Source organism: Desulfomicrobium escambiense DSM 10707 (assembly GCF_000428825.1).
Classification (GTDB): domain Bacteria; phylum Desulfobacterota; class Desulfovibrionia; order Desulfovibrionales; family Desulfomicrobiaceae; genus Desulfomicrobium; species Desulfomicrobium escambiense.
Map to the genome: position 1 here is coordinate 1 of NZ_KE386805.1, position 45,260 is coordinate 45,260.

The 45,260-nt window shown below is 53.4% G+C and carries 38 protein-coding genes, 1 tRNA gene and 2 pseudogenes; 30 read left to right on the forward strand and 11 right to left on the reverse strand.

The genetic code is table 11. The annotated features are described in order from the left end of the window. The coding region (locus G394_RS0117085) for a transposase (protein WP_028578677.1) at positions 1-252 on the reverse strand (252 nt) is incomplete at its 3' end. 129 nt (positions 253-381) lie between these two features. Between G394_RS0117085 and G394_RS0117090 the strand changes: the two genes are divergently transcribed. From G394_RS0117090 to G394_RS0117110, 5 genes are all read left to right on the forward strand, one after another. After that, complete coding sequence (locus G394_RS0117090; protein WP_028578678.1) at positions 382-1,722, forward strand: dihydrolipoyl dehydrogenase family protein; 1,341 nt, start codon at positions 382-384, stop codon at positions 1,720-1,722. A gap of 229 nt (positions 1,723-1,951) precedes the next feature. Further along, positions 1,952-2,380: an MOSC domain-containing protein gene (locus tag G394_RS0117095; RefSeq protein WP_028578679.1), complete on the forward strand. Its 429-nt coding sequence runs from the start codon at positions 1,952-1,954 to the stop codon at positions 2,378-2,380. Between the two features lie 349 nt (positions 2,381-2,729). Next, positions 2,730-3,188, forward strand: coding sequence for a chemotaxis protein CheX (locus G394_RS0117100; protein ID WP_028578680.1), 459 nt, complete (start codon positions 2,730-2,732; stop codon positions 3,186-3,188). A 136-nt stretch (positions 3,189-3,324) separates the two neighbouring features. Then, the gene (gene ada, locus G394_RS0117105) at positions 3,325-4,389 is read left to right on the forward strand and encodes a bifunctional DNA-binding transcriptional regulator/O6-methylguanine-DNA methyltransferase Ada (protein WP_028578681.1); all 1,065 of its coding nucleotides are present in this window, start codon (positions 3,325-3,327) and stop codon (positions 4,387-4,389) included. 75 nt (positions 4,390-4,464) lie between these two features. Continuing rightward, positions 4,465-5,832 (forward strand): methyl-accepting chemotaxis protein, encoded by a 1,368-nt coding sequence (locus G394_RS0117110; RefSeq protein WP_028578682.1) that lies wholly within the window; start codon positions 4,465-4,467, stop codon positions 5,830-5,832. 97 nt (positions 5,833-5,929) lie between these two features. Here G394_RS0117110 and G394_RS20465 read toward each other — a convergent pair whose 3' ends face one another. Beyond that, complete coding sequence (locus tag G394_RS20465; protein ID WP_169725588.1) at positions 5,930-6,598, reverse strand: YXWGXW repeat-containing protein; 669 nt, start codon at positions 6,596-6,598, stop codon at positions 5,930-5,932. Between the two features lie 448 nt (positions 6,599-7,046). Here G394_RS20465 and G394_RS0117120 point away from each other — a divergent pair, with 448 nt between their 5' ends. Continuing rightward, positions 7,047-8,174: a nuclease-related domain-containing protein gene (locus G394_RS0117120; protein ID WP_028578684.1), complete on the forward strand. Its 1,128-nt coding sequence runs from the start codon at positions 7,047-7,049 to the stop codon at positions 8,172-8,174. Between the two features lie 137 nt (positions 8,175-8,311). On the opposite strand, the gene G394_RS0117125 is transcribed toward G394_RS0117120, so the two are convergent. Then, entirely contained in the window at positions 8,312-8,950 is a 639-nt protein-coding gene (locus G394_RS0117125; RefSeq protein WP_051307305.1) for a redox-sensing transcriptional repressor Rex, read from the reverse strand. A gap of 206 nt (positions 8,951-9,156) precedes the next feature. On the opposite strand from G394_RS0117125, the gene G394_RS0117130 reads away from it, so the two are divergent. Then, positions 9,157-9,840 (forward strand): hypothetical protein, encoded by a 684-nt coding sequence (locus G394_RS0117130; protein WP_028578686.1) that lies wholly within the window; start codon positions 9,157-9,159, stop codon positions 9,838-9,840. A 25-nt stretch (positions 9,841-9,865) separates the two neighbouring features. Here G394_RS0117130 and G394_RS0117135 read toward each other — a convergent pair whose 3' ends face one another. Next, a complete protein-coding gene (locus G394_RS0117135; protein ID WP_342663441.1) occupies positions 9,866-12,778 on the reverse strand; it encodes a cation-translocating P-type ATPase in 2,913 nt (970 codons plus the stop codon). A 225-nt stretch (positions 12,779-13,003) separates the two neighbouring features. Continuing rightward, the gene (locus G394_RS20470) at positions 13,004-13,690 is read right to left on the reverse strand and encodes a glycosyl hydrolase 108 family protein (RefSeq protein WP_028578688.1); all 687 of its coding nucleotides are present in this window, start codon (positions 13,688-13,690) and stop codon (positions 13,004-13,006) included. A 557-nt stretch (positions 13,691-14,247) separates the two neighbouring features. Between G394_RS20470 and G394_RS0117145 the strand changes: the two genes are divergently transcribed. The 9 genes from G394_RS0117145 (at position 14,248) to G394_RS20960 (ending at position 23,733) form a co-directional block, all read left to right on the forward strand. Then, positions 14,248-15,471 carry a KamA family radical SAM protein gene (locus G394_RS0117145; protein ID WP_043776421.1) on the forward strand — a complete coding sequence of 408 codons (1,224 nt, stop codon included), beginning with the start codon at positions 14,248-14,250 and terminating at the stop codon, positions 15,469-15,471. After that, positions 15,471-16,469 (forward strand): D-alanine--D-alanine ligase family protein, encoded by a 999-nt coding sequence (locus G394_RS0117150; protein ID WP_028578690.1) that lies wholly within the window; start codon positions 15,471-15,473, stop codon positions 16,467-16,469. The genes G394_RS0117145 and G394_RS0117150 overlap by 1 nt, the downstream gene beginning before the upstream one ends. Beyond that, on the forward strand, positions 16,466-17,479 hold the full coding sequence (locus G394_RS20475) for a D-alanine--D-alanine ligase family protein (RefSeq protein WP_051307307.1): 1,014 nt from the start codon (positions 16,466-16,468) through the stop codon (positions 17,477-17,479). Before G394_RS0117150 ends, G394_RS20475 begins: the two co-directional genes overlap by 4 nt. After that, on the forward strand, positions 17,472-17,960 hold the full coding sequence (locus G394_RS0117165; RefSeq protein WP_028578692.1) for a GNAT family N-acetyltransferase: 489 nt from the start codon (positions 17,472-17,474) through the stop codon (positions 17,958-17,960). The genes G394_RS20475 and G394_RS0117165 overlap by 8 nt, the downstream gene beginning before the upstream one ends. Before the next feature lie 63 nt (positions 17,961-18,023). Continuing rightward, positions 18,024-19,739, forward strand: coding sequence for a bifunctional UDP-sugar hydrolase/5'-nucleotidase (locus G394_RS0117170; RefSeq protein ID WP_028578693.1), 1,716 nt, complete (start codon positions 18,024-18,026; stop codon positions 19,737-19,739). 52 nt (positions 19,740-19,791) lie between these two features. Then, a tRNA-Ala gene (locus G394_RS0117175) sits at positions 19,792-19,867 on the forward strand. Between the two features lie 341 nt (positions 19,868-20,208). Continuing rightward, complete coding sequence (locus G394_RS20955) at positions 20,209-22,776, forward strand: DUF262 domain-containing protein (RefSeq protein ID WP_084435805.1); 2,568 nt, start codon at positions 20,209-20,211, stop codon at positions 22,774-22,776. A gap of 57 nt (positions 22,777-22,833) precedes the next feature. Beyond that, positions 22,834-23,151: a hypothetical protein gene (locus tag G394_RS21330; protein ID WP_156902670.1), complete on the forward strand. Its 318-nt coding sequence runs from the start codon at positions 22,834-22,836 to the stop codon at positions 23,149-23,151. Between the two features lie 3 nt (positions 23,152-23,154). Continuing rightward, positions 23,155-23,733 (forward strand): S1 RNA-binding domain-containing protein, encoded by a 579-nt coding sequence (locus G394_RS20960; protein ID WP_084435807.1) that lies wholly within the window; start codon positions 23,155-23,157, stop codon positions 23,731-23,733. A gap of 101 nt (positions 23,734-23,834) precedes the next feature. Here G394_RS20960 and G394_RS0117180 read toward each other — a convergent pair whose 3' ends face one another. Continuing rightward, positions 23,835-24,227, reverse strand: a complete 393-nt coding sequence (locus G394_RS0117180; RefSeq protein WP_028578694.1) for a hypothetical protein — start codon at positions 24,225-24,227, stop codon at positions 23,835-23,837. 77 nt (positions 24,228-24,304) lie between these two features. Further along, positions 24,305-25,111, reverse strand: coding sequence for an LOTUS domain-containing protein (locus G394_RS21335; protein ID WP_156902672.1), 807 nt, complete (start codon positions 25,109-25,111; stop codon positions 24,305-24,307). A gap of 316 nt (positions 25,112-25,427) precedes the next feature. On the opposite strand from G394_RS21335, the gene G394_RS20965 reads away from it, so the two are divergent. Then, positions 25,428-25,808 carry a DUF6573 family protein gene (locus G394_RS20965; protein WP_084435809.1) on the forward strand — a complete coding sequence of 127 codons (381 nt, stop codon included), beginning with the start codon at positions 25,428-25,430 and terminating at the stop codon, positions 25,806-25,808. Between the two features lies 1 nt (position 25,809). Continuing rightward, positions 25,810-26,037, forward strand: a complete 228-nt coding sequence (locus tag G394_RS21340; RefSeq protein WP_156902674.1) for a hypothetical protein — start codon at positions 25,810-25,812, stop codon at positions 26,035-26,037. On the opposite strand, the gene G394_RS0117185 is transcribed toward G394_RS21340, so the two are convergent. Then, entirely contained in the window at positions 26,018-26,503 is a 486-nt protein-coding gene (locus G394_RS0117185) for a helix-turn-helix domain-containing protein (protein ID WP_245578378.1), read from the reverse strand. The two genes, G394_RS21340 and G394_RS0117185, sit on opposite strands and share 20 nt — an antisense overlap. Before the next feature lie 37 nt (positions 26,504-26,540). Here G394_RS0117185 and G394_RS20970 point away from each other — a divergent pair. The 11 genes and pseudogenes from G394_RS20970 to G394_RS20990 form a co-directional block, all read left to right on the forward strand. Beyond that, positions 26,541-27,122: pseudogene (locus tag G394_RS20970) on the forward strand (flagellin N-terminal helical domain-containing protein); the annotation flags it as partial. 1,185 nt (positions 27,123-28,307) lie between these two features. Then, positions 28,308-28,610 (forward strand): annotated as a pseudogene (locus tag G394_RS21695) (flagellin); the annotation flags it as partial. Between the two features lie 587 nt (positions 28,611-29,197). Further along, positions 29,198-30,913, forward strand: a complete 1,716-nt coding sequence (locus tag G394_RS20980) for a sigma 54-interacting transcriptional regulator (RefSeq protein WP_169725589.1) — start codon at positions 29,198-29,200, stop codon at positions 30,911-30,913. Positions 30,914-31,047: 134 nt separating this feature from the next. Then, on the forward strand, positions 31,048-32,190 hold the full coding sequence (locus G394_RS0117195; RefSeq protein ID WP_156902675.1) for a hypothetical protein: 1,143 nt from the start codon (positions 31,048-31,050) through the stop codon (positions 32,188-32,190). A 53-nt stretch (positions 32,191-32,243) separates the two neighbouring features. Next, on the forward strand, positions 32,244-33,131 hold the full coding sequence (locus G394_RS21345) for a hypothetical protein (RefSeq protein WP_156902677.1): 888 nt from the start codon (positions 32,244-32,246) through the stop codon (positions 33,129-33,131). 102 nt (positions 33,132-33,233) lie between these two features. Further along, positions 33,234-34,730, forward strand: coding sequence for a hypothetical protein (locus tag G394_RS21350; RefSeq protein WP_156902679.1), 1,497 nt, complete (start codon positions 33,234-33,236; stop codon positions 34,728-34,730). Between the two features lie 184 nt (positions 34,731-34,914). After that, a complete protein-coding gene (istA, locus tag G394_RS0117205; protein ID WP_028578699.1) occupies positions 34,915-36,426 on the forward strand; it encodes an IS21 family transposase in 1,512 nt (503 codons plus the stop codon). Further along, positions 36,413-37,150, forward strand: coding sequence for an IS21-like element helper ATPase IstB (gene istB / locus G394_RS0117210; RefSeq protein WP_028578700.1), 738 nt, complete (start codon positions 36,413-36,415; stop codon positions 37,148-37,150). The genes istA and istB overlap by 14 nt, the downstream gene beginning before the upstream one ends. Before the next feature lie 396 nt (positions 37,151-37,546). Beyond that, the gene (locus G394_RS0117220) at positions 37,547-37,906 is read left to right on the forward strand and encodes a hypothetical protein (RefSeq protein WP_028578701.1); all 360 of its coding nucleotides are present in this window, start codon (positions 37,547-37,549) and stop codon (positions 37,904-37,906) included. 275 nt (positions 37,907-38,181) lie between these two features. Beyond that, positions 38,182-38,739, forward strand: a complete 558-nt coding sequence (locus G394_RS20985; RefSeq protein ID WP_084435821.1) for a tyrosine-type recombinase/integrase — start codon at positions 38,182-38,184, stop codon at positions 38,737-38,739. 54 nt (positions 38,740-38,793) lie between these two features. Then, the gene (locus tag G394_RS20990) at positions 38,794-39,684 is read left to right on the forward strand and encodes a tyrosine-type recombinase/integrase (protein WP_084435813.1); all 891 of its coding nucleotides are present in this window, start codon (positions 38,794-38,796) and stop codon (positions 39,682-39,684) included. Here the strand turns inward: G394_RS20990 and G394_RS21355 are convergent. Beyond that, the gene (locus G394_RS21355; RefSeq protein ID WP_156902681.1) at positions 39,671-40,732 is read right to left on the reverse strand and encodes a hypothetical protein; all 1,062 of its coding nucleotides are present in this window, start codon (positions 40,730-40,732) and stop codon (positions 39,671-39,673) included. The two genes, G394_RS20990 and G394_RS21355, sit on opposite strands and share 14 nt — an antisense overlap. A 922-nt stretch (positions 40,733-41,654) precedes the next feature. Here G394_RS21355 and G394_RS21360 point away from each other — a divergent pair. After that, positions 41,655-41,861 carry a hypothetical protein gene (locus tag G394_RS21360; protein ID WP_156902683.1) on the forward strand — a complete coding sequence of 69 codons (207 nt, stop codon included), beginning with the start codon at positions 41,655-41,657 and terminating at the stop codon, positions 41,859-41,861. Between the two features lie 710 nt (positions 41,862-42,571). On the opposite strand, the gene G394_RS0117245 is transcribed toward G394_RS21360, so the two are convergent. Both G394_RS0117245 and G394_RS21480 read right to left on the reverse strand, forming a co-directional pair. Beyond that, complete coding sequence (locus tag G394_RS0117245) at positions 42,572-44,014, reverse strand: TolC family outer membrane protein (protein ID WP_084435815.1); 1,443 nt, start codon at positions 44,012-44,014, stop codon at positions 42,572-42,574. Positions 44,015-44,342: 328 nt separating this feature from the next. Continuing rightward, positions 44,343-45,260, reverse strand: a 918-nt coding sequence (locus G394_RS21480) for a calcium-binding protein (protein ID WP_028578707.1), incomplete at its 5' end; no start/stop codon positions are given.

Here is a 45,260-nt window from a genome sequence, read left to right on the forward strand (position 1 = left end):
TGCGGCGATCTCCTTCATGACCTCGATTTCAAGGTCCCGTTCCGCAAGGATCTTCTTTAGCCGCGTGTTCTCTTGTTCCAGCAGGCGCAGCCGCTTCACGTCATCGGCGGACATGCCGGCAAATCGCTGGCGCCACGTATAGATCGTCTGCTCGCTGATTCCATGCTTCTTGGCTACCTGGGCCACCGGGCTGCGGTCAGCTTCGCGCAGGATGCCCACCATCTGCTCTTCGGAAAATCGTCCCTTTTTCATCTGTCCCCTCGTGGTTGAGGGGGAAACCTATCTCAAGTTTCGACTGGTCTGAAAAGAGCCGGGCAGGTCAACGGCAGCGGAGTTGCGGCCTGATTTTGACGAGATAACCAGAAAGGAAACGGGTGGAGCATGAAGCAGTATGATGTCATCGTTGTTGGCGGTGGACCGGCGGGCGGCGGGGTGGCCGCACCTTTGGCGCGGGCGGGGAAGAAGGTCGCGATGATCGAGGCCGTCGCGTATGGCGGGGTGTGCCCGCTCAGCGGCTGCAACCCGAAGAAGGTCCTCATGAGCGGCGCCGAGGCCATGCACATGGCCGCCGGCATGACCGGAAGCGGAATTTCGGGCGGCATCTCCATCGACTGGCCGGAACTCATGCGTTTCAAGCAATCCTTTGTGGACCCGGTCCCCGAGAGTGCGCGCAAGGCTTACGAAGGCATGGGCATCGAGACGTGGCTGGGCTTTGCGAAGTTTGTCGGCCCGCACGCAGTGGAGGTCAACGGCGAGACGCTCACCGCGCCGCACGTCTGTATCTGCGTGGGGCAGGAATCGAGCCCGCTCCCAGTTCCCGGCGGCGAGGGTCTGCCCGTCAGCGACGACTTTCTGAACCTGAAGAACTTGCCGCATCGCATCGTCTTCATCGGCGGCGGGTTCATCGCCTTCGAATTCGCGCACATCGCCCGCATGGCCGGCGCCGAAGTGGTCCTCATCAATCGCTCCGACCGCGTTCTGCGGCAATTCGATCCCGTGTTGAGCCAGGCGCTTGTCGAGGCATCGAGAGCCGCCGGGATCGACATCAGGATGGAACAACCCGTCCAGACCGTCGAGCGCGTGGCCGGCGTTTTTCGCGTGCATTGCGGGGAGAACGGCTCCGATGTCATCGAGGCCGACATGGTCTTCAACTGCACCGGCCGCAGAGCCGCCGTCTCAAGGCTTGATCTCGCGCAAGCCGGGGTTGAGCACGGGCCTGCGGGAATCGCGGTGAACAGCCGCATGCAGAGCGTGTCGAACCCGCATGTCTATGCCATCGGCGACGTCGCCGACCAGGGCCTGGCCCTGACGCCCGTGGCCACCATCCAGGGCCGGGTGGCAGCCGCGAACATCCTGCACCCCGATTCGGCCGAGGTCGATTACACGGGCATCCCGAGCGTCTGCTTCAGTCTGCCGCCTCTGGCCAAGGTGGGATTGCTGGAAGCCGAGGCCCGGGAGCGCGGCCTGGAATTCAAGGTCAAGGAAACCGATCTCGCGGACTCGTTTTCGTGGAAGCGGCTGGGTGAATCGTTCGGCAGGGCGCGGGTGCTCGTCGACGAGCGCAACGACCGCATTCTCGGCGCGCATATTCTCGGGCACAACGCCGAGGAGATGATAAACCTCTTCGCGCTGATCGTCCGTCAGGAAATTCCCGTCTCCAAGGTCAGGGATACCGTGTGGGCATACCCCACCTGCGGGTATGAACTGAAATACATGGTGTGAGGGAGACATTTCAAACCCGCCTGAACACATTCCGCGTCAATCCGGAGTTTGACGATCCGATATAATTGTGCGCTAGTTTCCCACATCAACGGACAGGCATGACGTCTCCGCAGCCCATCTCGACATGTCGGCTGCGCAGACGCGGGACGCACGGTATTCGTCCCCTCGCCTTGACGGGCAAGCCTGCAGAATGGATCGCACCGCCGCCAGAGCGGCATCCGGAGGACGCATGAAGATAGTTTCCCTGGCTACGAGCCTGAAGAAGGGTACGCGCAAGACCAAAGTGGACGAACTGCGTCTGGTCGAGGACCACGGGGTCGAGGGGGACGCGCACGCCGGGCCGTGGCATCGGCAGGTGAGTTTCCTGGCCGCAGAGCAGATCGCGGGCTGCGTCGAGCGGGGCCTGAGCGTGGATTTCGGGGATTTCGCCGAGAATGTGGCCAGCGAAGGCGTGGACTGGAAGACGCTGCCTCTCGGGACACAGGTCAATCTCGGCGACGAGGTGCTGATCGAGATCACGCAGATCGGCAAGGAATGCCACAAGAAATGCGCCATCTACTACCAGGCCGGAGACTGCATCATGCCCCGCGAAGGCGTTTTCGGACGCGTCCTCAAAGGAGGCGCGGTCCGGGTGGGCGACGCGATCAGGATCGGCTGAACGCCGGGCACACGCTCATCCGACGTCAGCAGGTGACACTTCTCCGCTCGTGCAGAGCGCTTCCGACAAGACCTCATCTCTTCGCCGGGGATGCGCGCACCGCCATCCCCGGCCGTTTCCCGGCCGGGGACGAACGCGGCGTATGACACGCATGCGCCGCTTCCCCCCACACATGCGGTCCGACAACAACCCGTCATACATCAGGATTTGTTGACAGCGCGAAAAAATGGGCTGTAATGCCCTTCGTTGCAGATCATGTCCGTGCGGCCCCACAGGCTTCCGGGTTTTCCCGGCCGCCGGCCCCGGAGCATGTTCCCAAGTCCCGCACTGCATGAACCGGGAGGGTTCCATGAGTCCCGAATTGGCCAAGCCTTTCATCAACGCGACCAAGCACGTGCTCCTGAACACCGCGGCCCTCGAAGTCATGGCGGGAAAGCCCTACGTCAAGCAGGACCGATCGGCGTCGGGCAGCGTCTCCGCCCTCATCGGCATCACCGGCGACTGCCGGGGCATGTTCGCCATCTCCTTTGACCGCAGCACCGCCGTGCATATCGTCCGCCAGATGCTCGGAGACGCCATCGAGGACATCGTGCAGGACGTCCAGGACGCCATGGGCGAGATCACGAACATGATCTCCGGCCACGCCCGACTGGGCCTCGTCGACATGGGCCTCAAGCTGCAGGGCTCCACCCCGTCCGTGGTCATGGGCGACAACCACACCATCTCCTACCGCGCCTCGTCCAGGGCCATCGCCATCCCCTTCTCCTGCCAGGCCGGCTCCTTCACCCTGGAATTCTGCTTCGACTAGCCCCCCCTGCCGCCGCCCTTTTCGGATTGCCGAGCACGAATCGGATATCCTACGCGCATGGAAGCCGTTAGATGACGTTGCAGACGCGACACATCCGGACGACATCCATATACTCAAGCACCTGAAGAGGCACGCCGTGAAGAACGACGCATACGCATCCGAAACCGACCGCTGGCGGGCCGTGGCCGAGCGCGACCCGCTGGCCGACGGGGCCTTCGTCTACGCGGTCCTGACCACCGGGATTTATTGCCGGCCGCACTGCGCGTCGCGCCGCCCCAGGCGCGAGAACGTCCGTTTCTTCGACACGGGCGGACAGGCCGAGGACGCGGGCTTTCGCCCCTGCCGGCGCTGCGCGCCCGATGCCGAAGCAGCCCCCGACCGCGCGGCCGAAGCCGTCGTGCGGGCCTGCGGCCTGATCGAAAACGCAGAGCGCCCCCCGTCCCTGCGGGAACTGGCCACAGCCGTCGGCCTGAGCCCGGCGCACTTCCAGAGGCTCTTCAAGAGGCACCTCGGCGTCAGCCCCAAGCAGTACGCACAGGAGAAACGGCTGGAGCGCGTGCGCGGAGCCCTGCGCCAGGACGGCAGCATTACGTCCGCCGTCTACGCCGCGGGGTTCGAGTCCGGCAGCCGTTTCTACGAGAGCGCGGCGAGCGCCCTCGGCATGACGCCGTCGGAATTCCGCAGGGGCGGCGAAGGCACGGCCGTCTCCTACGCCATCGTCCGGACCTCCCTGGGCCTGGCCCTCATCGCGGTCACGGACCTCGGCGTCTGCCGTATCGACTTCGGGGACGACCCGGAAACCCTCGCCGCCCGCCTGCGGGACGCCTTTCCCAAAGCCCTGCTCCGAGCCGCGGACCCGGCCCTCGAAGACCGAATCGCCCAGGCCCTGGAGTGCCTGGAGGAGCCGCAGCGCGCCGCCGACCTGCCTCTGGACATCCGGGGCACGGCCTTCCAGCGCCAGGTCTGGGCCGCCCTGCGCGCCATCCCGCCGGGAACGCGGACGACCTACACGGAAATCGCCCGGCGGATCGGCAGGCCCTCGGCAGTGCGCGCCGTGGCCAACGCCTGCGCGGCCAACACCATCGCCGTGGTCGTGCCCTGCCACCGCGTTCTGCGCGGAGACGGCGGCCTCGGCGGCTACCGCTGGGGCCTCGACAGGAAACGGGCCCTCCTGGAACGCGAAGCGCAACGGGACGAATGACCATTCTGCGGCGCGCTTCCTCCGGCCGCCCCCGGCACATCGCTTGCTCTCCTGCCCCGCACAGGAGACAACACCATGCTATTCTTACAATTTTGGAAATCCAGAAATAAATCAGACGATACCCCATCCGCCGTCTCCACAACGGCGCCCGATACCTGCACCGACGCGGCCCTGCTCGACGCCGTGGCCGGGGCCATCGCCCTGCAGAGGCTGGCCGCACCCCTGAACGACATGGGGACGCGGCTCAAGGCCACGACCGAGAACGGACTCAGGCAGGTCGCGGCCATCGGCTGCCATGCCGACGCCGTGGCCGAGCGCGCGGATACCGTAGAGGGCCATGCGCGACGGCAGGCCGAGGTGGCGGAGGAAGCGGCGGGACACATGGTCCGCCTGGAGACACGGCTCGGGGAGGTCGAACGGCGGGTGGGCGAACTGTCCGCCGCCATGGCGGAACTGCTCGGCTTCGTCGCCACGGTCGAGACGCGCACCAAGGGCATCGGCTCCATTGCCCATGCCATCCGCGACATCGCCGCCTCGACCAACATGCTGGCCCTGAACGCGACCATCGAAGCCGCCCACGCAGGGGCCGCGGGCAAGGGCTTCGGGGTCATCGCCAACGAAATCCGCAACCTGTCCCACCAGACCATGGACGCCACGGCCCGCGTCGACAACCAGAAGGACGACATCGAGAAGAACGTCGGGGCCATGGTCGAGGCCGTGCGCCGCGTCGAGGGTCTGGTGGGCCGGATGCACGCGTCCATGGCCGACTGCCTGGAGGATGCGCGGGTGGCCAGACCGCGCGTCGAGGAGGGAGGCCTGCTGGCCGCGGACCTGCGCGGCCAGAGCCAGGGCATCGTCGAGGCGGTCGGGGCGGTGCAGGAAAGCCTCGCATCCCTGCACGACGGCAGCGCCACCCAGGCGTCCGAGGCCCTGGCCCTGGCCGATCACGCCCGCCAGGTCAACGAAACCTCGGAGGGCCAGCTCGCGGCCGTGGGCCGTCTGCGCTTCGCCGCCCACGACCGGGCCCGGCGGTCCGTCGAGGAACTGGTCCGGGGCGAGGACGTGCGCGGCATGATGCGACCCCGCGTGGAGGCGGCCCTGCGCCGCGCCCTGGCCCAGGGGCTCTTCGAACTCCTCTATGTGACGGACGCCGGCGGCCGGCAGATCGTCGACAACATCGGGCACGTCGTAACCGCCTATGGCGACTCGGGGCTGGGCAAGGACTGGTCCGGACGGCCGTGGTTCCGTCATCCGTCCGGGAAACGGCAGACCTACGTTTCGGATTTCTACCGTTCGGCCGCCACGAACGCCTACTGCCTCACGGTCTCCGCCCCGATCTTCGACGCCGCCGGAAACCTTGCCGGTGTCCTGGGAGCGGACATCGACCTGGGCAAACTTGTCGAACTCGCCCGCGCGGACCAGTGCCGGCAGACCGGCAATTGACGTTTTTGAAAGACAACATGGCGGAATTTGACGAATTGGTACAAACACTTAGGACGGGAGGACGTCCGGCGGGCGGCGCGCCCTCGCGGCGGGACCGCTACCAGTGTCTCCGCGGGCCGTGGCCGTACCACCGGTGCGGACGGCTCCAGTATCCCCGGTGCCAGGCCCAGTGGTCGTCATACCACATCCACGCGCCGCGCACCCAGACATACCCTGGACCGGGGGCGACGAAGACGGGTTCCGGAACCGGCGCCGGTGGGCAGGAGCGCGACGTACCGGCCACCTCGGCCGAATCCGTCCGGTCCGGCGTGTTGATCATGAAATCGATGACCCGTTCGCTGACTCCCGAATTCTTGAGATCGATGATTTCGGCCGTGTCCAGGTGGTAGACCGTGCGCGAACTGCGGATTTGGCTGATGATCAGGTCGTCGCCCACTCCGGCGCGGGCGAGCTCCTTCACGTCCGACACCTCCAGCGGACGGTCCTCGCGGACCCGCTCATATGTGGCCGGCGCCTGGGCCTGCAGCCGGGCCTCCTGCTGCTCGTCCATGCCGTGGCCGATAAGGCCGCCGGCAATGGCGCCGATGGCCCCTCCCAGCAGCGCCCCCTGGCCGGAATGCGTGGCCAGGCTGCCGATGGCCGCCCCGGCGGCGGCACCGCCCAGGGCCCCGGAACCCGTGTAGTCGGGCCGGCCGCCCGGATACATGCACCCCGTCGCGAGGACGCAGACAAGGCCGGCGGCCAGGATATTTCGTAACGCTTTCATGTGAACTCTCTCGATGTTGATTTTCTCCCGCGCAACGGCGTCGGGAGGCGCATGGGCGTGCAGCATAAATCATGCTGCTGCAACGGCCCTGAACGCAACTTTGCCCGGCCCGGCGCGGGGCTCCCGCAGCCGGTTACCGCGGCAGGCCGCAACTCCATGCGGCGGGTTCCGCCGCGCCCGGACGCGCTTGGTGCACCTGCGTGCACACGGGACTGCACGCGCGCCGAACGCTGCACAAGCCGCGCGGCGTTGCGTTCATCCCGTCCCGGACGCATCGCCGGGAAGACCAGGCGTCCATGGCGACGGGGCTGGCCCTATGCCGAACGGGGCGCGGCGTCAAAGGCGAACCTGCGGGGAGCCGCCTTGATCATTCACGGCCGCGCTGGTATTTTTCTTGATCCGGAAATAGCCCGTCTTTTCCGCCAAGGCCCCCAAAGGAAGCTCCCCAATGACCTTGATGCCGTCCTTTCCGACCGTCTCCGCCGCCTGGGCGGACTCCCCGTGGATCGCCAGCCTGGAGGACGCCCGGCCCTTCGCCGCCGCGGCCGCCCCGTGGGTCGGGCTCATCGTGGCCGTGATCGCGGTCGCGGCACTGCTGACCTCCCGCCGGAACCGGGAAAGACGCGCGGCCCGGAAAACCCGCAAACTCGCCGCATCGCTCCTCGACCCCGCCACATACCGCCAGTTCCACGATGTCGCCTTCCAGACCCGGGAGGGCGCCGTGCATATTGATCATGTGCTCGTCTCGCCTTTCGGCGTGTTCGCTATCCAGAGCATGGACGAGCGCGGCGAGATCGCCGGCAAGGCCTTCGATCCGGACTGGACCCGGACGTTCCGGGGCGAGACGGCCAAATTCCCCAACCCCCTGCGCCCCAACTTCGACCGCAAGCTGGCCTTGGGCAACCTGATCGGAATCGGGGAGGACAAGCTGTTCTCCGTCATCGCCTTCACGGACGAGGCCAAATTCGCCCACCCCATGCCCGACAACGTGACGCGGGGCAAAGGGGTCGCGGACTACGTCGCGTCCAGGAACACGCCGCTCATCTCCGCGGATGACATCGAGGCCATCGCGGCCCGGATCGCGGAAACCGTGTCCAGCCGCCCCGCCACGCCGAGGCCCCGGACGGGCCTGGCCAGACCGAAAGGACGGACGGCAAGCCATCTGCGCTTCATGAACCTGCTCAAGTTCGCCGCCATGGCGTCGGTCCTGGCAGGCGGGGCCCACGTCCTGCACAACACGGCGCAATTCCCGGACATGCCCTTCAACCCCGTGACCTGGCTGACCGGCGAGGCTCCGTCCAAGGCCGAAGTCACGCGGAAGCAGACGATCCGCACCGACGCGGCGCCGCGGTCCGACGCCAACGGCATCCTCAGGATCACGGCCGCCAGGAACACGTCCCTGACCCTGGTCGACGAACAGGACGGAAAAACGGTGCTGAGCCTCGAACTCGGGCCAGGGGAGTCGCGGGAAGTCGAACTGAGGAAAGGCCACTACACGGCCCGCATTGTTCAGGACGGCGCTGTCCGGACGCGTCGGGTGAGTTTCATCGGCGCCAGGGGAGCCCTCGAACTCTAAGGGCCTGAAAAAGCGCGGCGTAGAACCGACCGGCCTCGGGCATCGCTTCGCCCGGCACGCCGCAGCGCTGAAAACGCCGACGCCCCGTTCCGTAAATCCGGGACGGGGCGTCTGGCTTTCCTAAGGGCGGCAAAAGGTCAGCCCAGCAGGTATGTCAGCAATCCGAGTTCAACCGTTATGTCCATGTTCAGGACCACCATGTTCTCCGGCGCCGTCACGGCGCGCGAGGCGAAATAAAGGGCTCCCCGCACGCCGAGCCTGCCGAGCCTGTCGATGACGCCCTGAACCGCGGGCGGCGCGACGGCGACGATGGCCAGGTCGATCCTGTCGGCATCGAGTTCCTGTTCGAGGGCGGCCATGTCGTGGACCGGGATGCCCTCGATGGACCCGCCGGTATGCGCCGGGTCCTGATCGAAGATCTGCACGACTTCGAGGTTGCGCTTCGTGAACGATTCCGAATGGATCAGCACGCTGCCGAACCCCCCCGCCCCGATCAGGACGACGTTGCGGCGGCGGTCCAGCCCGAGAACATGGGCGAGCTGGTCGCGGAGCTCGGACACATGGTAGCCCACCCCCCTGACCCCGAAGGTGCCGAACTCCGCGAGATCGCGACGGACGAGGCTCTGGGTCACCCCTTCGATCTTCTCGAAATCCCTGGACGACACGACCCCGACCCCCTTGGCCTGAAGATGGTCGAGGGTGCGCAGATATGTGGAAAGGCGGCGGATGATCAGGTTCTTCCTGTCCACCCTGGGGCGCTGCTTGGAACGGGTCATGGGATACCTCGTGCGTGAGTCTGAACGGGAAATGGCCGATCGCCGTGTAATCTTACAAACCGATAATTACATCCAACAGCTTAAACATACGGAATATTCTGAGACATTGCCACGAAAAATCGGCCAGCCACGAATGGAACCGAAGCCCTGCCAGCCATAGACATACGGGGAACAAACGAAAACCCGCCATCCCGCAGGAGTTTCCCATGACGAAGTCCGGCATCATCTTCCTGGCCCTGCTCCTCTCCTCCACGGCTTCGGCCGAAGGCATCCTGCAGGTCAAGGGTCATGCCTTCTCCAATGTCCACGCCTGGCAGAAGGGGACGGAGGTGCGCGTCAGCGGGAGAGTCAGCGGGGGCCCCGCCAGGACTCCGTTCCAGGCCGTCATCCACGTCCTGAACGATGAAGGCGGGACCCACAGGGTCACCGTGCGCATGAACAGCTTTACGGGCCAGGGCGAAACCTTCGAATGCGGGTTCAAGTCCAAGAAGCGTTCGCGCTGGTGGCAGGTCAGCCAGATCGAGGTCGTCGGACCCGATCCCGATGAAATCCGCGCTCTCAAAGGGAAGGCAGAAGCCCCGCGTCGGACGCAGACGGCTGCGCCCTCCGGCGCGATGCCCGAAAGCGGCCCGCCGCAATGCTTCCCCCTGGAAGCGGCGAATGCGGGTCCCCTGCCCAAAGTCATTTTCTCCTCACGGCGGCAGGTCTGTGTCACCGTGCGGGCATTGCCCTCAGGCCGCCTCGTTCTCATGAGCAACATAGATCAGAACGTGCCCAAGGAAACCCTGCTGCCCAAAGGTGAATACGCCGCAAAAATAGTGGGGCACGGATTCGTCGCCACCCGGAATTTCAGCGTCTCCGGCAACGGCGTCGAGATTGACTTGAACTAGGCCCGTCCCTGCGCGACCCGGACAGTCATCGCATCGGCCCCCGGGTGCGGCGCGCGGCCTTCGTCATTTCAAGTACCAGCAGGGGAACGGCCCCCAGCGCGAAGAGCAGCAACCCATCCGGCCAGTCGATGGGCACGGTCTTGAGGAAACCGCCCATGTCCGCGTTGTGCTGGCTCAGGACCTGCAGCGCCAGAGTCAACCCCACCACCAGCAGGAGGCTCACGTTGGCCCGCGAGGCCATGCCCCAGATGGGCCTGGTTGCGCTGCGCGCGCCGAAGGAACGCAGCAGTTCCGCGAAGACCAGCACCGTGAAGGCCCAGGAGCGGGCCGTCTCGAAGCCGTCGGCCTTCAGGGCCAGGAGATAGGCCGCAAAGGCCACCGAAGCCGTCAGGACCCCCGTCAGGAGCATGCCCCCGAAGAAACCGCCGTCCGTGATGGACTCGCTGCGCGGACGCGGCCGGCGGGCCATGACCGCGGGGTCGATGGGGTCCGTGGCCAGGCAGAGGGCGGGGAGGCCGTCGGTGACGAGGTTGATCCACAGCAGGTGAATGGGCAGCAGCGGCACGGGCAGGCCGATGACGATGCAGACCGCCATGAGCAGCAGTTCGCCGGTGTTGCCGGCCAGGAGGTACTGCAGGGTTTTGCGGATGTTGTCGAAAATGCCTCTGCCCTCCTCCACGGCGGCCACGATGGTCGCGAAATTGTCGTCGGTGATGATCATGTCCGAGGCCTGCCGCGTGACCTCCGTCCCGCTGCGCCCCATGGCGATGCCGATGTCAGCGCCCTTGACGGCCGGGGCGTCGTTGACGCCGTCGCCGGTCATGGCCACCACGGCCCCGAGCGACCGCCAGGCGCGGATGACGCGCAGCTTGTGCTCGGCCGTGACGCGGGCGAAGACGTCGATGCCGGTCACGCTCCTGGCCAGCTCCCCGTCGCTCATGGCGTCCAGCTCGGTGCCCGATACCGCCGCCCCGGTGTCCGAGATGCCCAGGTCGCGGGCGATGGCCGCTGCCGTGTGCGGGTGATCGCCGGTGATCATGACCACGCGGATGCCCGCCGAACGGCAGGTGGCCACGGCGTCTCTGGCCTCCCGGCGCGGCGGGTCGTGCATGCCGGCGAAACCGATGAAGGTCAGGCCCTGCTCCAGGACGGACGGGTCGGAACAGTACGCTCCGGGGCCGGACGCGCCGGGAGCGGAAGAGTCGGGAGGCCCCGGAGCGAAGCCCGAGCCGCCGCCCGCCCCTGCCGCGGGCAGGTCTTCCCCGGCTATGTCGCGCCAGGCCGAGCCCAGGACGCGCAGGGCGCCGCGGGCCATGCGGCCGTTGCGATCGAGGAGAACGCGCCGGTCTTCCTCGGTCAACGGACGCACTCCCCCAGGGGTGAGGATGTGTGCGCAGCGCGCGAGGAGCACATCGGGGGCGCCGTTGACGAAGGCCCGCATCGCGCCGTCCGGGAGGCGGCGGACGATGGTGCTGAGCTTGCGGTCGGAATCGAAGGGAATTTCCAGCACGCGGGGCATGTCTGCCTCGACGCGTCCGGGATCGGCTCCGGCCTTGGCGGCGGCGGCCAGCATGGCGCCCTCGGTGGGATCGCCCACAACGCGCCACGCTCCGTCCTCGTCGACCAGATGAGCATTGTTGCACCCCGCGAGCACCGAAGCCAGCGCCCCGAGGGCTTGCATCTGCCGGGCATCCGGCACCCGCCCGTCGACGCGGACCTCGCCCTCCGGACTGTAGCCGTCTCCCGCGACATCGAAATCCCATCCGCAAACATGCAGGGCCCGCACGGTCATTTCTCCGGATGTCAGCGTCCCGGTCTTGTCCGTACAGATGACCGTGGTGGCGCCCAGGGTCTCCACGGCAGGCAGGCTGCGCACCAGCGCCCTGCGGCGGGCCATGCGCGACACGCCCAGCGCCAGGGCGACAGTGACCACGGCCGGCAGCCCCTCGGGCACGGCCGCCACTGCAAGGCTCACGGCGCCCAGGAAAAGTTCCATGCGGGGGATGCCGCGCATGCTGCCCAGGACAAAAAGAACCGCGACAATGCCCAGGGTCGCCCAGATCAGGACGCGGCCGAAGGCGTCGAGCTTCTTCTGCAGCGGGGTTTCCTCCTCACTCGTCTCGATGAGGCCTGCGATGCGGCCGAGCTCAGTGTCCATGCCCGTGGCCGTGACCACGGCCCTGGCCGTGCCCGTAGCCACGCTCGTGCCCAGGAAGACCATGTTCGCCCGATCTCCGAGGGGCGTGCCGCACGCGCCGCAGAATCCCGCGTCCTTTCTCGCGGGCACGGACTCTCCGGTCAGGGCCGACTCCACGCAGGACAGGGACGTTGCCGCCAGCAACCGGGCGTCGGCAGCTACCAGGTCGCCGGCTTCGAGCGTGAGAACGTCGCCCGGCACCACATGCGCGGCCGCGACGACGGCCACGTGGCCGTCGCGCAGGACCTTGGCCTGGGGCGCGGCCATGCGCCGCAGGGCCGCGATGGATTTGGCGGCGCTCAGTTCCTGCCAGAAGCCGATGACGGCGTTGAGCACGACGATGGTCAGGATGGCCAGGGCGTCCACGCCTTCGCCCATGATCCCGGACACGACCGCGGCGCAGACGAGCACCCAGACGATGAGACTCTTGAACTGGCCCAGCAGGATCCGCATGGGACTCGCGGCGGACGCCTGGGCGATTTCATTGGGGCCGTGCGCGGCCAACCGCGCGGACGCTTCCGCGCCGGAAAGTCCGGAGCTCTCAGCGGCAAGCTGCGACAAAACTTCTGCGGTATCCAGGGCGTGCCAGAGCCGGCGCCCATCTTCCGGGGAATCCGTCATGAATCCGTGCCTCACCGGACCTGCGCAAGGCTGCCGGCCGGTCCGTGAAAAAGGTGAACATGGGCTCGAATCAGGTTGATCGCACGGTAGCGCCGGACTGAACGTTGCGCAATGCGGCATGGCAAGGAGAGTACGCGTTGTTTACGCTGACGACTCCCTCGCAGGGGAAGGGACATCGAGAAACGGAAAGATCGAATGCGCGGGAGGTGCCGGCGAAAAGCGGGAAAAACCGCATCGGGCGGTCCTCCCGAAAAGCGGGGCCCCATGGGGAGATGCATGTTGCGCGGAGGCGGCGGATCGCTCTGAGCGCGAACCAAGGTTTGCGCAGAGCAGGGCGAAGCACGGTCAGCAGGCCAGGCCAAGGCCGAACGCCTCGGGGGGAATGATGAACACGCCGTCCTCCCGACAGCATTCGGTCAAGCGCTGCAGACCACGGACGCGTTTCCTGCAGACGGCCATGGCCTGCCTGTCGCCGCAAGCGACCAAATCGCAGTATCCCTGCCTGATGCGCAACACCTCTGCCACGATGGTCTGCAGGTACCATTCGTGACGGGAGAGGATCGCTTCGAGCGCTCGGCGGGAATCACGTCTGAAGATGCCGTCGACCTCCACCCTGCTGAAACCGTACAGGTTGTTCACGGCCTCCTGGAGAAACCGCAGGGCCCTGTTCCGGCCATGCACCACGGCGCTGTCGAAGAGCGCGACAGCGAGGGGTGCGGGCATCGTGTCCGCGAAAACGGCCTCCCAGTAATTGTGCAGGTAGAACGCACGCACCAGGCCGTGCAATCCTGCGCACTCTTCGAAGGCCCACCTGGCGTCGGGCCCGTTGTCGCCCGGAAAGAAGTCGCGGCGGCCATGATCGAGAACGACCCAGCCGTGCCATTCGGGATTGGCGGCCCGGCTGATGCCCATGAAAACCTCCCCGCCAGTCCTGTTCTCAAGGTTGTCGACGCACGACGCCCCGCCTGCAAAGACGAATTCGAGGGCCCCTTCGAATATCCCGCCTGCCGAACCCGCGGCACTGTTTCTCATGAGGTCTGCCTGTCTGGAAGAGGTTGAGCCCGACGCCTGTCGAGATGTGTAATGATCATTTCGTGCCCAAGCTGACGCAGATGGACAATACGCAGAGCCAAGAAAGCTGAATAAATTTGTCTACGGCCGAATACGAAGAAACCTACTCCCCTCATGCCAACAATACGGACGGCGAGAACGTTCCATGCGCTTGATTTCGCATCGGAAACGCGGGTTACCGCTCATTGAGGAAAAAAATATTCCGAAATGCCAAGGTCAGAAAGAAAAGTTCCTTTTTTTTCGCATTCATTTGATTTCATGTATTAAAATAGACAATCCCATCCTTCAGCCATCCAGCCTTCGCCACAAACCCTTCCCATAGGCCGACCACAGTCCAAACTCGCCGGAGAAAAAGGGAACCAAGAGTTCCGCAATTATACCCCTCGTCACCGCCCGAGAACATTTTCAGTTAAAAATCAGAATGTTAAAGCATTGGCACACCCGATGCTTCGGCATGTCGACTTTTCGAAGGGCAATCCCGCCTGACGAAATATATCAGCAGCCCGAAGAGGAATGACATGAGCGTGACCAAATACGCCGCAGAAGAGCCTCCCGAAACCAGCCAGGAACTGGCCGAGCCTCCCTCTCTATCGACCCCGCATGCCTTCCAGGGCCAGGAGCTCGCCTTCTGGGCCAGACACAGAAATTTTCTCGCCACCCATTTTCCCGGCGCCACACAGAAGGACTGGGACAGCTGGCGGTGGCAGCTCAAGAACCGCATCACCTCGCCGCAGCGCATGGCCGCCATCCTCGGCGTGCCCGCGCCGCTGGGCTTTGACCGCGCCGGGGCGTTTCCCGCGGCCGTGACGCCGTACTATCTGCTGACGGCCTCGCAGAGCCCGGCCCTGACGCGTTGCATCCTGCCCGACGCGCGGGAAAGGGACATCCGCCCCTTCGAGATGCCCGACCCCCTGGGCGAGGACGGACACAGCCCCGTGCCGGGCATCGTACACCGCTACCCGGACCGCGTCCTCTTCCTGGTCACGGAGTTCTGCTCGACCTACTGCCGCTACTGCACCCGCTCCCGCCTGGTGGGCAAAAGTGGGCACCGTTCGGACATGAGCTCCTGGCAGCTGGCATTGGACTACATCCGCGCACATCCCGAGGTCCGCGACGTGCTCCTCTCCGGCGGCGACCCCCTGACCCTTCCGGACATGAAGATCGAGTGGCTGCTGTCCCAGCTGCGCCGCATCCCCCACGTGGAGATCGTGCGCATCGGCACCAAGGTCCCGGCCGTGCTGCCCCAGCGCATCACGTCCGCCCTGGTGCGCATGCTGCGCCGCTACCACCCGCTGCTCATGAGCCTGCATTTCGCGCACCCCGACGAGATCACCCCCGAAACCGCGGCGGCCTGCAACCGCCTGGCCGACGGCGGTATCCCCCTGGGCAGCCAGACCGTGCTCCTGGCCGGGGTGAACGACGACGTGGAAACCATGAAGCGCCTGATGCACGGTCTCATCCGCAATCGCGTGCGGCCCTACTACCTCTACCAGTGCGACCCCATCCCGGGCTCGACCCACTTCCGCACGCCCGTCGAGAAAGGGTTGTCCATCATCCAGGGCCTGCGCGGGCACACCTCGGGCTACTGCATCCCGACCTACGTCATCGACGCCCCCGGCGGCGGCGGCAAGGTGCCCCTCCAGCCGCAGTACGCCTTTGACCGGGAAGGACGGGACGTCATGCTCCGTAACTACGAAGGCCGGGTTTTCCGGTATCCCGACACTGCGGGACGGGAGGGTTGATGCGCATCGGCATGACCTACGATCTTAAGGACGAATACCTGGCCGCGGGCTTCACGGCCGACGAGGTGGCGGAGCTGGACAGCCCCGTCACCGTGGAGGCCATCGCCAGAGCCCTGGTCTCCCAGGGACACGCGGTGGAACGCATCGGCAGCATCGGGAGCCTGGTCCGGGCCCTGGCCGAAGGCCGCCGCTGGGACCTCGTCTTCAACATCGCCGAGGGCATGCACGGCCTGGGGCGCGAGGCCCAGGTCCCGGCCCTGCTCGATGCATGGGGCATCCCCTACACCTTCTCGGGGCCCGAGCTCCTGGCCCTGACCCTGCACAAGGGCTGGACCAACGCCGTGGTCCACGCCCACGGCGTGCCCACGGCCGATTTCTGGATCGTGAATGATCCGGGGACCGTGGAGGAGATCGACCTGCCCTTCCCCCTCTTCGTCAAGCCCGTGGCCGAAGGGTCGAGCAAGGGCATCAGCGCCAGATCCCTGGTGCGCTCCCGCAAGGAGCTGCGCGAAATCTGCGCCCACGTGCTCTCGACCTACCGCCAGCCCGCCCTGGTCGAAACCTATCTGCCGGGCCGGGAGTTCACGGTGGGGCTTCTGGGCAGCGGGCGGGCCGCACGGGTGCTGGGCGTCATGGAGGTTTTGTCCACCGAAGACGGCGACCGCAGCGCCTACACCTACGCCAACAAGCAGGAGTGGCGCAACCGCGTCCGCTACGATGTGGTCGGCGACGACAAGGCCCTGCAGGCCGCCGACGTGGCCCTGGCCGCCTGGCAGGCCCTGGGCTGCCTGGACGCGGGCCGGGTGGACGTGCGCCTGGACGCCCAGGGGAGGGCCCGCTTCATCGAGGTCAACCCCCTGGCCGGCCTGAACCCCGAAAGCTCGGACCTGCCCATCCTCTGCCACAAGATCGGCCTGGAATACGACATGCTCATCGCCCAGATCGTCGAGTCGGCGGCCCAGCGGGCCAAGGCACGGGGCATGGGTGCCGCCGCATGAACATGCGAGTCGCGGTGATGCGCGAGGAGGTGGGCGACAACGCGTCCCCCGACGCGCTGGACACGGTGGCGATGGCGAGGGCGGTCGCGGAAAGCCTCGAACAGTGCGGGTGGTCGGCCCGTCAGGTGCTCCTCGGCCAGAATGTCCGGGCCTTCGAGGACGAACTCGCCGGGTTTGACCCCCACGTGGTCTTCAACTTGGTGGAATCCTTCGCCGGCCAGGCCAGCCTGGCGAGTGTCGCTCCGGCCCTGTGCCGCAAGGCGGGCATCCCCTGCACCGGGTCCGACGAAGGGGCCCTGGCCGCGGCCGCCGACAAGGCCCTGTCGCGGCGCATGATGGCGGCCGCCGGCATCCCCGCCCCCGCCGGCACGAGCCTGCAGGAGCTGCGCCGGGGACTTTTCCCCGGCCCGGGATGCTACATCGTCAAATCGCGCTTCGAGGACGCCTCCCTGGGCCTCGATGCCGATTGCGTCGTCGAGGCCGCGGACGCCCCCTCCCTGCTACGGGTCATGGAAACCCTGGCCCCGCGCATGGCCGGGGACTGCGTGTCCGAACGATACGTCAAGGGGCGGGAGTTCAACCTGGCCCTGCTGGCCGCACCAAACGGGACGCCGCGCCCCCTGCCCCTGGCCGAAATGCTGTTCGACCCGGCCATGAAGGGGCCGGCCATCCTCGGCTACGCCGCCAAATGGCACGGGGAGAGCGAGGCCTACGCCGCCTCGGTCCGCAGCTTCGATCTGGACGGCACAGGCGCCCCGACGGCGGAAATGATCCGTGCCGGACTCAGGTGCTGGGAAATTTTCGGACTGGCGGGATACGCCCGCGTGGACTTCCGCGTTTCGGAGCGCGGCGAGATCTTCGTCATCGACGTCAACCCCAACCCCTGCATCGCCCCGGACTCCGGGTTCGTGGCCGCGGCCCGAAAGGCGGGGCTCACGCACGGCGACCTCGTGCACGCCATCGTCGACGACACCCTGCGCCGGGCGCATGGAGGCTCCCGCCATGTCTGAATGGATATTCCGCGACACGGTGGCCCAGGCCGACAGACGGGCCGTCCGCGACATCGTCCGGTCCACCGGCTTCTTTTCGGCCGAGGAGATCGACGTGGCCGAGGAACTGGTCTGCGAACACCTGCAGAAAGGCCCTGCCAGCGGCTATCTCTTCGTCTTCGTCCAGTCTCCCGAAGGACAGGTGACGGGCTACGCCTGCTACGGGCCAGTGCCTTGCACGGCTCGCGCCTTCGACCTCTACTGGATCGCGGTCCATGCCGACGGCAGAGGACGCGGACTCGGCAAGGCCCTGATGCACGAGGTCGAAAGACGGCTGCGCGCCTCGGGCGGCGGCAAGCTCATCGCCGAGACGTCGTCGCGCGATCAATACGCCCCGACCCAGGCGTTCTACCGTTCCTGCGGCTTCATCGAAGAGGCCCGCATCCGCGACTATTACGCCCCGGGCGAAGATATCCTTTATTTTACCAAGTCACTCGGATAGAAACATGGGCGGGCGCGCAGAGCCCTCACCCCCCCGGCAATGTTCACCCGATCCGAGCGCCGCATGAAGAAGATACTCGTCCTCACCCTGTGCCTGCTGTCCCTCCTCGCCTGCGCCAAGCGGCCCGCACCGGCGCCGGTGACGACGGCCCCCGCCGTTCTGCCCCAATTCGCGCACCTGAACGACCTGTACGGACAGTTCCAGGGGTTCCGGAACGACCGCCTCTTCCTGCGCCACGGTTTCACCGCCAACTTCCCGCAGTCGGACTGGCTGCAGCGGGTCCGGGAACTGGACCAGGACCCGGAACTAGCCGAAAGGGCCCGCCTCCTGGCGAGCCTGGCCATTGCCTCACGGATTCACGGGGACGACAGCCAGGTCACACGCAGCTTCGAGAAGCGTTTCACCGCATCCCTCTACACTCCGGGGCCACCGCTGTCGGAGGAGGAAGGAGCACCGGACGCCATTGCCGACGCGGAATTGAGCGCCCAGCCGCCTCAAATGCCCGCGGCGCAGACAGAAAACGCGACGGAAGAACCCTCTCGCGCGGACGACATCACGACATCTGAAAGGCCGGAACAGCCGCAGCAGGCCGAGTCCTCCGCATCGGCCCAGGTGGTACCGGCTTCGCAACCGGCCGCAGCGCCAGCTCCTTCCGACCAAATCGGCGAGGGACAGAAAGTCGAAATCCCGGCTCCCATCCATGCCCAGCCTCTGACCGCTCCGACAGAGCCTGCGAACGTTCTCACGTCAGTCGAACCGACCACAATGGCCGAGACCGAGGGGCCGCAAACGTCCCCCGTTCCCGCGCCGACACGGCAACCTGCTGAAGAGCACACTCCCTCGCCATCGCCTGACGCCGAGAGCCGGACCTTACCCGCCACGTCGGAAGCGGTCGTGTCTACGGGCGCTGCTGATGCACAGGCGGCCGCACCAACGACCCCGGCCCCCATTCCAGAGCAAGCGGTTCAGCCTGCTACGAAACCGTCCGCGAATAATACGAAAATCACCGTCCTCTTCACCGGCGACACCCAGGGCGTTGTCTTCCCACAACCCGGCATCACGGGGCCCGTCGGAGGCATCGCACAGCGTCTGCCCGTCATCGAGCGGGTGCGCGCCGAAGCTGCGGCCCTAGTGCTTCTGGACGCCGGTGACGCCTTCGTCTCGGGGTTTCCTCGTGCCGAGCGCATCAACAAAACGCTGGTGCGGGCCATGAACCGCATGGGCTATGACGCCATTGGCCTGGGCCCCTATGATCTGGAGATGGGCGAAGTGGCTCTGCGGGAACTCGCCAGCATTGCATCCTTTCCCTTCGTCTGCTCAAATCTTGAATTCCAGAAAGACGCCCTGCCCTGGATCAGGCCATACGTCCTCATCAAGCGCGGGCAATACACAATCGCCGTCATCAGCCTTGTCGAAGCGAACCCGGCCGTGAAGATCACCAGGGCGCACCTCATCGCTCCCGGACTGGCCCTGAACAAGCTCATGCCGCAGCTTGCGGCAAAAGCCGACGCCATCGTGCTTCTGACGCAGACGGGACGAGACGAAATACTGCCGCTACTCGGATCAACCCCGGATGTTGGCGTGATTCTTGGGGACGCCAGATCGGCTTTCCAGGATACTCCCAGGTACGTCCCGGCCGTGGCCAAAGGCATGGGCATGGTACTCGTCGAGCTGAACAAATCAGACGGCATCTTCCAACCCGGCCGATCGGTCCCCCTGGTCGCAAGCGGCGCATCTGACCTTAACCTACTGAGAATGCTCGACGAAATTCAAAATTAAAAAAACGCTTGCCTTTTGACCGAGCTTTGTGCAGTAACCGTCTTCGCGTTGTGGGGCTGTAGCTCAGCTGGGAGAGCGCTTGAATGGCATTCAAGAGGTCGTCAGTTCGATCCTGATCAGCTCCACCACTTATAAACGCTTCAAATGATTCTTGAATGCCGCTTGAAAGCCGTCCGAAAGGGCGGCTTTCTTGTTTTCCTCCGCCAAACAAAATTGTTGGCTCCCCCAGATGGGGCCAGCCGACGATCTATTCCTTCCCCCTGAAGAAGCAAAAATGAACAGAGCCGCTTGAAAATTTTCAAGGGGTTGTTTTCTGTTGCCCTCATTATCTTCTATTCAGGTGTGGTAAAATTCAAAGACTGCTTGATCTTTAAGGCCGAATTTATAATAATATATCAAAAATGACTTGTATGACAACCATGATCTTCTACCTCATTTAATGCAATATTGTTAGACACAAGGTAACACAATGTCGTTAAAAACAGTTGAGCAAATAATTCACTCCGTGGAAAAAGAAGACTTTTTATTACCTGACTTTCAAAGAGGCTATGTTTGGAAATCAGGACAAGTAGAAAAATACTTTAAGTCACTATACAAAAAATATCCGACTGGATCATTGATAATGTGGAGTGCGCCTAAGCAATACATTAAAAAAGAATTTAATTTAAACAATGAATCGAATCTGATTCTTGATGGACAACAAAGGGTCACAACGCTGTATTTAACACTAACAGGAAAACGACCACATTGGATCTTATCAAACAACGAAGTTCCAAAATTATATTTTGACTTAGAAACTGAAGAATTTAAAATTATAAAAAAATATGATAAAATTAAGCATAGACAAATGCTTTGCATCAGAGAAATTTACAACAATGACGTTGACACAATTATAGAATCCTCTCACGACCCCGATCTTTTTAGCTTATACCCAGACAAAATAATTAGACTTAAAGAAATCTTAAATTATAAATATTACATATCCATTGTAGACGAACCTGATGTTCGAGAAGTAGTGGACATGTTTAACTCATTAAATTCAGAAGGAACACGGTTATCAGAGACAGATTTAGCCATGGCTATTATGGTAATCACATGGCCAAGTGCAAAAAGCGAAATTGCTCGACTTGTCGACAAATATAAAGCTATTGATTTTGAATTTGACAAAGAGTTTATAGTAAGATGCCTTAACATCATTGCCTGTGAAAAAGCGAAATATACTGAACTTAAAAATACAAGCTCATCAAAATTAGAACAGGCATTGAAAAATCTTGAAAAAGCTCTCGATTACATTTCAGGAATATGGAGACAAATAGCTTTTGTAGCTAATACAAGTCTATTTTCTTCGACACATTCATTCATGCTAGCCGCATATTATTTAGTTAAAAATAACAATAAATTTCAGACTGAAAGACAAAGAAATCAATGCATATTTTACACACTTGTTGCGATGCTATGGGGACGCTACTCTGGAGCAACAGAAGCTACCCTCGAGAAAGACGTAAGAATTATAAGAGAAAGAAACTCATTTGACCAAATTATAAAAGAAATTGCACAGCAAAGAGGAAATAGAATATACCCAACATTAGATGACATTAAAGAAAAAGGATTAACAACCACAATTTCCAAGATCATAAAATTATCAATTCTTGCAAATCAACCACATGACTGGTTTGACCCGTCGCTCCCATTAGTATCAAAGGTTGGCCTCAACACGTATTCAATTGAAACTCATCATGTTTTTTCTAGAAAACTACTAAGCAGGATCATCCCAACCAATATTGGTACGAGTGTTGCCACACTTTCAAATCAAGTCGGCAATATTGCTTATATAACCTCGCTAACTAACAAATCAATTTCGGACGCAGGACCATCGCTTTATCTGCCAGAAGTATCCGAGGAAGAACTTAATAAACAATATATCCCGACAGATAAAAATTTGTGGTCACCCGATTTTGAATCATATTCAAAGTTTATTGTTTCAAGAAATAAACTAATTCAAGATGGAGTAACGAAGTTTTTATCAAGTTTTTACCCTGATTTTGCTGCTGAAACAGAAACAGATAACAGCAGTACATTTCTTAAAATACAAAATTTTGAATATAAAATAAGGAAAATAATTTCAAAAATTTATTTAAAAACAGACTTTACGTTAAAAAAATTTTTCAGCGAACAAATATATGACAAAGTAATACTAAGAATAAATCTATTAAAGAAGAAAAATCCGAGTAACGACTTCGATATTAACAATATTGAGTTTCTGGTAAAAAATCTAGAAATGACGGATTACCTAAGAATAATTACTTCAGACCACAATTGGCCATTTTTTTCGAAAGTATTTATGGACCCAAAAACTTTCAGAGAGCGATTTTCAAAAATCAACGACTTGCGAAACAGACTCGCACATCATAATGACCTAGATCTAATATTGCTTAAGGATGGCGAAGTTTCATTCTTGTGGTTTGATGCGATTTTTGACAAATTCAACAACTCTAAAGAAATACTAAACATACAAATTACTGCGAAGGATAATAATTTTAATAACGAAATTCTAAAAACACTACTTTCTAGCAAGTATACTGATTTGAAAAAAGAGTTAATTGCCCTTGATGACAAAATAAGTTTCCCACTTCAAGTTAATCAATTAGCATTCGCCTTTTCCCCTGCTCAATGGGGCATGTCTAGCAAAGACATAGCTCCAATTATTTTCTCCATCACTCTTGATAACACTAATAGTGAGAAACAAATTGTATTTGCAATTGAATTCACAGGAGTGTTTAAAACTCAATATCGGGAAACATTTTTTAACGACTTAAAAACATTGCCGGAATTCTCTGACATTTCGTTTTTTGAATTTGAACCTTCCAAATCATGGAAAAACAACTGGATCATCAAAAAAACATACAGCATCGACAATTTTTCTGAAAAAATCCCTCAAGACTATATAGAACTAAATACTCTTATTTATGATATAGGGAAAATTATTAGACGATACTCAACCCTAAAACATTTTAACTCCGAGATTAGTTTTTTTTAAAACACAGACCACAGCAACTATATCTATCTGCAATCTGAATACACAATCGAGGACACAGTGAACACCGCTCGCTTCCGAATTGAAATTGACTTAATATTTAAAAATTATAACAATAAATATCTAGTAACGTCTGAGGCAGATGTAATTGATGGCACATCTTATTGTAACTATCATTTTCGACAGGCACTACTTGGACTCAACAATGATTTCACTGGGAAAAACAAATCTCAAATCGTATTAAAAATGAAGGCAAAAACAAACAGAACAAACTTTAACCATATTACGAATTTAATTGGAAAATTTCGAGAAAGCAGACTGCCAGTTGATATCAAAGTTGGCGTAAATACTCCTTTTACCATCACATGGAACACCTAATTCATGTACAAAACAGCTTCTCGCTATATACAACATCACGTTGAAAATTTAAATTACAATTTAAACAACAAGTCACATCAGCGTATTTCTAGACAGATAAGAGATGCCTATACTTTAAAAAATATTGTAAAAGGGAGACTAGTTGACGAGGTAAAAGGTGGATATATAATAAAAATTTTAAAATGCCGAACATTTTGCCCCTATTCTGAGATGTACCCCAATAAATTATCCACCCAAATCTTAAATAATCTTGAAAATGAACTTCATGAATATATTATAATTGACATTGAAACAAATTCTGCTGTTGTTTCGCGCAAAAAAGCCGCACAAATTCAAACCTGGAAAGAAATTCACAAATCCTTATTGGACGGCATATTTATTCCAGGAATTGTAAAAAATGTAACTGAATATGGAGCTTTTATAGATCTTGGCGGCGTCGACGGCTTATTACATTTTAACAATATGAATAAAAACCGGAGTAATGGTAGAGAATTTTCAGCAAATATAAATCAAGTTGTAAATGTTCGAGTTATAAATATTGAACAAAATTCTAAGCACATAACTCTTTCAATGTTGATTTAATTATTACTACCTGCGTTTATTTCCCCAAACATTGGAGCCTAAAAAAACCGAAAAAGAAGCACAAGCCCCTTTCTCGGTTATTAAAAATCGATAAATTCCAGCTAGTTTTTTGCAAGAATAATCTTCCCATCCTCGAAAGCCACATCAAAAGAACTATCCTGTGTGATTTTATTGTCAGAGTACTTCTCGTTGTACTCGTCAACATAATACTTCTTGATGGTAATCGTTCCTTTGCCGCTTAAGCATGGAGGCTCAACTTCTTTTAACGGCGAAGGAGTCTTGCCTTCAACGATCTTGTATTTTTTGAGTTCTTCTGGCCCTAAAGCATATGCTTCAAATATAATGTTCCTATTGATGACAAACGCTTTTTTAGCTTTAATAAGATCAAGTTCCATCTTCTCTGGTGAATTTTCCTGAACAAACTCCAGTAGCTTTTCTCCAAGTTCTTCCATATTAACATCTTTTCTCTTAATTTTTGGACTAGCGTTAACCATAGCACATCTCCTTCAATTTTAGTTTCAATTCTAATCAATTATCTCATCAAATTATCACCACTTATCAACAACAATCATCATTTCAGCCTAAACAGGTCACGCCTTCCGCCTTTCAAGGTTTCTTCGCTATAGAATTCGAATAAATTTGAAGAATTCATGATTTGCTTCAGCGAATTATGACCATAATTTTTCATGTCAGCAAATAACTCTGGATGCTCTGCCCTCAATATATTTGAGGCATTTGAAAGAACTATCCAGCCGTCTTCACGTTTTAGCCCTTGGATCACATCAGAAGCCATATGCTTACTTATTCCATCAGCATCAGTAAATTTTTGAATTCTTTTTACAATATACTCACTTTCACTTTGTAGTTTTTGAGCGAATTCATTTAATAAATCGTAAATGCCTAACAAGTCATTCAGAAATAGCTTGGCTTTGTCATACTCGGAATCTAAATAAAATTCCGCCTCAGCACAATCTTCCACAGAGGCAAATATATATCTTTCTAAAAAATTATGAACAATAAAATTTCTTGATGAAACAACACCTTGATATTTTTTTTCAATTTCAGAAACATCTTCAGTATTAATCGATATATTCAAGCCAATCGAAGGCTGCTTATCATCAAATTTGTGCTCACATTTTTCACCACTCTTGAAAAAATCATTAATAAAACTCTGCGTCAATCCGCCAAGTGTTTTTTTCCCGTTATCCTGAAGCCTTTTTTCAAATATCTTACTCAACTCGTCTGTTTTTCCTGAAGTATTGTTCTTCGCTATCAAGTCCTTCATTGCGAGTTCAATTTTTTGGTATAATAAAATATTTCTCCCAACCTTTCGATGGAGCTCATTTACGGCTTGCTTGGGAAGCTTGTTATCAATCAACCTGAAATTCCTCTTTCTGAAATTGGGTAAAGCAACTCGTGCTTATGCTCAACATATTTAATGCCCATAAAAATGACAACATTGATTTGGATTTCCCGGCACCCCCATCCAGCCCCCTCCTTGGGACAAAACAACCCCTTCCTGGGCCGATCCCCCCGTTTCCCATGGTTGGGCAGCTCCCGGCTCCAAAATCCCAGGAGACTTGGAATGTACGATTTCCAGGGTCCTGTGATTTTTCCCTTGGACACCGTGACTCTTCCCCATGAGCCAGGTTATCCCTCCGAAATCTCACCACTTTTTATCATCGGAGGACAACATGGACGAAGAATGGGTACTGATCAGCAGCTACAGCAGGAATGAAGCAATTGCAGATGGCGTATTAATAGACATCACCGCCCTTGCTTCCCAAAGGGGCTTCCGCCTTCCTACGGCTATTACTGCAACACTTCTAGGTAGATACCTTGAACCGTCAGAAAAATTGAAAGATATGGGGCAATCCTTCGAGGGTCGTCTTCATGATCTTCTTTGGATGACATATCTTGCTGCTAAAAATAGCAAAGATTCTGACCGTGTATATTTTGAAGTGTTGTTTCTGAACGAATCAGGAGGATATGACAAACCAACAATCATTGCTCATGTTGGCCCAGGAGATGACCGAGAACCAGTAATGACGATTATGCTTCCAGAGGATGATTAAAATGACCAATCAAAATTTTGATAAGCTTTCTTGCTATGATGATTTGATTGTTTGTCTTCGTTCTTTGGAAGATTTGTTTTTGTTGATGGGTTCTGTTGATGGAAGGGAGGAAAGGCTTGTCTATGCTTGCTCAGAGATAGGCATGGTTTTAACGGCGAGGTTCCGTGAACGGCTAGGGCTGATGGTTAGGTCTACCCCGCCGGAACAGACTACTTCTCCTGAAGAATAATCTGAGCCACGACAAGAATTGCCTGGGCCTGTTCTCTGGTCGCACCTGACAGCAGGCCCTCCAATTCTTGAACAGCTTTTTCTTTCGTCAGGACAGAACTGCCGAAATCAAAGATGCTGGATAGGTCTTCATCCAAGGCGGCGGAAAGTTTTTCCACCGTGACCAAGGTCGGATTCCCCTTGCCTCGTTCGATCTCTCCCATATTCTGCAGGGATATCCCGGCAATTTCCGCCAGCTGCTCCTGGGTCAACTCCTTCGCGCGTCTGAGTCCTCGAATTCTTTTCCCAAATAATTCAAGAAGATTGACCATAAGACCATCCTTTTTGGATAGCTTATGCCCAGTAAAAATTTCTTTTAAGCAACCATGGTTTACTTTTTGCTCTAAAATAGCAGCTATAGTGCGTTTTTTGACGCATCCGCTTGGCCACAAAGGTTTCCTGTGAGCCAAAGGAAAAAAACGCATCATAAAAACAGATCAGCATAAAATCAATGGAACTTGCTGTATGTCACTGACAATCAATCATAATTTGATGGCGATCAACACAGCCAGGAATTTATCTACCCACTATGGGAGCCTCGGGGTTTCAACCCGAAGACTGTCATCAGGGCTGCGAATCGGCACTGCTGCGGATGATGCCGCCGGATTAGCAGTTCGTGAAATTATGAGGGCAGATATTGCAAGCCTCGGCCAGGGAATTCGAAACGCCAACGACGCTATTTCGATGATCCAGGTGGCGGACGGCGCCCTTCAAATTATCGACGAAAAGTTGATCAGAATGAAAGAACTGGCCACGCAAGCAGCGACGGGAACCTATTCTACTGATCAACGAGCGATCATTAATGAAGAATACGTTCAAATGGCAAAAGAAATTCAAAGAATCGCATCATCAACTGATTTCAATGGTATACATTTGTTAAATGGAGATCTTTCATCAAATTTTAACGGTTCAGCAAGTGAATCAACTGGCGCACTCAGAGTTCATTTTGGGACTTCAAACGATGCCGCAGAAGATTATTATGATGCAAAAATTTTAGGTGCAAACATATCAAATCTTTTTGATCCAAACAATTCTGCCGTTGGAAATTTTCAAGAGAACTTTACAGGATTTTATGAACCTGGAAATGAACTACTAATAAACGAATATACTCCTGGAATTCAGACAGATTCACGAGTAATATCATTAAACAATGGAAATATTGTTGCAACATGGATGTCGCAAAACCAAGATGGATCTGGATACGGGATATACGCGAAAATTATATCTCCAACTGGAACCGTAATTAGAGATGAATTCTTGGTAAATACAGAGACTACGAACGATCAACAATATCCAAGAATATCAGCACAACAAGACGGAACATTTATTGTTGCATGGGACTCTGTTAATCAGGATGGGTCAGGCCGTGGCGCATATCTACAACGATTTGATGCGAATGGGAGCCTTATGGGACCAGAAGTTCAGATCAATACAGCCACGGCAAGCGACCAATATAGACCAGACATCACTGCGCTGCCATCTGGAGGATACTTTGTTGCATGGACATCGTCTGGGCAAGATGGCTCTGACGATGGGATATATGGTAAAATTTACAGTCAGGATGGATCAATCATTAGAGACGAATTTAGAATTAACACAAGCACTGCCCTTGATCAGAGATACGCAAATATCACAACCCTGACGGATGGCAATATTGCAATTAGCTGGTTTGCCCCAGATGGGAGCAACTGGGGAATATATTCGCAAGTAGTAGACGCGAATGGAAACTTTATTGGTCCTGAAAATTTGGTAAATACAAAAACTTCTGATTTACAAAATTTTCATAGCATTGCCCCACTTGATAGTGGCAAATTTGTCATAACATGGAGCGATGTAAATGGAAATTTTAGCACAGTTGCCACAAGTAATGTTAAAGGTAGAATTTTAAACTCAGACGGGTCTTTTTTTAGTGAAGAATTCACAATTAATGACTTTGAAATACCCATAACAGCCGAACAGTCTGTCCCTTCGGTGTCACGACTTAACGAAGGTGGATTCGCAGTTACGTGGCGTGCCCCTGTAGATGCTGACGGTATCGGTGTTGGGATACAATTTTTCGATGAATTAGGGAGAAAAATTGGAACGAATAGCATTCTAAACCAATCAGAAAATGGGACACAAAGACCATACGGTATTTCGGCAATAATGGGTGGAGGACTAATAGCAACATACGAATCGAACCATGAGGGAAACCGTAACGTTTATGCAAGAGTTTATGAACCAATAATCAATGTCGAGACACAAGAAAGAGCCCAAAAGTCATTAACAAGGATCAATGACGCGATAACCTACAAGGACAAAATTCGAGCATCCCTTGGAGCTACCCAAAACCGCCTTGAAAACACCATCACCAACCTTGAGATCCAGGCTGAGAACCTTCAAGCCGCTGAATCTCGTATCTCTGACGCCGACATGGCAAAAGAGATGACCGAGTTCGTCAAAAGCCAGATCTTGACGCAGTCGGCAACGGCTATGCTCGCCCAAGCAAACACATTACCTGAAATGGCGCTACAGCTAATCCAAGGACAGTCATAGCCTACATGCCCCAAACAACCGATGAACAATCCAGACCACCCACCCATTAGGGGATTTTGTCGCCCGCCTAAATCCTTCACCTCCACATAAATCCATCAATGTGGGAACTATCACTAGCATTTCGTCTATTTTTCTCCAATAAGTGGTAAATTAAAAAGTCAAATCCTACGATTTTGAGGCATCGATTCCTAGAAATCACCCCTTCAGTGGAAATAGCAAGACAATTCCGTTGCGGTGCTAGCCGCCTAGACCAATCAGAATCCAACAAAGACCAAAAATCTCCCACGACCCCACCGGAATCGTAAAATTAGTCGAAATTTCAGCCAGTTTCACTAAACTGGCCATTTTGGTCTTATTTTTCCCGTCTCAAATTCACAGCCTTCTGTGAATTATTGATCACCTTTTCTGAATCCACTCAAATTTTATCGATTTGATGCTTGCCAACTTGGCAAACCCCTATTTTCCTTGCTACTAGCAGGACATGGGCATGGTTCAGAAAATATTTACATGAAACCAATAACTGCTGATTATTACCATATATGCAAAATATTCAAAAACTCAGTTTTACACAATCCAATGGAAGCCAAATGACTAAAAGCGTTAGTAACGAATGGCGCCCAAGAAACAAATGGATTGTCCCCCCAGGTCTAGCAGAAATTGTAAGACGGTTCAGAATAAGATGTCTGATAGATTTCCGAAAAGAAGATTACAAACAGTCCAAGCCATTACTTATTCAGGGACCAACAGGAGTTGGTAAAAGTTTATTTGTTGATTACTACGCAAGTATATACAAAAAATTTTATGAAAAAACTCCTAAAATTGTATATATTAACTGTGCAGCATTGCCTTCAGAATTAATTGAGTCTTTATTATTTGGATACAAAAAAGGTGCATTCACTGGGGCACGGCATGATACTCCTGGCTACTTCGAAACCATAGGAGACGGAATCATTGTGCTTGAAGAGATGGGAGAGATGGAAAAAAATCTTCAAGCAAAACTTCTTTTAGCCATAGAAAATCGAAATTTTTCAAAACTTGGTTGCATCAAGCCAATAGAACTAGAAAGCAAAATTATTGCAACCACAAATGTAAAAAAAAGTGAAGTCAGAGATGATTTATGGTATAGATTTGAAATTTTTTCAATCCCACCAATTCATAAAAGAAGAGGTGATATTTTATACTATATAAACCAATTTGACGATTCATTGTTCAAGATACTACCTCCAGGAACCATACTTAGCTTAATTTCTTACAACTGGCCAGGAAATGTAAGAGAAATTGAAAGAGTTTGCCGTGCAATGGATGAAAACTTTGAATACACAGCAGAGCTAATAGGAGAACTTAAAGAAACTTCAGGATTATCAGTAACAGGCGATAAAAAAACTAGAATGTATTATTATATGTCGATTGATGAAAGCGTCACATCTTTTGCATTTGATAAAGCAGACAAGCTTAAAGAAAAACTACTTTCGGCAAAAATTAATCACAGAAAAATCGAACAATGTCTTAAGTTTAGTGGACTCTCTTTCGAGTGCTTTGAAGGGTTACTAATAGCAAATAATCAAAAATTTAACACTCGAACAACAGAGAAGAACAAACACGAGAACTTCGAAATACTAAACATCCTAGAATTTAGGGAAGCAACTAGTGGATTTCAAATTTTTTGCAAAATATTTTTCCAAGACGAAAAAGCGAATCATGACATATTAGAACTTAGCAAATTTATCAATCACAAGGAGTACGATAGAAATTTATCCTTCAACGAGATCCCCATAAATCCAACAATCGATCTTGCCGACATGTGCTTCATAGAAGGATTCAAGCACCATGACGATAATATTTTCGCAAGATGCATTCATACATCACTTATCACTAATATATGTCAATCAAACATCGAAGACGCCCACAGGTGGCCAGATATTTTTCAAGAAGCACTTAAATGTTCATTAAAATATTTAACAGGCTTTGAAAATATTGAAATCACGCAATCCTCGTTTATAGAAGATTTGTATTCTTTCAATAAAGGAAACAATTTTTTGAAAGAATACTTTGGCAACGATCAAGGCCAAGCTTATGTTCAAGAAATTTTGATCACAGACATAAATGGAAAGATGCTCGAAGAGCTATATTTGGAAACAATCTGCAACCACATCGGCATGAAGAGGGGTTTCCAAACAGAAATCGCCAGCATTACGGGCTATTCCGACGTATGGGTGTCACAGAACGATTTTTTAAAAAATTTAAAAAATGATTTAAAAAAATTTAATAAACATCCTAGAAAACGCATCGTCATCCTGGAATAGCACACGCATTTCCATCATCATTACAGATACATATAGTATTTTGCTAATTTGGCACGGAGACTGCTCCAAAGGGTTTATTAACGGCGCATTGATTTCCATCCTGGAAGACGCGCCACCCTTTGGAGGTAATAAATATGGCCTTTGAAACTTCGACCACTTCCGCTCCCCTGAATCCTTTTGCCCCCCCCCTCTCCATGCCTGGGTCTACTGGCGGCCCTGGCTGCACCCCGCCTTCGAATTTTAGCCTTCCTGGTGATGAAAAGTCTCAAAACGTACAGATTGATGTGTCCTGTTCCAAAAAGGAGCAGCACAACTACGACTCCGAAATCTTGGAAGTAATGATCGGCGGGTCAGGCGGAATCGGCGGCATTCCTACCAGCATCGATGAGGCACTGGCAAAGGATGTGACCCCTTCCACTGTCATGAATCTTCTCAAGGAGTCTGTTTCCAAGATGAGTACGAATGAGAAGTTGAATAAACTTCTTGATGTCAACAGCAATAGCCAGTCCAACATCACAAAAGCTCAAAAGTACATCGCAACGGTTGGATTGCAGACTGGCGTAATTGCCAATTTAATCAAAAAAGATGTTCTTATGAACGATTGTACGAAAAAAGCATGGACTATATACCGTCGTAAAAATTTGGATAAACATATTCATCCAAACACGCTTGCAGTGTATATGAATATTGCTGAAATTGATAACGTTGAAGAGCACCTTCATCTCGGAATTGATAGGCTCGGAAAATTTGCTAGGGTAATTGAAAAGAAGGGAATGATTAATGACAAAGACCCCATCAAGGCAATCATTGATTCTGTTGATCATCAAACTATGGCACATGGTGTGGCATATGATTTTACCGAAAAATGCGAAGCTGCAATTTTGCACCATAGAGTCAAGAAAGCAGGACTCAACGAAATCACGCTGAACGATATCCTGTCGAGAATGAATGAAGGTAATTCATTAGACAAAAAGGATATCGACAAGATGGTCGGGATGAAGGAACGCAAGGAAGATTATCGCAAATACTTCGTCGAAGACATTGATTGCGACAATCAAGGCAATCCTAAAAGTAAAACCGAGAACAATGTACGCAAAGAAAAAAAGGTCAAAGATGTAAACGCAGAAATTGAAAAACTGCATCAGACTGTTCATATAGCTTTGGCCGAAGCACCCTCCAAGATCAATCTTGATTTTGAAAAACTTGACATTCTTATCAATACATTGCTTGCACTCCGTCAAACCTTAGCAGCACCCAAAGACATGCTGAAGCTCTAATATAAATACGAAATAGCCCTCCCGACAAACCGGGAGGGCTTCAGGAGAATACCGTGAAAGTATACTTATCTTCGCCTTCAGCGAAGCTTATGCAGGAATTGATGTTAAGATGCGAAGGAATTCGGCTGAATATCCTTGTAAGCATGGCGATCCTGCCAAATAACTATGAAGCGTTTTTGAAGAATTTTGAATCAATCATCAGCACGATTATTCTCGACAATGGAGCGTTTTCAGCCTTGAATTCGAACATCGGAATGACGACAGGTCAACTTTTGCACAAATTCAAGAAGCACTGCGAGAAGCATAAAGATCGTTATCAAATTATCTTCAGTCCAGATTTTGAATTTGGTCCAGATGGATTCGAAAAGAATTACGAACACTTTCTCGACATGGCAGAACTGAACATTGATGTGGCACCAGTGATTCATAACCTTAATAATGGTGAAATCGCATCTTATCTTTCACATAATCCAGAATACATTGCCATCGGGCAGTGTGAAGGACGGAGGAATCCAAGCAATTTGTTTCCTGCCGTATATCGTCTTTACAATCATGGGGTGAAAGTTCATCTATTCGGCATCACGGAATTTGATTTGCTTGCGGGGTGTCCTGCCTATTCATGCGATTCAAAATCTTGGCTGGATGATTCGACGACAGGAGTTGTGAGGTTTTGGAATGATGAACGGCAGGAACAGAACAAAACTGACATCCTCTACTTCCCGGAATACCTTGGTCAAAAACGAGAAGGAACGATCCTTTACTACGATTACCGGGACATAGACGTTTTTGAATCGTTCATTAAGGCACGCTTGGACTTAACCATGGATGATTTCCTCGGACTGAAAGCCGGGCTCTCCCGCGAGCTGGCAAATGCCGTCTATTATAACGATTTGAGTCAGATCGTAACCAATATCCACATTTCAGATGGAATTGTCTTCTGATCCTTGAAAGGAATTTCCAGACTGCTGGGAATTTTTTCTCACAAACGAACCGGGGGCCGAACACCGGCCCCCCATTTATAGGCAGTCAAGCCAAGGATAAACATGAACTCAAATAATACGCCTATTCCGACACAGATTATGGCACCGGCACCCGGATCTTCCACAAAGTTAGACAGCAATACAGTCTGCACGATCATTCAGCAGATGAATTATTGCTATGATCAGAACAAAACCGTTTATTGCGAAGTCGAAATTCAGAATAAGAAAAAGTGGAAACACATTGAATCGTCTGAATTCATCGCCTACGTGCAAACATATTTTCAAACTAAATACCACAAAGTTCTGAAACAAACTGACATCAAAAACCTTGTCCCAATCCTCAACCTTCATGCGCTAAACAATAGCAAGCAGGTTGATGTACATAACAGGATTGCTCGAATTGGTGATGAAATTTTCATTGATACACAAAATTCTAATGGTGACATCATCAAGATTACACCGACAGATTGGAGCATAATTCAAAATTCACCTGTGATCTTCAGGAAGTTTACCCATCAGGAGAGTATGCCAACTCCTACAAAGGGCGGAAGTCTTGATGATCTTTTCTCAATCTTCTCAATAAGCAACGTCGATGAGCAAATCATGATCGGCACCTGGCTCGTATCAACTCTGTTTACGAATATACCTAGACCCCATCTGTGGATCGTCGGTGAAAAAAATTCTGGAAAAACGTTCCTAGCTTTGCGTCTCAAAAGAATCATTGACCCAGTACCCAGGGGAAACTTCATGTATCGGAATACCGGCGAGATGGCCCAGATCATTGACCATCACGCGATCCCGTTTTTCGACAACTTCACCAAGATCAACGTTGAAATATCAGACTTGCTCTGTGCCACATTTACAGGAACAGACTATACAAAACGAAAACAGTACACAAATGATGATGACTTTACCTTTAGCATAAAAAAACCGGTCATGCTTGTTTCCGTTTCATTAGGCAATCCAGCTTCTGATCTTCTTGATCGATGTATCGTCATTGAAAAACACAAAACAAAAGAAGATTCAAATGCTGAAGAAATATTGGATAAAATATTTGAGGACAAAAGGGCGAGTATAATCGGGGCAATCCTTGATGCAACAGTTAAAACATTAAGAACATATCGAGATATAAAAGTTTCTGAATACATCAGGCTTGCAGATTTCCAGAGAATAGGCATTGCCGCTGCCCAAGCACTTGGATTCAGCAGGGTACAATTCGAAACAGCTTTGACCAATAACTTAAAAAACAAAGGTATTTTGAAATTACAAAGCTTTCCCGTTGCTTCTCTTGTGATTAAATTCATGGAAAACAACGAATATTGGGAAGGAACGATGTTTGATCTTCAAAATGAGTTGAGGGATATCGCCGAAGATCCTGATTTGGTGAATTCAAACCCTTCAATTTTGTCCAGAAACTTGAAGGATTGTAAGAATATTCTTGAACAAGCAAATCTTGAGGTTATTCCGGGATCGAACGGCAGCAACGGCAGGAAGTACTTCATTCGACGCATTACATCTAATGATTCGGCAGACTATATCGACTACATTCTAGAAGATTAATCAAAATCACCAGAAAGGGGTCTTAATGGCCCCTTTTTCTTTGAGCATCCCATTACTCTCCTTCCTTTTGTGAATCGGCATGCAATAATGACCCACCTCACGCAGTAATCGGCATCGAAAATTGACCCCTTCCGTCAAGCCCTTCAAGGTCGTTCGACTGAACGCCATGGAGGGAAACGAGGAGATGCTGACTGTGGAGACGATACGCAAGATTAAGCTGGCCCATGGTCGAGACGAGAAGTCGATCGGACAGATAGCCAAGGACTTCAACCTGAGTCGGAACACGGTCCGCAAGGTTCTCAGGTCCGACGCGACCAAGTTTGAATATCATCGTACGGTCCAGCCCATGCCGAGGATGGACGGATTTACGGACTGGGTTGTTCAGCAACTGGAGCACGACGCCAAGCAGCCCAAGAAGTATCGGCGCACGGCGAAAGTCCTGTATGAGCAACTTCAGGGACGAGGCTACGAGGGCGGCTACGACGCCGTGAGACGGTTCATACGGCGCTGGAAAGAGGAGGCGGGCCTCAAGTCGTCGGATGCCTACGTGCCTCTGGAATTCTTGCCAGGCGAGGCTTTCCAGTTCGACTGGAGCCATGATCAACTGGAGATCGGCGGATTGCCCATGGCCGTCAAGGTGTCGCACATGCGCCTGTGCCATAGCCGTTTTCTCTTCTGTCAGGGCTTTCCCCGCGAGACCATGGAGATGGTCTTCGAGGCCCACAATAGTGCCTTCGATTTCATTGGCGGCGCATGCGGCCACGGCATCTACGACAACATGACCACCGCCGTGTCGAAAGTGCTGCGCGGCAAACTCCGGGAACTCAACCCGCGCTTCGAAGAGTTGTGCGCCCATTACTTGGTCGAGCCGATCATGTGTACTCCTGCGGCCGGCTGGGAAAAGGGACAGGTAGAAAACTCGGTCGGACTCATGCGTAAACGCTTTCTGGCGGGTCGCACGAAGTTCGCCAGCATCGAGGAACTCAACGAATACCTGCTTGAGCGGGCCGTGGGCTGGGCCAAGACCCAAAAGCATCCGGAACTGCGTGAGAAGACGGTTTGGGAAGTCTTTGAAGCAGAGCGTGAGATGTTGATCCGGCCTCCCAAGAAGTTCGACGGGTACCGCCTGGAGCATTGTCGGGTGTCTTCGACCTGTCTGGTGCACTTCGATCGCAACCGCTACAGCGTGCCGTGCGAAGCGGCCGGGAAAGTCGTGCAGGTCAAGGCTTATGCGGGAAGGCTCAAGGTCGTGGAAGGCGGCAAACTGATCGCCGAACACAAGCGGGAGTTCGGCCGCGACAAGACCATCTACGATCCCTGGCACTACGTCCCTCTGCTTGATCGCAAGCCAGGGGCGCTGCGCAACGGAGCCCCGTTTACGGCGTGGGCATTGCCCAAGGCCATCGAACAGGTTCGCGAGGTCTTGCGACGTTACGACGACTGGGACCGTCAGTTCGCCGGGATTCTCACCGCCGTCCCCAGCCATGGCCTCGACGTGGTCGCTGAGGCCTGCCGGAAGGCGCTGAACCAGCGCACCGTGAGCAAGGATGCTGTTCTGAGCATCCTCAACCGCCAGCAGGATGTCGAGCCTGCGCCGGTGGTCAGCATCCCTTCGCGTCTGGAGCTCGGATGCATGCCTGTTGCCGACTGCGGTCGTTACGACCGTCTCCTGCGGGGTGCATATGCTGCGCAATGACGTGTTGGGCATGCTCAAGGAACTGAGTCTGAACGGGGCTCACAGCGCCTATGACGAACTGCTTGAACAAGGTCGCAGAACCGGCTCGACACCGGAGAAGATCCTACTCGCGCTGCTCCGGGCGGAGAAGGCCGAGCGTCACATGCGCAGCATCCGATATAGGCTGGGGATCGCCAAGTTTCCCGTGATGAAGGACCTGGAGGGCTTTGACTTCCCGTCCTCGACGGTGATCGAGGGCAGGATCAGAACGCTGTGCCAGGGCGGTTTCATGGAGGCGCGGACAAACGTCGTCTTCGTCGGCGGCACGGGGACCGGCAAGACGCACCTGAGCGTCGCCATCGGCACCCAGTGCATCCGCAACGGGGCACGGGTCCGCTTCTTCAACCTGCTGGACTTGGTCAACAAGCTTGAACGGGAGAAGGCTGAGGGCAAGGCCGGGCGCCTGGCCGACACCCTTGCCCGCTTCGACCTGATCATCCTGGACGAGCTTGGCTACCTGCCGTTCTCTAGGTCCAGCGGGCAACTGCTCTTCCATCTGCTGTCAAAGCTTTACGAGCAGACGTCAGTGATGATTACCACCAACCTGAGCTTTGGCGAATGGTCACAGGTCTTCGGGGACGCCAAGATGACGACGGCGTTGCTGGACCGCGTCACCCATCACTGCGAGATCATCGAGACAGGAAACGAGAGCTGGAGACTGAGGCAAAGGACATCCGTCCAGTAACGCTGATGCGGTCATCGCACAGCCCTCTGGCCGGATGCTTACAGACACGCCCGGAGGGGGTCAGAATTGGACGCCGATGGTGGGTCATTATTCGATGCTGTTTGACATAGAATTGAATAACGGCAGCTTTCTGTTTCTGCAGGAAGCTTTTTTTGTGCCCAAAATTTTCAGGTCCCTGGAGAAAAACAACCTCCATATTTCGATTCTGAGCCTTGTCTACATAAAATCTGGATGATTGACCTACCTAGCGGCACAATCACTCGTCCTGGGCCATTTCCATGCGAATTTCTACGGGGTGTTTTTCTGGAAATTACTGAAGCATGTCAGAATTCGTCACTTTTGGTTCAGAAATACAGATATTTAATCCTAACACATCAACATGTAAGGAGAAATATCATGGGCGAAACCAAAGCTGAAGAAACGACCAAGAAAAAGAAGATTGAAAGCAAGTTTAATGCAGCAAAACTTCGTGAAGCAATTAAAGAGGGAAATAATGCTACTCAAATCATGAAGGCTCTGGACATTAAGCACAAACAGACTCTGAAGCAGTATGTTTTGAAGCTGATGAGCTCAGACAAGCAGTTTTACGAAATTCCTGGTCTTTACATGAACAGTTCTTCTAAGGCGAAGGTTACAAAGTATGGAACAATCAAGCTGATTCTTAAGAATTACGATTTGGGTGATTTTGAATTCAAGGAAGATGATGAATTCTCTGTTTATTCTGAAGACAATCGAATCATTCTTGAAAAGCTATAATTTCTCATCTTTTAACATGCCATGGTAATACATGGCATTTTTCTTTTCCTTTATTGAGCAAGTTATGGTCATGTTATTTTCAACAAAACTATAAAGATATAAAATTTTAAATGTAAGATTTTTAATAAAAACTTACATTCACAATAATATAAGCTCAATCTTCAAGGATATTAAGCGGATAAGAAGTCCCAGGAATATGCTTGGTGATTGAGCTTTGTTTTGAATGTCAGATTTCGTTTGGTTTCCTTTTGAAAACAATAATTGGGAGATTAAAAATGAAAGTTGAAGCTATCACAGAACAGAGAGATATAAAACGTATCAAAAAGTTGTTACAAGACAATTCTCGTGATCGATTGCTGTTCATTTTAGGCATCAACACCGGATTACGGGCACAGGACATTCTCGCCTTGAAAATAGGCGACGTGCTTGAATGCAAGGTTGGATCAAGAATTTCAATCAAAGAGAAAAAAACAGGGAAAGACAACGTCATCATCATTAACTCTGAAATTTTTAGTGCACTTGAGGATTATCTGAATGATATTCCGAAAATCCCCGAACACTATCTGTTCAAGAGTAGAAAAGGCAAGAATTCCCCATTAACAACATATGCCGTGATGAATTACATCAAAGATTGGTGCAGAAAACTCAACATTAAAACTCATGTTGGGGCGCATACATTAAGAAAGACCTTTTGCTATCAACAAAGGAAAATCCACGGAACAAGTTGGGAGGTGCTCGCAAAGAGACTCAACCATTCTTCACCTGCAATAACTCGACGTTACTTAGGAATAAAAGAAGAGGAAGTTGAAGAAATTCTGATGCATTCTATTTAAATCTGGGGCTGAATAAGCCCCATTCTTTTTATAACTCATACTGAAGGAGGAACCATGGGTGTTTATCAACGCGATGGTCGATGGATGGTGTATTGGTTTGATCAAGGTAAGCGGCGGGATAAATCTTTTGGAAGAGGAGAGGAGGCAAAGCTGCAAGCCGAAAAATTCGACAATGCTGCTAGGCAATGCGGAATTGAAGCTGGCATGGTACTTGGCAATGCGATTGTTGAACCAGAACCACTTAAACAAGAACTCGTCACTGAAAAGGCAAAGCCAGAAGGAATAACCTTTGGAAAACTAGCGAGGATGCACCTGGATCATTTGCTGGCATCAGGAAAAACGGAAAAGCACATCAAGAATGTTGCTGTTCTTTTGAAAAATTCGTTCTTCCCACTACTTGGCAGAGATACACCTGTCGATGACCTGACATACATAAACGACATTTTGCCATTCATCAAACACTTTCAAGCAGTAAGCCCAAAAACAGGCAAACCGCGGTCACAAGTCACCGTGAACAGGTACTGCGACTATCTCGATTCGATCTTTAACTTTGGTTGTCAGATTGGACTTGTACAGTCGAATCCAATGAAACTTCGACAGAGGATCCGTGAGCGACCACGGGAGATTCAACTTACCGTTGAAGATATGAGAAGAATCATGGTCTGTGCCGAACCACATGTTCGATGGGCGATGGAAGTTTGTTTCAACCTGGGAACCAGGCCAGGCACATCAGAACTCCTCACTCTGCAATGGTATCAAGTGGATTTCCAAAAATCGATGGTGAAAATCTATGCGAGCAAAACCAATAGTTACAGAATTGTACCTGTTAGACCAGCATTCCTTGAGAAATTGAAAATGATGAAAAGCGTCGCACAATCAAACTACATCATTGAATTTCGTGGAAAGCCGGTCACGACCATCAGAAAGTCATTCAAATTACAATAAGTGAATCTAAAGTTTCTGTGGGAGAGGATTTAAAGAACAGACCATCAAAAATCATAGAAATATCGTTAACATTTTTTATTTGATTAACTCGTTGCAACTTTTTTATTTCAGCTCCGAATCCTGTCATAGCCTGAGATTTACTAAAAATCGATTCTACACTAACACCAAAAGGTCTGGTAAGATTTTCGATTCTTGAACTATCAAAGCTCCACCCATTAGATAATTCGTCAAGTTTAAATACAAATTTATTATAGCAGATTAGCATTTCGAGAATATCATCTTGCCCTTCATATTCTTCTAAAAACAAAAGTTCTTTCATTTGATTTACTAATGACAGCCTGTCGTGAGGCTTAGGCGAAGCTGTAGTATAAGCATAAAACATATCAACAACGTCTTGATATTTATACTTTCCGATTCCCCTAGCCCTCTGATTGTCATTGTCCCTTATAATAGAGATGCCGTCAGGCAAATCTCTCTTATCGATATAGTCGCTATACAATATTTCAATTTGATGTCTAAAAGACATCGGAGTTTGCCCGGTATTAAGCGTCAGCATTCTATATAGTATTCCAGACTTTTTTAATCCAATATAAATTTCAAACCTCACAACATTATTATTAAATTTTTCTTCATATAACTCACCTTTACTCTTCGCTATACCTTGAGAATCTAAAAGTGTATAAGTTCTTTGTAAACCATCTAAAATCATGACTTCGCTTTTAGAAACAGCATCTTCAACAATTTTATTCAAAACATCTTCATACCCATTCACTTTGCCATTTTTTATAATAGATTCAATCATATCGTTAGATTGATTAAAATCTGTTGTTGTAGAAAGAATAATTGGGGGCATAACGCATCCTTCAAGGATATCGTTTTTTAATAATGCGTAAACTTTTCCATGAGTATCTACTCTGTCTCTTTGAAATGGATTTCTTTTTAAAATATCTTTTGCTATCGATACATAATCGCCAGCACGCATATCAAAACTTGCGTTAATTCCTTGAATTTTCTTATCGAAGAGCCACGAATTGATTTTAATATGCATTTACAACTCCGATAATAATTATAAGTTATTTTTGAAGAACATAAATGAAATATAAATTTTTTTAATTAAAGAATCCATACGTAACACACATGTCTGTCATAAAAAAATCACGGATTAGTTCTATTCGCAGAAAAGGTGCTATATATTGACGTGTTTGGATGATATCCTGCACCCTAATGGATGTCTACTGGCGCAAATTCTAGCAACATTATTACTATTCCTTGAATATTTGGCGGCTCTTTGGCTGCCTATTGGCAGGCCCGCCACTGTTTCACCAAATACAGCCAAAAAATGACATTCAATTTTGGCAAAAGACCTAATAATATCAATAAAATTATCTTGTTACTATGGCATGGCATTCAAGAGGTCGTCAGTTCGATCCTGATCAGCTCCACCACTTATAAACGCTTCAAATGATTCTTGAATGCCGCTAGAAAGCCGTCCGAAAGGGCGGCTTTCCTGTTTTCTGCCGCCAAAAACAAAATTTGGCGCCCCTGTGGCAGCCCACCTGCGAGCTGTTCCAATCCTCTGACGAAGAAAACTATTTCAACGTCTGCCGACTTTGGTCGCGCCGCCCGCCTGAACGCGTCGGACGCCGCCATGGAGCCGCCCATGAGTTCGTTCGAGCGGCCCATGTTCCTACCAAGCCGCAACGTTGCCGGCTTGCAACCCACCGCCCTGCTCAAACATCCTGAGCGCCAGCTTGAATCGGCCCGCGCGCTTGAGGGTGACGCCACGCCGAATCACACGCCGCCGGCATACTGTTTACCCACCCCCCACCGGTGCACAAAAATTCATATCCGTACCAGTTCCCAGCATACACCAATTTACATACGGTTTGGGCAATCAGCGTGCGGCTCCGAATTCGACAGTCCGGCCCGGGCCCGGCTGCCGCACCTCACCAGCCCGTTAACAAACATTCATGACCGTCACCGAATCTGCATCCGATGCATCCATCGACCATGCCTCCGAAGAGGAACGCATCCGGCATGAACGTTTCCTCCAGGCAGTCAAGCAACTCTTGACCACGGGAACACAGCAGGACACACCAGTCCGCCCCCTGAAATGCGCCAGCGGCACTTACGCAAAACTGTTGTCCCGAGAGGAACTGCAATTTCTCCTGCGCTGACCCCAGTTTCAACAGCATTTTTCCGGCTCTTCCGCTTAGAGCGTCCTGGCCGTCATCGGATGCCCACTGACGTCGTTGAAGGTTGATCCGAGCGCATCACCACAAGTGAACCGTCATCGCAAGCGCAGCGCGGCCTAGTCGGGCAACGCGCGAGATCCATCCTCGACGTACACTGGAATACGACCGGAAAAGACCGTGAAAAACTGGATTGCCGCGTCGAAGACTCCTCGCAATGACTGATTCCACATTGATTCATCCTGCTCGAACGCGTCCAGAGTTGACCTGTCGCGGCTTACAGGCTCATGGACGCTCAACATGGATGATCCATATTTCCAGCAACACCCCGTCGCAACCGAGAATCGCGGAGACAATATCTCCAAATTTTCAGCCGACGCTTCGAAAATGCACACACGTATCCGTGAGGGCTCTCGGAATTTGTGCATGAAATGGATCATTCCTTGAAGTCACTGCAAAAAATCTCAAACGAGCCCATGCGTCATTCCCCAGAGGGGTGGAATCTACTCTTTTCAAATCATTAAAAAAGTCGCCAGCCCCTTCTCCAAGGGCATGACGACTTTTTTCAATGACATCATTCCAAGATAATTCCGTCTCTCCACGGCCGGAACGTAGGGTGACCGGCCACCGAATGACGGATAAACCCACCGGGCGGAAATATTCTTTCCACCCGGCTTCCCTACAGCTACGACCGGTTATTTGCTCTTCTCTTCGCTCAGGTCCGTGACCTTCAAGTCCACGCCCAAGGTGTTCATCAACTGGGACATGGGCATGCACAGCCGGTAACGCGAAAAGGTGTGCGCCGTCATGCCGTTCAGGTAGACCTGCTGGGAACTGAACAGGCTCTTCTGCGCCGACACCAGATCCACCAGGGACCGCTGCCCCATGCGGAACTGGTCCGTGTAGCTCGTGACCACCTGCGCATTCTCGTCCGTCAGATTGCGCAGCACCGGGATGAGCTTGCCCGTCGCCTTGTAGAAGCTGTACGCCGTGCGCATGTCCTCCTCCACCTCTCGCTCAACCTTCAGGGCATCCTGTTCAACCCGAAGCTTGTCGTTCTTGGCTTTGCGCACCGCAGCCTCATCCGAACGACCGTTGTAGAGGTTGAAACTCAGCTCCAGCATGGCCGAAGCGTCGTGGTAGGTGGACTCATACCCGCCGGTGTTATCCGAACGACCGGCCGAAGCCTTGGCATAAAGTTTGGGCATGTACAGACCCTGGGCCGACTCGATCTCCTCTTCCTTCTGCTGTACGGCAAAACGGGCCGCCTTCAGGGCCCGGTTCCCGTCGCGAGCCAGTTCAAGGGCTATGGCCTCGCTCTGCGGAATGGTATGTAGCGGAGGGTCAGGCATGGTCAGGGCTCCGGGCTTGGAACCGAAGAACCTGGCATAACCGGCCTCGGCATCCTCCAGAGCCTGGTCCGCCTGGATGAGACGGGAACGGGCCTCCTCAAGGGCCGCCTCGGCCTGCGTCACGTCGGCCTGCGTCCCGCCACCGCCGCTGAGCCGGATGCGCGTCAGGTCGAGCAGCTTCTCGTGTTCCGCGATGTTGCTCCGGCACAGGTCCACCAGGGCCCGGGTGCGGAGCACGTCCATGAAGTACTGCGTTGCGCTCAGGCCCACGTCCTCGGCGGTGTTGTAGAGTTCCTCCTTCTTGGATTTGGAATGCAGCTTGTCGGCCGCCACCTTGGAGGACGTCAACCCACCGTCGAAAAGCAGCTGAGACAGGACAAGGCGCTGCTCATTGCTCAACCCTTCGCCCTGGCCGTCGGAATACATGGTCACGGTCGTGTCGTTGCGACGCACCCCGTATCCTCCCCGGGCGGTGAAATCGAGCTGCGGCAGAAGAGCTCCGTAGCTCTGCAGGTATGCCTCGTGGGACGCGGCATAGGCGTGCTTGCCACTCAGAAATTCAGGGTTGCTGTCCATGGCAGCCTGAATCTCGGAATTCAACGACACCCCACCGCGGGACACATCGTTCAGAAGCGACTCAACGCCCACAGCCCCCAGCGGTTTGATGCCCGGACCACGCTCCTCAATCACGACAGCCTGGCCAAAGGACAGGCTCGGCGCAAACAGAACGAAAAGCGAATAAGACATCCACATCAAAACATCCCTGCTCAATTTTCCGAACTTCATCTCCTTTCCTCCTTTATGCACCGAAATGGGGCGGAACCTCTTTGATCAACAGACTACATATCCTCTCTGACAGTCTCTTAAGGCGCATAGCCAACAGTCTGAATTCAGAGCATAATGTATATTTGAAATTCCTATCTACTTATTATTACCCGTACCCACCCCAAACAAATTGGCATCGCCATGCAAGGGAAACACACAGGACAACCCGCTGACCGCTCAACCCGGCGAACGGACACAAAAAGGCGTGTCCGGCCAAGCAGACCGGACACGCATTGCTTTCGCGTCGTTCGGGAAAAGCTCCGGCAGATGCCGGAGATTCGAATCGGTATTATGGATGGACAATGTCCTGCACAGCGATATCCGTATCAATCATCAGATTGACTAGGGTCGAGCCAGCATATCCTGTGTAATGGTCGTACTGATGTCCGTCGGCCCCGGCCTCCACGCCGACATGCGTCCAGCCCGTATCCGTGGTCGACACGGAGTCGTTCCCGTCACCGTGCACCCACAGGGTGTCGGTGCCGCCCGTGGTGTCCAGCACGTCCGAGATCTTGAGGGTCAGGGTGTTGGCGTCGTCGGCGTCGCCGGCGATGTCGATCTGCTCGATGCCGGTGATCCGCCCCGCGACGTTCATGGCCGTCAGGTCAAGGGCGCTGCCGGTGCCGTCGTGGCCTTCCAGGCGGAAGGTGTCGAACCCCGCTCCGCCGTCAATGGAATCCGTGAAGCCGCCGATCAGCGTGTCGTTTCCCCCGCCGCCGATCATGCTGTCGTCCCCGGCCAGACCGGAGAGCACGTTGTCCTCGCCGTTGCCGATGAGCGTGTCATTATAGGCCGAGCCCGTGAGGTTCTCGATGGAGATGAGCACGTCGCCATAGGCATGGTTGCCGCCGTAGAGGACCCCCTGGTTGGTCCCGTCGTCGATGGTGGACAGCGTGACCGTGACCGTGCCGCCGCCGGTCTGGGCCGTTTGGCTGTCTTGCAGGTTCAAGTCCACATAGACCTCGGCCTCGCTCAGGCTGTAGTCCGCGGTGTCGATGCCCTCGCCGCCGTCCAGGGTGTCCGGAGCGCCGAGGCCCATGAGCAGATCATCGCCCGCACCGCCTTCCAGCCGGTTGGACGCCGCGAGGTAAGCCCACGAGTCCGGCGTGGCGAACGCCTCGTCGCCCACGGAACCGCCGATGAGCGTGTCGTCGTGGGCCGAACCGATGACGCCGTCGATGTACCAGAGCTGATCCCCGACCTCCTC

What these genes read in the sequence shown, in the direction of transcription:
- G394_RS0117090 (WP_028578678.1), top strand. Translation starts at nt 382, where the DNA reads ATGAAGCAGTATGATGTCATCGTTGTTGGCGGTGGACCGGCGGGCGGC.
- G394_RS0117095 (WP_028578679.1), top strand. Translation starts at nt 1,952, where the DNA reads ATGAAGATAGTTTCCCTGGCTACGAGCCTGAAGAAGGGTACGCGCAAG.
- G394_RS0117100 (WP_028578680.1), top strand. Translation starts at nt 2,730, where the DNA reads ATGAGTCCCGAATTGGCCAAGCCTTTCATCAACGCGACCAAGCACGTG.
- G394_RS0117110 (WP_028578682.1), top strand. Translation starts at nt 4,465, where the DNA reads ATGCTATTCTTACAATTTTGGAAATCCAGAAATAAATCAGACGATACC.
- G394_RS20465 (WP_169725588.1), bottom strand. Translation starts at nt 6,598, where the DNA reads ATGAAAGCGTTACGAAATATCCTGGCCGCCGGCCTTGTCTGCGTCCTC.
- G394_RS0117120 (WP_028578684.1), top strand. Translation starts at nt 7,047, where the DNA reads ATGACCTTGATGCCGTCCTTTCCGACCGTCTCCGCCGCCTGGGCGGAC.
- G394_RS0117125 (WP_051307305.1), bottom strand. Translation starts at nt 8,950, where the DNA reads ATGACCCGTTCCAAGCAGCGCCCCAGGGTGGACAGGAAGAACCTGATC.
- G394_RS0117130 (WP_028578686.1), top strand. Translation starts at nt 9,157, where the DNA reads ATGACGAAGTCCGGCATCATCTTCCTGGCCCTGCTCCTCTCCTCCACG.
- G394_RS0117135 (WP_342663441.1), bottom strand. Translation starts at nt 12,778, where the DNA reads ATGCCGCATTGCGCAACGTTCAGTCCGGCGCTACCGTGCGATCAACCT.
- G394_RS20470 (WP_028578688.1), bottom strand. Translation starts at nt 13,690, where the DNA reads ATGAGAAACAGTGCCGCGGGTTCGGCAGGCGGGATATTCGAAGGGGCC.
- G394_RS0117145 (WP_043776421.1), top strand. Translation starts at nt 14,248, where the DNA reads ATGAGCGTGACCAAATACGCCGCAGAAGAGCCTCCCGAAACCAGCCAG.
- G394_RS0117150 (WP_028578690.1), top strand. Translation starts at nt 15,471, where the DNA reads ATGCGCATCGGCATGACCTACGATCTTAAGGACGAATACCTGGCCGCG.
- G394_RS20475 (WP_051307307.1), top strand. Translation starts at nt 16,466, where the DNA reads ATGAACATGCGAGTCGCGGTGATGCGCGAGGAGGTGGGCGACAACGCG.
- G394_RS0117165 (WP_028578692.1), top strand. Translation starts at nt 17,472, where the DNA reads ATGTCTGAATGGATATTCCGCGACACGGTGGCCCAGGCCGACAGACGG.
- G394_RS0117170 (WP_028578693.1), top strand. Translation starts at nt 18,024, where the DNA reads ATGAAGAAGATACTCGTCCTCACCCTGTGCCTGCTGTCCCTCCTCGCC.
- G394_RS20955 (WP_084435805.1), top strand. Translation starts at nt 20,209, where the DNA reads ATGTCGTTAAAAACAGTTGAGCAAATAATTCACTCCGTGGAAAAAGAA.
- G394_RS20960 (WP_084435807.1), top strand. Translation starts at nt 23,155, where the DNA reads ATGTACAAAACAGCTTCTCGCTATATACAACATCACGTTGAAAATTTA.
- G394_RS0117180 (WP_028578694.1), bottom strand. Translation starts at nt 24,227, where the DNA reads ATGGTTAACGCTAGTCCAAAAATTAAGAGAAAAGATGTTAATATGGAA.
- G394_RS20965 (WP_084435809.1), top strand. Translation starts at nt 25,428, where the DNA reads ATGGACGAAGAATGGGTACTGATCAGCAGCTACAGCAGGAATGAAGCA.
- G394_RS21340 (WP_156902674.1), top strand. Translation starts at nt 25,810, where the DNA reads ATGACCAATCAAAATTTTGATAAGCTTTCTTGCTATGATGATTTGATT.
- G394_RS0117185 (WP_245578378.1), bottom strand. Translation starts at nt 26,503, where the DNA reads ATGATGCGTTTTTTTCCTTTGGCTCACAGGAAACCTTTGTGGCCAAGC.
- G394_RS20980 (WP_169725589.1), top strand. Translation starts at nt 29,198, where the DNA reads ATGACTAAAAGCGTTAGTAACGAATGGCGCCCAAGAAACAAATGGATT.
- G394_RS0117195 (WP_156902675.1), top strand. Translation starts at nt 31,048, where the DNA reads ATGGCCTTTGAAACTTCGACCACTTCCGCTCCCCTGAATCCTTTTGCC.
- G394_RS21350 (WP_156902679.1), top strand. Translation starts at nt 33,234, where the DNA reads ATGAACTCAAATAATACGCCTATTCCGACACAGATTATGGCACCGGCA.
- istA (WP_028578699.1), top strand. Translation starts at nt 34,915, where the DNA reads ATGCTGACTGTGGAGACGATACGCAAGATTAAGCTGGCCCATGGTCGA.
- istB (WP_028578700.1), top strand. Translation starts at nt 36,413, where the DNA reads ATGCTGCGCAATGACGTGTTGGGCATGCTCAAGGAACTGAGTCTGAAC.
- G394_RS0117220 (WP_028578701.1), top strand. Translation starts at nt 37,547, where the DNA reads ATGGGCGAAACCAAAGCTGAAGAAACGACCAAGAAAAAGAAGATTGAA.
- G394_RS20985 (WP_084435821.1), top strand. Translation starts at nt 38,182, where the DNA reads ATGAAAGTTGAAGCTATCACAGAACAGAGAGATATAAAACGTATCAAA.
- G394_RS20990 (WP_084435813.1), top strand. Translation starts at nt 38,794, where the DNA reads ATGGGTGTTTATCAACGCGATGGTCGATGGATGGTGTATTGGTTTGAT.
- G394_RS21355 (WP_156902681.1), bottom strand. Translation starts at nt 40,732, where the DNA reads ATGCATATTAAAATCAATTCGTGGCTCTTCGATAAGAAAATTCAAGGA.
- G394_RS21360 (WP_156902683.1), top strand. Translation starts at nt 41,655, where the DNA reads ATGACCGTCACCGAATCTGCATCCGATGCATCCATCGACCATGCCTCC.
- G394_RS0117245 (WP_084435815.1), bottom strand. Translation starts at nt 44,014, where the DNA reads ATGAAGTTCGGAAAATTGAGCAGGGATGTTTTGATGTGGATGTCTTAT.